At 46.2% G+C, this 57,671-nt stretch carries 57 protein-coding genes and 2 tRNA genes (2 of these 59 running past the window's edge); 27 read left to right on the top strand and 32 right to left on the bottom strand.

Annotated features, from left to right (window positions below; all coding sequences use genetic code 11):
• Positions 1-452, top strand: partial view of a macro domain-containing protein gene (locus JNN12_03585; GenBank protein ID MBL7977397.1) — the 3' portion only. Its footprint begins 280 nt before the window's first position; only the last 452 of its 732 coding nucleotides appear in the window; the start codon falls outside the window, past its left edge; it ends in the stop codon at positions 450-452.
• 226 nt (positions 453-678) lie between these two features.
• Here the strand turns inward: JNN12_03585 and JNN12_03580 are convergent, their stop codons facing one another.
• From JNN12_03580 to JNN12_03565, 4 genes are all read right to left on the bottom strand, one after another.
• Positions 679-1,206, bottom strand: a complete 528-nt coding sequence (locus tag JNN12_03580) for a biopolymer transporter ExbD (GenBank protein MBL7977396.1) — start codon at positions 1,204-1,206, stop codon at positions 679-681.
• A gap of 293 nt (positions 1,207-1,499) precedes the next feature.
• Positions 1,500-2,720, bottom strand: coding sequence for a serpin family protein (locus JNN12_03575; protein MBL7977395.1), 1,221 nt, complete (start codon positions 2,718-2,720; stop codon positions 1,500-1,502).
• A gap of 34 nt (positions 2,721-2,754) precedes the next feature.
• A complete protein-coding gene (locus tag JNN12_03570) occupies positions 2,755-3,207 on the bottom strand; it encodes a hypothetical protein (GenBank protein MBL7977394.1) in 453 nt (150 codons plus the stop codon).
• 107 nt (positions 3,208-3,314) lie between these two features.
• Positions 3,315-3,509, bottom strand: coding sequence for a hypothetical protein (locus tag JNN12_03565; GenBank protein MBL7977393.1), 195 nt, complete (start codon positions 3,507-3,509; stop codon positions 3,315-3,317).
• Positions 3,510-3,838: 329 nt separating this feature from the next.
• Here JNN12_03565 and JNN12_03560 point away from each other — a divergent pair, with 329 nt between their 5' ends.
• The 18 genes from JNN12_03560 to JNN12_03475 all read left to right on the top strand — a co-directional run bounded on the left by JNN12_03560 (position 3,839) and on the right by JNN12_03475 (position 19,137).
• Complete coding sequence (locus JNN12_03560; protein ID MBL7977392.1) at positions 3,839-6,355, top strand: zinc carboxypeptidase; 2,517 nt, start codon at positions 3,839-3,841, stop codon at positions 6,353-6,355.
• Positions 6,356-6,403: 48 nt separating this feature from the next.
• A complete protein-coding gene (locus JNN12_03555) occupies positions 6,404-6,838 on the top strand; it encodes a phage holin family protein (protein ID MBL7977391.1) in 435 nt (144 codons plus the stop codon).
• 2 nt (positions 6,839-6,840) lie between these two features.
• Complete coding sequence (locus JNN12_03550) at positions 6,841-7,377, top strand: hypothetical protein (protein ID MBL7977390.1); 537 nt, start codon at positions 6,841-6,843, stop codon at positions 7,375-7,377.
• Positions 7,349-7,807, top strand: coding sequence for a hypothetical protein (locus tag JNN12_03545; protein MBL7977389.1), 459 nt, complete (start codon positions 7,349-7,351; stop codon positions 7,805-7,807). The genes JNN12_03550 and JNN12_03545 overlap by 29 nt, the downstream gene beginning before the upstream one ends.
• Positions 7,808-7,891: 84 nt before the next feature.
• Positions 7,892-8,518, top strand: coding sequence for an adenylate kinase (locus JNN12_03540; protein ID MBL7977388.1), 627 nt, complete (start codon positions 7,892-7,894; stop codon positions 8,516-8,518).
• 57 nt (positions 8,519-8,575) lie between these two features.
• Positions 8,576-9,547 (top strand): polyprenyl synthetase family protein, encoded by a 972-nt coding sequence (locus JNN12_03535; GenBank protein ID MBL7977387.1) that lies wholly within the window; start codon positions 8,576-8,578, stop codon positions 9,545-9,547.
• Positions 9,544-9,855, top strand: a complete 312-nt coding sequence (locus JNN12_03530) for an HPr family phosphocarrier protein (protein ID MBL7977386.1) — start codon at positions 9,544-9,546, stop codon at positions 9,853-9,855. The genes JNN12_03535 and JNN12_03530 overlap by 4 nt, the downstream gene beginning before the upstream one ends.
• Positions 9,842-11,644 (top strand): phosphoenolpyruvate--protein phosphotransferase, encoded by a 1,803-nt coding sequence (gene ptsP / locus JNN12_03525; GenBank protein ID MBL7977385.1) that lies wholly within the window; start codon positions 9,842-9,844, stop codon positions 11,642-11,644. Before JNN12_03530 ends, ptsP begins: the two co-directional genes overlap by 14 nt.
• 87 nt (positions 11,645-11,731) lie before the next feature.
• Entirely contained in the window at positions 11,732-11,932 is a 201-nt protein-coding gene (locus JNN12_03520) for a hypothetical protein (GenBank protein MBL7977384.1), read from the top strand.
• A 5-nt stretch (positions 11,933-11,937) separates the two neighbouring features.
• Positions 11,938-14,709, top strand: a complete 2,772-nt coding sequence (locus JNN12_03515; GenBank protein MBL7977383.1) for a histidine kinase — start codon at positions 11,938-11,940, stop codon at positions 14,707-14,709.
• A 33-nt stretch (positions 14,710-14,742) separates the two neighbouring features.
• A complete protein-coding gene (locus JNN12_03510; GenBank protein ID MBL7977382.1) occupies positions 14,743-15,111 on the top strand; it encodes a response regulator in 369 nt (122 codons plus the stop codon).
• Between the two features lie 20 nt (positions 15,112-15,131).
• Entirely contained in the window at positions 15,132-16,151 is a 1,020-nt protein-coding gene (locus tag JNN12_03505) for a hypothetical protein (GenBank protein MBL7977381.1), read from the top strand.
• A gap of 110 nt (positions 16,152-16,261) precedes the next feature.
• Positions 16,262-16,609, top strand: coding sequence for a rhodanese-like domain-containing protein (locus tag JNN12_03500; GenBank protein ID MBL7977380.1), 348 nt, complete (start codon positions 16,262-16,264; stop codon positions 16,607-16,609).
• A 145-nt stretch (positions 16,610-16,754) separates the two neighbouring features.
• Positions 16,755-17,321 carry a DUF937 domain-containing protein gene (locus tag JNN12_03495; GenBank protein MBL7977379.1) on the top strand — a complete coding sequence of 189 codons (567 nt, stop codon included), beginning with the start codon at positions 16,755-16,757 and terminating at the stop codon, positions 17,319-17,321.
• Between the two features lie 7 nt (positions 17,322-17,328).
• Complete coding sequence (locus JNN12_03490; GenBank protein MBL7977378.1) at positions 17,329-17,511, top strand: hypothetical protein; 183 nt, start codon at positions 17,329-17,331, stop codon at positions 17,509-17,511.
• 89 nt (positions 17,512-17,600) lie between these two features.
• A complete protein-coding gene (locus tag JNN12_03485; GenBank protein ID MBL7977377.1) occupies positions 17,601-18,113 on the top strand; it encodes a DUF2085 domain-containing protein in 513 nt (170 codons plus the stop codon).
• On the top strand, positions 18,110-18,658 hold the full coding sequence (locus tag JNN12_03480) for a DUF4199 family protein (protein ID MBL7977376.1): 549 nt from the start codon (positions 18,110-18,112) through the stop codon (positions 18,656-18,658). Before JNN12_03485 ends, JNN12_03480 begins: the two co-directional genes overlap by 4 nt.
• Before the next feature lie 35 nt (positions 18,659-18,693).
• A complete protein-coding gene (locus JNN12_03475) occupies positions 18,694-19,137 on the top strand; it encodes a hypothetical protein (GenBank protein ID MBL7977375.1) in 444 nt (147 codons plus the stop codon).
• Between the two features lie 86 nt (positions 19,138-19,223).
• On the opposite strand, the gene JNN12_03470 is transcribed toward JNN12_03475, so the two are convergent.
• The 3 genes from JNN12_03470 to JNN12_03460 are packed head-to-tail and all read right to left on the bottom strand — an operon-like array spanning position 19,224 to position 21,277.
• On the bottom strand, positions 19,224-19,757 hold the full coding sequence (locus tag JNN12_03470) for a hypothetical protein (protein ID MBL7977374.1): 534 nt from the start codon (positions 19,755-19,757) through the stop codon (positions 19,224-19,226).
• A gap of 12 nt (positions 19,758-19,769) precedes the next feature.
• A complete protein-coding gene (mutY, locus tag JNN12_03465) occupies positions 19,770-20,915 on the bottom strand; it encodes an A/G-specific adenine glycosylase (GenBank protein MBL7977373.1) in 1,146 nt (381 codons plus the stop codon).
• Positions 20,912-21,277 (bottom strand): hypothetical protein, encoded by a 366-nt coding sequence (locus tag JNN12_03460; protein ID MBL7977372.1) that lies wholly within the window; start codon positions 21,275-21,277, stop codon positions 20,912-20,914. The genes mutY and JNN12_03460 overlap by 4 nt, the downstream gene beginning before the upstream one ends.
• 150 nt (positions 21,278-21,427) lie before the next feature.
• On the opposite strand from JNN12_03460, the gene JNN12_03455 reads away from it, so the two are divergent.
• A complete protein-coding gene (locus tag JNN12_03455) occupies positions 21,428-22,849 on the top strand; it encodes a BamA/TamA family outer membrane protein (protein ID MBL7977371.1) in 1,422 nt (473 codons plus the stop codon).
• 177 nt (positions 22,850-23,026) lie between these two features.
• On the opposite strand, the gene JNN12_03450 is transcribed toward JNN12_03455, so the two are convergent.
• Together JNN12_03450 and JNN12_03445 are read right to left on the bottom strand one after the other, a co-directional pair.
• Positions 23,027-25,357: a carbohydrate binding family 9 domain-containing protein gene (locus JNN12_03450; protein MBL7977370.1), complete on the bottom strand. Its 2,331-nt coding sequence runs from the start codon at positions 25,355-25,357 to the stop codon at positions 23,027-23,029.
• Between the two features lie 348 nt (positions 25,358-25,705).
• Positions 25,706-26,977 (bottom strand): aminotransferase class III-fold pyridoxal phosphate-dependent enzyme, encoded by a 1,272-nt coding sequence (locus JNN12_03445; protein MBL7977369.1) that lies wholly within the window; start codon positions 26,975-26,977, stop codon positions 25,706-25,708.
• Between the two features lie 222 nt (positions 26,978-27,199).
• Here JNN12_03445 and JNN12_03440 point away from each other — a divergent pair, with 222 nt between their 5' ends.
• Positions 27,200-28,033 carry a 2,3,4,5-tetrahydropyridine-2,6-dicarboxylate N-succinyltransferase gene (locus tag JNN12_03440; GenBank protein MBL7977368.1) on the top strand — a complete coding sequence of 278 codons (834 nt, stop codon included), beginning with the start codon at positions 27,200-27,202 and terminating at the stop codon, positions 28,031-28,033.
• 330 nt (positions 28,034-28,363) lie between these two features.
• Here JNN12_03440 and JNN12_03435 read toward each other — a convergent pair whose 3' ends face one another.
• Positions 28,364-29,413, bottom strand: a complete 1,050-nt coding sequence (locus tag JNN12_03435) for a Cj0069 family protein (GenBank protein MBL7977367.1) — start codon at positions 29,411-29,413, stop codon at positions 28,364-28,366.
• A gap of 186 nt (positions 29,414-29,599) precedes the next feature.
• Here JNN12_03435 and JNN12_03430 point away from each other — a divergent pair, with 186 nt between their 5' ends.
• Positions 29,600-31,327 carry an amidase gene (locus JNN12_03430; GenBank protein ID MBL7977366.1) on the top strand — a complete coding sequence of 576 codons (1,728 nt, stop codon included), beginning with the start codon at positions 29,600-29,602 and terminating at the stop codon, positions 31,325-31,327.
• A 103-nt stretch (positions 31,328-31,430) separates the two neighbouring features.
• On the opposite strand, the gene JNN12_03425 is transcribed toward JNN12_03430, so the two are convergent.
• Together JNN12_03425 and JNN12_03420 are read right to left on the bottom strand one after the other, a co-directional pair.
• Positions 31,431-33,149: a caspase family protein gene (locus JNN12_03425; protein ID MBL7977365.1), complete on the bottom strand. Its 1,719-nt coding sequence runs from the start codon at positions 33,147-33,149 to the stop codon at positions 31,431-31,433.
• Positions 33,150-33,162: 13 nt separating this feature from the next.
• The gene (locus tag JNN12_03420; protein MBL7977364.1) at positions 33,163-33,621 is read right to left on the bottom strand and encodes a hypothetical protein; all 459 of its coding nucleotides are present in this window, start codon (positions 33,619-33,621) and stop codon (positions 33,163-33,165) included.
• A gap of 107 nt (positions 33,622-33,728) precedes the next feature.
• Here JNN12_03420 and JNN12_03415 point away from each other — a divergent pair, with 107 nt between their 5' ends.
• Entirely contained in the window at positions 33,729-35,108 is a 1,380-nt protein-coding gene (locus tag JNN12_03415) for a protein kinase (protein ID MBL7977363.1), read from the top strand.
• A gap of 26 nt (positions 35,109-35,134) precedes the next feature.
• On the opposite strand, the gene JNN12_03410 is transcribed toward JNN12_03415, so the two are convergent.
• The 5 genes from JNN12_03410 to JNN12_03390 form a co-directional block, all read right to left on the bottom strand.
• Complete coding sequence (locus JNN12_03410; protein ID MBL7977362.1) at positions 35,135-35,557, bottom strand: hypothetical protein; 423 nt, start codon at positions 35,555-35,557, stop codon at positions 35,135-35,137.
• A gap of 313 nt (positions 35,558-35,870) precedes the next feature.
• A complete protein-coding gene (locus JNN12_03405; GenBank protein ID MBL7977361.1) occupies positions 35,871-36,293 on the bottom strand; it encodes an OsmC family protein in 423 nt (140 codons plus the stop codon).
• A gap of 4 nt (positions 36,294-36,297) precedes the next feature.
• Complete coding sequence (locus tag JNN12_03400; protein ID MBL7977360.1) at positions 36,298-37,122, bottom strand: AMP nucleosidase; 825 nt, start codon at positions 37,120-37,122, stop codon at positions 36,298-36,300.
• A 55-nt stretch (positions 37,123-37,177) separates the two neighbouring features.
• Positions 37,178-38,590, bottom strand: coding sequence for an MATE family efflux transporter (locus JNN12_03395; GenBank protein ID MBL7977359.1), 1,413 nt, complete (start codon positions 38,588-38,590; stop codon positions 37,178-37,180).
• A 76-nt stretch (positions 38,591-38,666) separates the two neighbouring features.
• Positions 38,667-40,103 carry a deoxyribodipyrimidine photo-lyase gene (locus tag JNN12_03390; protein MBL7977358.1) on the bottom strand — a complete coding sequence of 479 codons (1,437 nt, stop codon included), beginning with the start codon at positions 40,101-40,103 and terminating at the stop codon, positions 38,667-38,669.
• A gap of 128 nt (positions 40,104-40,231) precedes the next feature.
• On the opposite strand from JNN12_03390, the gene JNN12_03385 reads away from it, so the two are divergent.
• Genes JNN12_03385 through JNN12_03375 form a run of 3 tightly spaced genes read left to right on the top strand, consistent with a single transcriptional unit; the run spans position 40,232 to position 42,936 of the window.
• Positions 40,232-41,485 (top strand): glycosyltransferase family 2 protein, encoded by a 1,254-nt coding sequence (locus tag JNN12_03385; GenBank protein MBL7977357.1) that lies wholly within the window; start codon positions 40,232-40,234, stop codon positions 41,483-41,485.
• A 48-nt stretch (positions 41,486-41,533) separates the two neighbouring features.
• The gene (locus tag JNN12_03380) at positions 41,534-42,511 is read left to right on the top strand and encodes an acetyl-CoA carboxylase carboxyltransferase subunit alpha (protein MBL7977356.1); all 978 of its coding nucleotides are present in this window, start codon (positions 41,534-41,536) and stop codon (positions 42,509-42,511) included.
• Entirely contained in the window at positions 42,511-42,936 is a 426-nt protein-coding gene (locus JNN12_03375; protein MBL7977355.1) for an acyl-CoA thioesterase, read from the top strand. Before JNN12_03380 ends, JNN12_03375 begins: the two co-directional genes overlap by 1 nt.
• Positions 42,937-43,044: 108 nt before the next feature.
• Here the strand turns inward: JNN12_03375 and JNN12_03370 are convergent, their stop codons facing one another.
• The 15 genes from JNN12_03370 to JNN12_03300 all read right to left on the bottom strand — a co-directional run bounded on the left by JNN12_03370 (position 43,045) and on the right by JNN12_03300 (position 57,232).
• Positions 43,045-44,598: an AbgT family transporter gene (locus JNN12_03370; protein ID MBL7977354.1), complete on the bottom strand. Its 1,554-nt coding sequence runs from the start codon at positions 44,596-44,598 to the stop codon at positions 43,045-43,047.
• Between the two features lie 104 nt (positions 44,599-44,702).
• Complete coding sequence (locus JNN12_03365) at positions 44,703-45,143, bottom strand: hypothetical protein (GenBank protein MBL7977353.1); 441 nt, start codon at positions 45,141-45,143, stop codon at positions 44,703-44,705.
• 156 nt (positions 45,144-45,299) lie between these two features.
• The gene (locus JNN12_03360) at positions 45,300-45,755 is read right to left on the bottom strand and encodes a nuclear transport factor 2 family protein (GenBank protein ID MBL7977352.1); all 456 of its coding nucleotides are present in this window, start codon (positions 45,753-45,755) and stop codon (positions 45,300-45,302) included.
• Positions 45,752-46,567 carry a phosphatidate cytidylyltransferase gene (locus JNN12_03355; protein MBL7977351.1) on the bottom strand — a complete coding sequence of 272 codons (816 nt, stop codon included), beginning with the start codon at positions 46,565-46,567 and terminating at the stop codon, positions 45,752-45,754. Before JNN12_03355 ends, JNN12_03360 begins: the two co-directional genes overlap by 4 nt.
• Positions 46,568-46,621: 54 nt before the next feature.
• Positions 46,622-47,197, bottom strand: coding sequence for a 2OG-Fe(II) oxygenase (locus JNN12_03350; protein MBL7977350.1), 576 nt, complete (start codon positions 47,195-47,197; stop codon positions 46,622-46,624).
• A gap of 54 nt (positions 47,198-47,251) precedes the next feature.
• The gene (locus tag JNN12_03345; GenBank protein MBL7977349.1) at positions 47,252-49,150 is read right to left on the bottom strand and encodes a DUF3857 domain-containing protein; all 1,899 of its coding nucleotides are present in this window, start codon (positions 49,148-49,150) and stop codon (positions 47,252-47,254) included.
• Positions 49,147-51,165, bottom strand: coding sequence for a DUF3857 domain-containing protein (locus JNN12_03340; GenBank protein MBL7977348.1), 2,019 nt, complete (start codon positions 51,163-51,165; stop codon positions 49,147-49,149). The genes JNN12_03345 and JNN12_03340 overlap by 4 nt, the downstream gene beginning before the upstream one ends.
• A gap of 639 nt (positions 51,166-51,804) precedes the next feature.
• Positions 51,805-52,098: a hypothetical protein gene (locus JNN12_03335; GenBank protein MBL7977347.1), complete on the bottom strand. Its 294-nt coding sequence runs from the start codon at positions 52,096-52,098 to the stop codon at positions 51,805-51,807.
• 12 nt (positions 52,099-52,110) lie between these two features.
• Positions 52,111-53,085, bottom strand: a complete 975-nt coding sequence (locus JNN12_03330) for a sodium-dependent bicarbonate transport family permease (protein MBL7977346.1) — start codon at positions 53,083-53,085, stop codon at positions 52,111-52,113.
• Between the two features lie 74 nt (positions 53,086-53,159).
• Positions 53,160-53,858 (bottom strand): hypothetical protein, encoded by a 699-nt coding sequence (locus JNN12_03325; GenBank protein MBL7977345.1) that lies wholly within the window; start codon positions 53,856-53,858, stop codon positions 53,160-53,162.
• Positions 53,859-54,256: 398 nt separating this feature from the next.
• Positions 54,257-54,811 carry a hypothetical protein gene (locus tag JNN12_03320; protein MBL7977344.1) on the bottom strand — a complete coding sequence of 185 codons (555 nt, stop codon included), beginning with the start codon at positions 54,809-54,811 and terminating at the stop codon, positions 54,257-54,259.
• A 416-nt stretch (positions 54,812-55,227) separates the two neighbouring features.
• Positions 55,228-55,311 (bottom strand) — tRNA-Leu (locus tag JNN12_03315).
• Between the two features lie 8 nt (positions 55,312-55,319).
• Positions 55,320-55,392, bottom strand: a tRNA-Lys gene (locus JNN12_03310).
• A gap of 84 nt (positions 55,393-55,476) precedes the next feature.
• On the bottom strand, positions 55,477-56,310 hold the full coding sequence (locus JNN12_03305; protein MBL7977343.1) for an MBL fold metallo-hydrolase: 834 nt from the start codon (positions 56,308-56,310) through the stop codon (positions 55,477-55,479).
• Complete coding sequence (locus JNN12_03300; GenBank protein ID MBL7977342.1) at positions 56,270-57,232, bottom strand: PhoH family protein; 963 nt, start codon at positions 57,230-57,232, stop codon at positions 56,270-56,272. The genes JNN12_03305 and JNN12_03300 overlap by 41 nt, the downstream gene beginning before the upstream one ends.
• An 81-nt stretch (positions 57,233-57,313) precedes the next feature.
• On the opposite strand from JNN12_03300, the gene JNN12_03295 reads away from it, so the two are divergent.
• A protein-coding gene (locus JNN12_03295; protein ID MBL7977341.1) for a diaminopimelate epimerase crosses the window boundary here: on the top strand, positions 57,314-57,671 show its 5' end (the start). The gene runs 509 nt beyond the window's last position; the window shows 358 of its 867 coding nt (coding positions 1-358); the start codon lies at positions 57,314-57,316; the stop codon falls past the right edge of the window.

Here is a 57,671-nt window from a genome sequence, read left to right as displayed (position 1 = left end):
CAGTTATGGAATTTGTTTCTCATTCAGACAAAATTGAAAAAGTGATTTTTGTATGCTTCGATGATGACAACTTCTATTTTATAAAAAGCCAACTCAACTATAAAGTTTATACAATTCCTTCAAAACTATTTGCGGACAATGAAATCATTGGAACTGTAAATATTGGTTTGGAAGACGATGGAATGGGAGTTCTATCCGGAAGGCTTATTCCAACAGACAAATACAATAAGTATCGTAACTTTTTTCGCAACACATTTGTTGAAGAGCGCGACGACAACCTCATTCGCATTAATAAGTTCACCAAAGACAACAAATTCAAAGTTGTTGCGGACGATGGAACCGAATTTAAAGAACCTGTTGCTGGACTAATCATTTATGACTTTGACAATGAACCCATACAAGTTGAACTAAACGGAATCGACAACGACATATGGGGAAAATATTACAAATAGTGAAAGAAGCACGAACCGCCAACAGCCGTTTTGCAAAAGCGGGGAGTTCGTGCTTCTATGAAAGCGAAGTGCTAAATTCAAGTGTTGTGTTTCTAATGAAATTTAGTAATAAATTGAAACTTTGTGCTCCGAAACCCGCCCGAACGCCAAGGTGTGCTGTGTGGGATGAAAAAAAGTGGGCAAGCCATCCGGTCATTTGTGAATGACTTGCCCGTTTTGCGATATATTATGGGCGTATTCCCGCCACTTCCGAGGCATCTGGGTCCATCAGTGCGTAGCGCCGAATATTAGCAATGTTTAATTCATCAATGACGTCCACCAGATTTTTATATGAACTGGCGGAGGTTGGCTTAATTAAGACCACTAGGTTTTGGTCTTTTCCGGCTTTTTGTGTGACCTCCTGCTTTTTATCCCGTAAAACCTTGCGTAGGCCATCGCTGGAAAAAGTGGTAAAATTGGCTTTTTCGATCTTGAATTCGTTGGTAGGTTCAGCGTGAAAGGCCACGCGGTTATCGCTGAGTAAAAGGAGAGATAACGAATGGCTAACCGCGATATCAATGGGGGTCATTTCCTCGGTAGCTTTTTTCGGGGCAATTAATTCCATCATTTTTGCTTCAGCCAGAGTGGTTGTAAGCATAAAAAATGAAATGAGGATAAAGGCCAAGTCCACCATTGGCGTGAAGTCAATATAAGTGGAGTGTTTTTTTGAGCGCCGATTGGATTTTTTGTCAGGGCGCAAGGCTGTTTCTGCCATTTTATTATGGTTTTGGGTGAAAAAATGGACAGATTGCGCAATCATTACCTCATAAACGTTGGATTTAACACGTTATTGTTTTCAAGTAGAAAGAAAAAAAAGGCATGGGAAGAAAAAGTGGAAATGAAGGTGGCTGGGCCGTTTGTTGAAAGGATTCTCATCCGGTAAGTATGGTAGCAGTAAAGTAGGTGGGCCACGATATTTTTTGTGACTGCTTCGTTTAAAGGGGCAAACCACCATAAAAAATGGCACGTCTCTATCCGAAACGTGCCATGATCATCCACCGTACCATTTTAGCGTGTGGGATCTTGTATCTGGCCGAGAAATAAGATGGTTCCGGAAGACTTTTCACGAATGACAAAAAGGAAAGGGCGGTTCACCACCATTTGGGGCATATTGGGAAAAGAGGTAACTTCAATCCCAATGCTGGTGACGGCTGCGGCCTCGGTTCCTTTTTCATTTACTTCGATGAATGTTTTGTGCTTCACTTTGCTAATGCTCAACCGAGCATCGGCAATACCCGTAAAGTCGGCAATACCGCCCATAAAGGCTTCTTTGATACCCAAAGTTTGTAAAATACCATTCAGGGTTACTTCGTAAGCCGTTTTCCAACGCGGGAGTTGGAGTGCTATCTTTTGTTTTCTGAACGTACTTTGCCAAGAATCCCATTTTGAGGACAAGTCTGCGATTATTTTTTCTGATGAACCGCCTTCTTTTGGCAAAAGGATCGTCATGGTATAGATTTCGTCGCCATAAGGTAATTCCACCGCTTGGAACAGGTCGTTTTCTGCATAAGCCATCTGCCCCGTTTGCTTCATCATGGGGACATTTGTGTTTTTTCCTGGAGATACAGTAAAGGGGGCATTGGATGTTTCTTTTTCGTCAAATTCAGTTGTCCAAGTTCCTTTAAAATACAAGGCATTCATCAGGAACATGACCTCGTTGGCGGAAATGCTATCCAATATTTTGGAGATTTTTCCCTTTGTTGACGTGTTTACCCAATTATTGATGGTATTTACTGCGGCAGGGTCTTTAAAGTTCAATGCTTGTACCTTGGCATCGAAGTAGGTTTGGTTGGTTGCAAGAAAATCTGGTTTTACGGCGGTACCAAATTGCTGGTCGTACCAGATGGCATTCGCGATATTCAATTGTACCTTTGGATCTAACTTTGGTAGTTGATCCAATAAAGTGCGATAGGTTTGGTTGATTGCTTCGGGAGAAAGCCCCGCGATGGCCAAGGTGTTTTCTATTTCTGTTCGGGTATTGCCTTTTGCGCCATTTAGGGCCAGTCCAAAAGCCATAGAAACAGATAGTGGGCTTACCACCACGTTAGGGTTTTGTGTTTCTTCTTTAAGCGTATGATTCAATAAATCAAAGCCAAAGTGGTTCGATTTTTGTGCGACTTTCTGTTGTGCGTCGCTGAGTTTAAGGGGTTGGGCCTGGTTTTGCACGGCATCGCATCCTGATACCAAGAGTATCAGACAAAGCCCTCCTATCCAGAACAAGTTTTTCATGTTAAGTGTCTGTAAAAGTTATAGATAGATACGATTATCGCTTAGTTAAATTCTTGATAGTGGCCAAGAACTCGTCGTCGGCAATCATTTTGCTGTAATCGTATTGAATAGAAACTGGATGCCCATAGGTGCTATCGTATTCTACTTTCAAGAGTTCTGGTTTACGGTCCGCCTCTTCTTTGATCCATGCCATCAATTCATCAATGGTTTGAAACCATTCTAATTCAACACCTATTCTTGGTTGACGGGTTTCTGGATCCAATACCTGTGCCACTTTGTTGTTTTCTACCACCACCAAAGATGGGCCTCGGAATGCACAAAAGCAAGATTTTTCCCAAACAAACTCGTAATCGGTGAAATTGTTTTTTTCCCATTTTCCGGAGGCTGTTTCAAAGGATTTGCTGCTGGTTTGTTGTAGGCTATCACACCCTGTAAGCCCGAAGGCTACAATCATGATCCAAAACAAGGGTTTCATATAAAGTTTCATGGGCAAATAGATTTATGGTTTGTAAAGAGATTAGGTTACTTGGTGGTGATACACGGTTCATATTGAGAATGACTAAATGCAAAAAAAGCCCCGAAGGGCTTTTATATTCAAGGAGTTGTTTTGGTTTGTTTTTCCTTAAAAATTTTGTAAACCTTGGTGAGCCGATCATCTGAAACCTGCTGCATGTAGTCGGCAAGTTCCCATATTTGTGCTTCGGTTAATCGGTCATCTTCCAGTATTTCAAGGTAAACTTTGGTTTTTTGTGCCGCCTCCCTTAAACGGCGCTTATAAGATTGAATCATGTAGGTTAAGATAAGTGTGGTAGTGGTGTTTTAATCGGTTTTGGAGCAGGATATACCTGCAAGCATCTGGCCGATTGTAGGCCGTCAACCTTTAGGAGAGCCAGCCACAGGGGCTTGGTTCAAATGATCAAATGGAAGCTGCGGATAGAAGAATGGTTCAAAGATAGATGATATGGCAGATCGTAAGGTTTAATGCCATTGCTCGTTGGAGCCGATTAAGGGTAATCGGAAAAAGGATTTCACGAAGTATGTTGTTCTAAGGTTTTGTTGTTCGGCTTCAAAAGTGTAACTTTATCTTCTTCGTAAAATCCGATTAACCACAGAAACAGATGTTCAAGAAACTACACCTTTGGGCCATACTTTTGTTTTATACAGGGATGGGCATGGCGCAAGCACAATCCAGTTTAAAGTCGCCGGAAGAATTTCTCGGTTATGCACTGGGGACTGCGTTCAGTCGGCATGAACAAATACAAGGATATTTTCGCTACGTTGCTGAACAAACAGATCGTGTACGATTGGTGTCTTACGGACAGTCTAATGAGCGGCGTCCTTTATACTATATGGTTGTTACGTCGCCCGAAAATATGGCGCGGATAGAGGAAATTCGGACCAATAACCTGAAGATGGCTGGTTTGATGCCAGGCTCTTCTACGGGCTTCGAGAAACCCATTGTTTGGATGAGCTACAACGTGCATGGTAACGAGCCTGCTTCATCCGAAGCTGCTATGGGCACGTTGTATGCCTTGTTAAATCCGCAAAACCCCAAAAGTAAGGAATGGTTAGATAAAACCGTTGTAATCATAGACCCCTGTTTGAACCCTGATGGTCGTGACCGCTATGTGAACTGGTATAATTCGGTGGCAGGAAAACGATTTAACCCTCTTCGTGAGGCACGCGAACACGTAGAGCCTTGGCCAGGCGGTCGTTCAAACCATTATATGTTCGACTTGAACCGAGACTGGAGTTGGTTAACACAGCAAGAGACCCAATATCGGATTAAAGTGTATAATGAATGGATGCCCCACGTACATGCCGATTACCACGAGCAAGGCATAGACGAGCCGTATTACTTCCCACCCGCTGCCGAGCCTTATCATGCCGTTATTACACCGTGGCAGCGCGAGTTTCAAATGCAAATCGGGCGAAACAATGCCAAATATTTTGATGAAAAAGGTTGGATGTATTTTACAAGAGAACGGTTTGACCTTTTTTACCCTGCCTATGGCGACACTTATCCGGTATATAACGGATCCATTGGGATGACCTATGAACAAGGCGGCATTGGCGGCGGCTTGGGGGTGTTCACAGCCGAAGGAGACACCCTTACGTTTATACAGCGGGTACAAACGCACGTTACCACTAGTTTGTCAAACATCGAAGTGTCTGCCAGAGAAGCAGGGCGGTTAATTGCAGAGTATCGAAAATTTTTCCAACAAGCGCCAACTTATTCTTATAAATCCTATGTTTTGCGAGGCAATAAAGGGAGTCTAATGGCGCTACAACAACATTTAGATGGGCTGGGTATTCGTTATGGAACGGCGCCAACAAGTAAAGTGTATAAAGGTTTTAACTTCCGTAAAAACATAGACGAACCTGTAAGTGTAAAAGCGGGCGATCTGGTGGTTAGTGTGTTCCAGCCTAAGTCGGTATTAACGCATGTTTTGTTCGAGCCAAAATCCACTCTACCCGATTCGGTGACGTATGATATAACCGCGTGGTCGTTGCCTTATGCCTATAATATAGAGGCCTACGCCTTGTCAGACCGTATAGATCCCGTAGCGAGTGCCCCCTTGTCATCCAGTCAAGCCGTTTTTGAACCTGCGGTGGCGTATATTACCACTTGGAATAACCTCCAAGATGCCAAATTCCTTTCGGCGTTGCTTCAAAAAGGCTACAAAGTGCGGTTTGGCATCCGTCCAATGACACACAAAGGGGTAACTTATGCCCCAGGTTCGTTGATTATTGCACGTCATTTGAACGATCGTCTTGCCAAGCCTTTTGGAAAAGAAGTGTCTGAAATAGCGCATATGTTTGGTAAAGAACTTATACCACTTGCAACAGGGATGGCAGATGCCGGGCCCGATCTGGGTTCGGGAGATGTATTTGCCATCAAAACCCCGCGCGTGGCGATGTTGACGGGTAGTGCCCTTTCCTCCCTTTCTGCGGGAGAGGTATGGCACTTTTTTGATAACGACCTATCTTATCCAGTGACGCAAATTCAGGCGGATGATTTGGGTAGGGCTAATTTGGCGCAATACGATGTCTTGGTCTTGCCGAATGGTGGGTATGGTGGCATCTTGAATGAGTCTAATCTAAACAAAGTTCGTGATTGGATTCGTTCTGGTGGCAGACTTATTGCCATCGAAGGGGCAATGTCGTTTTTGGCTGGTAAGGATGGTTTTCGGCTTAAGACCAAGGCAGAAGAATCTGGCAAGAAAAGTGCTGGTGAGGAAGACTTTAGCCGCAGACTACGGCTCTACATTAAAGCGGAAAGAGAAAGTATGGGAGATGCCATTCCAGGGGCAATATTCCGTCTTAAAATGGACCATACCCATCCGTTGGCTTTTGGATACGAAGAGACCTATTTTGAGTTGAAACAAGACAATACGCTATATGAATACCTGACCGACGGCGATAATGTGGGGGTTGTTCCCAAAAATAGTTGGGTGACAGGTTTTGTGGGCCACCGTTTGAAGCCGAAACTTCAGGAAGTATTGGCATATGGGGTAGTAGATATGGGACGTGGACAGGTGGTCTATATGGCGGAAAATCCTCTTTTTCGGGGCTTCTGGTATGGTGGAAAACTCCTTTTTGCCAATGCCATTTTTATGGTAGGTCAACGATAAATAAGCCTGATAGGTGGAAAATGGTTTGTGTAACTAAACCAAAAGAAGATGAATCCTTTGGGTGATTTGGGAAATCATTTGGAAGCCTTGCTCGAAGAGGTAAGGGGTTGGGTGGAAGCTCGGCTATCGCTTTTTGCATTGGAGACCGAAGACTTTGTGAACCAGCTTATCCGAATATTGATTTTGGTATTTGTGGTGAGTGTTTTTTTGTTTTTTTGTCTAATCACCTTGGCTCTTGGCTTGGGAATGTGGCTGGGACACGCTTTTTGGGGCTTTCTTTTGGTTACGGCCTTGTTATTGATGGCGGGATTATTGTTTGGTATCATCCGGCCCAAGTTTATGAAGATCAAGCCAGAGAAGGCATTTTGGAACAAGATTCCGGGGGTCACGTTTTTACTGCCTGCGAAAGAGGTTCCACCGCCCAACATCCCAGTAGCCTCCGAAACGCCAACGTTTTTGCCCAAACCTGCAACAAAAAAATAATTATGACCGACATCAAAAAACGGGATCGTGAACAACTCGAAGCAGAACTCAAACAGCGGTCTGAGGCCATTGCGAGCCGGGTTCGTGAAACAAAAGCAGACCTAACGGAGACCGGGGAAACATTGTCTTCCGGGTTCAAAAGGTATCAATGGGCCTTTTTGGCAGGTGCTGTAGTGGTGGGGGCTGCTGCGGGTGTTTTACTTACTTGTAGAAAGAGACCACAAACGATGGAGTGGTTAGACGTTGACGAACCCTTGTCTTCAGATATCCGGATTACCGATGATCGGGAAGTGGTTCGAAAAGCTGTAAAAAAGGGCATTCCTGTGGTGGTGTATAAAGCAGACGCCTCTGGCAGAGATGTATGGGCTCCTTTCTGGAAAATGCTGCATCCCATAATGGATCAAGTCATTAAATTGGGGGGGCAATTGTTCTCGGATGTCTTACAAGACCGCTTGGCTTTTCTTACAGACAAAATTGTACAAATGACCAAGACGCAAGAACCCAATACCGATGAACGAATGGTGGACCAGCAAAAATAAGGCGATGATTGTTTTTTTATTGTTGATGCTTTTTGGCTTATTGGTATTGTTTGATCGGGTAGGCGGTGTTTGGTTCTCGGATCAGGTGTACTTCTGGTTCACCAGTTTTGTGATGTCGTTCTTATTGACGACTACCACATTAGTATTGCTCTTTGAGTTTAGCTTGTTTTCTACCCTAACAGGTATTTCATTGTTGCCGTTTGCCATTATTGGTTTATGGCAATTGTTGCGATTGTCTCATTTTTTGTGGCCTTCTCGTTTTTCTTCTTGGGTGCTGGTGATATGTATTCTTGGATCGGTATGGTATGGTACCCAAAACATGACCCTTCGGGTGCATCCCAACCTTCTGATGGAGGCACTTTTTGTGCCCGAAGTAGCACCCTTTATTCAAAGTATTGATCCTAATGCGAGGCGTATCGTAAAGTTGTAGTGGCATTAATCAATTCTTTTTTTGGTTAATAGCGGTTTAGATGTTAAGTTTTTTTCTCCTTTCAATACTTAACGTTAAAAAATTATGAGACTTGTTTTATTTGGTCCGCCCGGTGCAGGCAAAGGGACGCAAGCAAAATATTTGGCGAGCCATTATGCCTTGGCCCACCTTTCGACGGGCGACATGTTTCGTGCTGCCATCAAAGAGGGTACACCAGTTGGCAAAGAAGCCAAATCGTATATGGATGCAGGGAAATTGGTTCCAGATTCGGTGGTTTGTGGCATCGCTGGGGAAGGGATTGAACATGCAGGTTTGAATCAGTTTATATTAGATGGCTTTCCAAGAACCATTCCACAAGCCGAGTGGTTGGATGATTTTTTGACCCGCCACAATGCCGATGACTATGTGGTGGTCAGTCTAAAGGTTGATGTTGAACTTATCGTCGAACGGCTTTCCAACCGCCGCATGAACAAAGAAACCGGCGAAATTTACCACTTGGTCTATAATCCTCCTCCAGCCGATCTTCCTTCCGAGGTCCTGCTGCATCGTTCCGACGATCAACCAGAAGCCATTCGAGAACGCTTGGCCGTGTATGACGCTGATACGGCCCCACTCGAAGCCTACTTTCGTGGCAAAAGTCGGCTAAGAGAGGTGGATGGCGTAGGCGAAATTGAAGAAATTTTTGAACGTATCAAAGCAGTCTTGGCCTGATAAATTAAGCACCTGCACACCATTAGCAGGTGCTTTTCTTTGCCCAGCGGAAGCCCTATGCACCCACAAGAACACATTCAGGCCCTTTCCGGCCAAGTGGAAGCAGCCCTTAAAAGGCTTACCTTGCCAGATTACCCGCCGGATCTTTACGCGCCCGTTCGATACACCTTAGAAGCTGGTGGGAAGAGAATTCGCCCTGTCTGTGTGCTGCTGGCAGCAGAACTCTACGGGGTTTCTTTGGAAACAGCCATGCCCGCAGCCTTGGCCGTAGAGGTGTTTCATAATTTTACGCTGCTGCACGACGACATTATGGACCGCGCAGACACACGTCGGGGGCGCCCTACGGTGCACCGGAAGTGGGACGAAAATGTGGCTATCCTGAGTGGAGACCTAATGATGGGAATGTCCTATGACTTGCTGGCACAAACGGGTAGTCCGCGTCTTGGGATCATGATCCGCCAGTTCCATAAAATGGTCATGCGGCTTTGTGAGGGCCAGATGCTGGATATGGTTTTTGAGAAACGAATGGATGTGCATATTTCAGAGTATTTAGACATGATAGATGGTAAAACTGCTGCACTTCTGCGTTGTGCTTTTGAATTGGGTGGATTGTTGGGTGGGGCTTCGGACGAGGATCGTGATGCTTTGGGCGCGCTTGGACAACACATTGGGATAGGATTTCAAGTTCAGGATGATTTATTGGATCTAACTGCACCCATCGGGTTTGGCAAGCAAAAAGGTGGGGATTTGATGCAGGGTAAACGTACGTGGCTGCTTCTTACGGCATTGGAACGTGCTTCCGGACCCGATCTTGCGTTTTTGCAGCGCACCCTCACGGGAGGAATGGCGGAAAGTGAAATCCCGCGGGCAGAAGCGCTTATGGAAGCGTTGGAAGTTACGGCGGATGCCGCAAAATTGGCGGAAACACAGTTTCTTGCTGCACAATCGGTCCTATTGCGCTTGCCCTCGTCTCCTGTTTTGGATACCTTGCAGACGCTGATACAATCGCTACAACATCGAAAGCAATGATTAAACGAACAGTAACGGTTCGGAACCGTGCAGGACTTCATACCCGTCCCTCCTCGCTGCTTGTTAAAGCGGCTTCACGGTTCAAGGCGGACTTTTTTATCGAAAAAGATGGTTTTGAGATCAATGGCAAGAGCATTATTGGTGTGATGACCCTCGCAGCCGAGCCTGGTGCTACCTTGTACCTGATGTTTGAGGGCGAGGATGCCACCGAAGCCGCTAATGAAATCTGTGCAATGTTTGAAGATGGCTTTGGAGAAGAAGCTATGATGACCAAGGTAGTTACTCCCAAACCACTTGCCTCCACTTAAGACGCATACCCCAATGGAGGAACCTGATACGTCCAAACAAACCGAGCAGATACTTCAGGGAATTGGCATATCGCCTGGTTTTGCCATTGCCCCTGCCTATCTCTTCTCGCGCACCAAACCTTCTTTGCAGCGTAAACAATTGAGTCACGAAGAAATCCCGACCGAACAGATTCGGTTGGATGAAGCGTTGGAACGTGCAAAATATGAGCTTAAAAAAGTAGCCTCGGTTGCCGAAGAGAAAATTGGTTCGGAGAGTGCACATATCTTTGAAGCCCAGGTACAGATTCTGGAGGATCCTGTTTTCACAAATGCGGCAAACGCATTTATTCTTAATGAGGCTTGCAATGCCGAGTATGCTGTTCAGATGACGTTGGAGCGCCATATAGGCCAAATGGAAGCCAGTGGAAATGCCTACCTTCGGGAGCGTGCACAAGAATTTCAAGATGTCAAAGACCGGGTGCTTCGATCCCTTCAGCAAAAACGCCTTATCTCCAAAATCCAACAACACCGTGTGGTGGTAGCGCAAAATCTGACTGCGGCAGATTTGGTATTGTTCAGCAAACGACAAGTACTAGGCTGTGTGATGGACATCGGGGGGACGACTTCTCATGCTTCCATTATGGCACGGGCATTGGGGGTTCCGGCCTTGATCTCGGCGGGCTGGCAGGCAGAACGGGTGGTAGAAGAAGGGGATTGGGTGATCGTAGATGGTTTTTCGGGTATTTTGGTCATTAATCCGTCTCCCGAAACCATGCAGGAGTATCGGCTAAAACAGGCCCAGTACAGCAAACTACTCGAACAGCAATCCGAACTTAAACACCTTCCCGCCGAAACCTTAGACGGGCATCGTGTGCATCTAAGGGCCAATCTTGAGTTTAGTGCCGAATTACCGCAGTTAATGGAATATCGGGCGGAGGGTGTGGGCCTGGTACGAACCGAGATGATGTATCTGGCACAAGGCCGTGCCCTCACCGAAGAAGAACAACTCGCACTTTATAAAGAAGTATTGGAAGCCACCTCCCCGTTTGTGGCCACCTTTCGTTTGATTGATCTGGGAGGTGATAAAGTGCTTCCATTGGGAAAGCACGAGCCTAATCCATTTCTGGGCTGGCGCGGTGTTCGAATATTGTTAGACCGTCAGTCGTTGCTACGTTCGCAAATCCGGGCCATTCTTCGGGCTTCGGTTTATGGGCCAACACGACTCATGATTCCCATGGTGACAAACATCGGCGAAGTAAGGGCGATTAAACGAATGATTGCGCGTACCAAAATCGAACTGGCGGCAGAAGGCAAGACTTTCGATAGTAAAATGCAGGTAGGGATTATGGTGGAAGTCCCTTCGGTGGCATTAATGGCGGATCTTTTTGCAGAGGAAGTGGACTTTTTCTCGATTGGAACGAATGACTTAACCCAGTATGTGCTCGCCGTGGATCGCGGGAATGATCTAGTGGCGAATCGCTTCGATGAAATGCACCCTGCTGTATTACAATTGATTGCCCATACCATTCAGGCAGCCCACCGAAAAGGTATTTTTGTGGGCATGTGTGGCGAGTTCGCAGCGAACCCACTTGCTACGCCCTTGTTATTGGGCATGGGATTGGATGCTTTTAGTGTCTCCCCCGTTTTTATCCCCCAGATCAAGCGCATCATTCGGAACCTGACCTATCAGGAAGCAAAGGAAATTGCAGAGCGGGTGTTGATACAGCAAGATGCACGATCGGTTCGCAAAGTGGTTTCGGAATGGTTTGGCCAAAATCAAGATATTCTCGCTTCTCTAATGAAAATCTAAGCACCATGTGCAGAAATGATAAGCGCTTTTTTGGCAAGCCCGTCTCCAATACGTAACTTCACGGGTTACACTTATAATCCAGATACGATGAAATCTCAGCGCCTCATTGCCTTGTTTTTCTTTGGCTTAACCTTGTTCAGTTACCCCATTATCAACCTCTTTGGTCATGGAGGCAAAATGGCTGGTATTCCGGTGTTGTATGTGTATATTTTTGTGGTTTGGCTTATAATCATTGTGTTGATGGCCTTGATGGCCGAATATTTCTCGGACATCCACCCAAACGAATAACCGTTATGTTGCCAGCTTGGGCCACGTTACTAATTGCCATGCTATACCTGGCTTTGCTCTTTGCAATTGCATGGTGGGGCGATCGGCGCGCCGAGCAAGGGCGGAGTATTGTGGGGAATGCATACGGGTATGCCCTTTCCTTGGCGGTATATTGCACTGCTTGGACGTTCTATGGCAGTGTAGGACGCGCTGCCAGCGAGGGAATCGGGTTTTTACCCATCTTTGTAGGCCCTACATTGATGATGCCGCTATCATGGCTCATTTTGCGCAAGATGATTCGCATCTCTAAACGTTATCGGATTACCTCGATTGCAGATTTTGTGGCATCTCGTTATGGAAAAAGTGCAACCTTGGGGGGCATCATTACAGTAATAGCTGTTCTGGGCGGAATTCCTTATATTGCACTACAACTTAAAGCCATATCATATAGTTTCTTAATTATTACAGGCACAACCGATACAGGAGGGCAAACCGCCTTTTATGTTGCGTTTACACTTGCCCTATTTGCCATCTTATTCGGAACGCGGCACCTAAATCCTTTGGAGCGCCATGAAGGAATGGTAGCGGCCATTACCTTCGAGTCTATTGTAAAACTGTTGACCTTCCTCTTGGTGGGAGGTTTTGTGACCTATGGCATGTTTGATGGATATGCGGACATTTTTACTCGTGCAGAAGGCATTCCTGGATTGGAAAACCTGTTTCACTTCGAGCCAGCGGCCTATTCGGATTTGATGTGGATGACCATTTTGTCGGGCTTGGTGGTGGTGCTCTTGCCCCGACAATTTCATATGGCGGTTGTGGAAAATGTTTCGGAGGCCCATATTAACAAGGCCATGTGGCTCTTCCCCCTCTATTTGTTGTTGATTAACCTTTTTGTATTACCTATTGCGCTTGGCGGACGCATTTATTTTGGCAATACACAAGCCGCAGATGGCTTTGTGCTGGCCCTACCCATTGCCGCAGACCAATCGTTTATTTCGATTCTTACATTTCTGGGTGGCCTTTCGGCTGCTACTGGGATGGTGATTGTGGCCACAATTACTTTAAGTACGATGGTATCCAATGATTTGATCGTGCCAACCCTACTTCGCCTCCGAAAGTTAAATATAGGAGACCGAATGGTGGTACCACGTTTCTTATTGTTAATCCGTCGAACTGCAATTATTGGTATTATTGCTTTAGGATATGGCTATTTTAAGTTGGTCCCAACCAGTTATACGTTGGTTAATTTAGGTTTAATTTCCTTTGCCGCTATCGCCCAATTTGCACCTGCCGTTTTTGGCGGGTTGTTTTGGAAGCAGGCCACCAAACTGGGGGCAATGTCGGGGGTGCTGGCTGGTTTCTGTATTTGGGGCCTTACGCTCCTGATTCCCTCGCTTGCAGAGTCGGGATGGGTAAGCCGTTCTGTTATCACGGAGGGGTATTTTGGCTTAACCTGGCTGCGGCCCTATGCACTTTTTGGACAAACGGACTACAGCTCGCTGTCTCATTCACTTTTCTGGAGCTTCCTCTTTAACGTCGTGGCTTTTGTGGGGGTCTCTTTGTTTACCAAACAATCGTTTGAAGAACAAAAACAAGCACTTGCTTTTGTAGATGTTTTTAAGCAAAAACAAGCATTGCCGGGGGTCGCATGGAAGGGGCAGGCACGGGCAGAAGATTTGGAAAACTTGCTCAAGCGTTTTTTAGGCCGCAGACGTTCCACGGAGCTGCTCACCCGATTTCATCAGCAGGTGAAATTAGCACTGGGTACGAACCGAAGCAGCGAGTTGGCGGAGTTGGTACAGTTTACTGAGACACAACTTAGTGCCGTTATTGGATCGGCTTCTGCGCGGGTTATGGTGGCCAGTGTGGTAAAAGAAGGACCGCTGGCCATAGAGGAATTGATGCACATGCTTGATGAAACCCGTCAAGTGATCCAATACAGTCGTGAACTCGAAGAAAAATCCCGTGCATTGGAGTTGGCCTCTGCGGAATTACGCAAAGCAAATGACCGGCTGAAAGAGTTAGATAAGATGAAAGATGATTTCGTTTCGACGGTCACGCATGAACTCCGGACACCACTCACGTCTATCCGGGCTTTGACCGAAATCATGCTCATGAACGAAGGATTGCCTGTTGAACAGCGAAAAGAGTTCTTACAACTGATTATTCGTGAGAGTGAACGACTTACACGGCTGATTAATGACGTTCTGGACATGGAAAAGACGGAATCTGACAGTGTAGAATGGTTGGTTTCAGAGTTTGATATTATGCCTGTCATACAAGAAGCTGTAAGGAGCCTTCAGGCACTTGCATCACAGAAAAAGGTGGACATCTTGCTTGTGCCGCCGGAATTCCCTATCATGCTTCAGGCGGACCGAGATCGGTTAATACAGGTATTGGTGAACCTCCTTTCAAACGCTTTGAAGTTTTCTGACGATTCGGGGAGTAGCATCTATGTTTCTGTCCGCAAAGAAGAGGAACACGTCTTGTTTTGTGTTCGGGATGAAGGCGTTGGGATATCGGAGGAGGAACAAAAATTGATTTTTGAGAAGTTTCACCAAGTCGCTCATATTCAAAAAGGTAGGCCGACAGGTAGCGGGCTTGGATTGGCCATTTGTCAACGTATTGTTGCGGCACACCAAGGCCGGATTTGGGTGGAGAGTGTACTGGGAAACGGGGCAACCTTCTGTTTTACCTTGCCGCTTAAAAGCGCACTGCCTCTCCGAAACAACGATTTTGTAAATCCGAATGCTGCGTTACCTCTCGCCACGGTCTTTAATCGAAAAAAAACATAGCTCCCTGCATAAAACCCCAAACCCTGCATCGTCATGAATCATCAAATATTGATTGTGGAAGACGAACCAAGTATTGTAATTACCCTCGAATTTCTGCTCAAACAAAAAGGTTTCACCCCCCTTATTGCTAGAGATGGGAACGAGGCCATGATATTTCTGGAAAATCATCAACCTGATTTGGTCATTCTGGATGTCATGCTACCCGGAAAAAATGGCTACGAAATTTGCCAGTCTATCCGGCACGAAACGCGTCTGGACCGAACGAAAGTGCTATTATTAACGGCAAAAGGTCGGGTGGCCGATGTTGAAAAAGGCAAGGCTGTTGGGGCCGATGCCTATCTCACCAAGCCTTTTGCCATTCAGTCTCTTATGGATCAGGTTGATCAATTGCTGGCAAACTGATCCTCATTTTATGATTTGGTATGAATCAATTTGAGGGTGCATTTGGGATTTTATTAGACCACATTCGGATTGGTGTGGTCGTTTGCAGGCGAGATGGACGCATTTTGGCAACCAGTAAATCTGCCAATCTCATCTTAGAAGATGAAGCGCTCCCACCCCTAGAGTCGGTGAGTTATTTGTCCGAAATCTTAGACCCACTGATTTTAGAAGATGCTTTTTTTGCTTTAGAAGACCGATTGGATGCGCCGGATCCTCGGTTTCATTTTGTTGCAAGATTGTCTTCGTCTGTTTTTTTACAGATTGACCTACTTCCCGTTGTGGAAAATGGGCTTCATCAAGATCAGATCGTCGTTAAATTGGAAGAAGTGGTCGAAGATGCGAATCAAGGGGTACCATCAGCAACTTTCCAGTCCACGATAGAACAGGTGCGGTCTCATCTGTCGGGGATTCGTGCAGCCATCGAGACCATGATGGCCTATCCGGAAATGGATGAATTGGTGATTCAGCAATTCCGGCAGATCATCTACGACCAAGCCCTGACCCTGTCGAAACAAGTGGAGGAAGTGCAGGAAGATTGGATCAATGAACGAAAATCGCAAGTGCCCTTAGAGGTCATGCACATCCGAGATTGGGAACGTTTCTTGCAAGATCAAATTGGCAGTCAAACAGATCTGAAGGTGCGTTGGGCAAGTGTTCAAGGGGGGGCGTGGCTGGAAGGCGACCGCTTTTCGTGGTTACAAAGTTTGTTGTTTTTGTTAAGAAGAATCCGTAACTCGATCAAGAATGAGAGTTTCAACCTCATGTTCGAAGTCCGTGGAGAAGAGGTACATTTAGATGTTTTATGGGTAGGCCCAGCCATACGCGGAGAACGATTAGAAAAGTGGGAAGATCAAATAATCACCGCCGACGAGATGATTCATCCACTTACGCTTGGCGAGGTTTTTCGTAGGCATCATGTGTCTTGGCTGCTTAATCCCGAAAAAGACGTAAGGCTTCGTCTCGTCTTTCCGGTTTATGCTCCACGTGCATTTGCTGATTGAGTCAAAAGAGCAAACGTTCATTCTTAACTACATCTTGTTATAACAAGTTGGAACATCTGGCATTAAGTTTGGTATATTGGCTTATTCATTAACCAAAACCAAAAAACATCATGTCTATTTTTAACTTGTTTCGTGGCGCCATGGGCGGCGGTGTAGAAACCATCTCACCTGTAGATGCACTTAATAAACTTAAAGAAGGGGTCAAATTAATTGACGTCCGTGAACCTGCAGAACTGAAATCCGATGGTAAAGTGTCTAAAGCCATTAATATCCCACTTGGTCAGTTGGCCCCGGACAAACTCCCACAAGATAAAGAAACCCCATTGATGTTCATGTGTCGCTCTGGCGCTCGTTCTTCGATGGCTGCCCGGCAGGCACAGAGTTGGGGTTATACCACAGTTTATAATGTACAAGGTGGGATCATGGGCTGGAAGGCAACAGGAACCTCCTTGAAGTAATTTTTCGCCAAAGCTCTCTTGCGAATGATGACCTTGGAAATATATGCACACCCAAAGGGGAACTTTTTGGGGAAACCTAGTGTTCTGCGCTATATTCCCTCCTTAGATTTTCGTTCCATCCTTTATACATTAACTGGAGATTTCAATGGACATCATGCAAATGATCATGCAAAATGTGGCAGGCCAAGCAGCCGGTCAGGTTGCAGAAAAGTTTGGTATTGATAAAAACGTTGCACAAAATGCAGTGGGGCTTGCTGCTCCCATGATCATGAGTGCGCTCGGCAAAAAAGCAGGTTCTGAGCAAGGTGCACAGGCCGTAGCAAATGGTATCAGCGGGGGCAACCCGATGGACCTTTTGGGCATGGTATTGGGCAATAAGCAACCCGCGCTTCAAAACCACGTCGCTCAACAAACCGGAGTGGACCCTAATGTAGCAGGTGGTATTTTTGAGACCATCGGTCCCATGATCATTGGAATGCTCGGGAAACAGCAACAGCAACAAAGCTTAGATGTTAACGGCCTTGCGGGCTTGTTACAGGGTGGAAAAGCCCAGAGCGATGGCATGTTAGGAGCCGTTGCGCCGTTCTTAGACCAAGATGGAGATGGCGATTTCGATCTTCAAGATATCATGAAACTTGCAGGTGGTGGCGGAAACAGTGGCGGTGGAGGTCTTGGGTCGCTTCTTGGGGGGCTCATGGGTGGCAAAAAGTAAGCCTTTCATGAAGACAACGCTCTACCGGTTTTTCTCGGTGGTTTCTATTGGATTGGGGGTAGCCTTTCTCGCTTTTGGTGTCTATGAATTTTCTCAACAAGGGAAATTAGACCTTAATTGGGGCGCATTAGGGGTATTCGGATTTGTTTTCCCCTTCGCGCTTCGCTGGTTCCTTTTAGAAACCGATTAACTTTTTGTAGATGTACCCACACCCTCTCTGTAGCCAATATGGAGAGGGTTTTTGTTTAATAGGTGATTGTCTTTTTTTGTTATACCCCGATGCAAAATACAAATGTTGCATACCTAAAGGCATATTTGGTGACACTTCTTATCCTATTTCTTTGGATGCTGGGGCCGATGATGCCGTGGGTACTTGATGAAGGAGGCGGTGTGGTATGGCGTTTTCAGTATCGGTATTTGTGTCATCAAATGCCCGACCGATGTTTTCGGATGCATGGCATCCCTATGGCGGTTTGTGAACGCTGTTTTGGGATATATGTTGGGTTATTTGTTGGCGGGTTATTTTATTGGCCTCTTAAAAAGTGGGATCACTTCCTGCTTCTGAAAGCACGCTGGTTGGTTGGTTTGGCTGCATGTCTGATGTTTTTGGATTGGCTGGGACCTATAATTTCGCTCTGGGGAAATGATTGGTTTACGAGATCCGGAACAGGTTTTGTTTTGGGCATCGTTTGTGGGTATTTTGCGGCTAAAGGAATGTTGCAACTTATCTTAGAGATCAAACGCATAAAATGGCATCTTCTATTTTCTAAACCAAACCAAAAGAAAACATGAACGCCCCATCAAAATTTCCTTCCATCTTGAATGGAGCCATTGTTTCCGCGCTGTTGGGTATCGTAATGAGCATACCTACTATGTTGTTCATGCGGGACTTATCACCCTTTGCCTTGTCTGGATTGGGCTTGTTGAATTGCCTTATTTTGCCACTTGCAGGGGCATTTACGGCTGTCTGGCACTATAACCGCGTACAAAATGGTCAATCGGCGGCAGGAGAAGGCGCAGCCCTCGGTGCTGGGGCATTGGCGTTGGGTTCTTTGTTCTCCAGTGCCCTTTCATTCATTTTCCAGATGACAGGGTTGTTTCCAAGCAACGAAGAAATAAAACAAATCAGCGAAGATATGCAGCGTAACCTATTGGGCAAACAGGGTATGGATGCCGAGCAGATAGAACAAGCGATTCAGTCTTCACAGCAGTTCAATTTTTTGAGCAATCCGGTGGTGCAAATTGTAGTGGGGGTTGTGATGATGGGCGTAGTTGGCGCAATTATGGGCGCAATAGCTGCTGCCTTGGTATTCAGGTCGAAGGAAAAGGAGTCTTAATACACAAAGAATCTTTGGTTTTTAATAGCAAAAAAATGGCGTATATAAAAGCGGATAAAATTCCTGCAATTCTGACGGTGGTTGTCGTCACTTGGATATTTGGCTTATTCTGGAACTGGGGCATTTTGTTCCTATCACAGTACTTAAATGTAGATGACATAGGCGTTTTATCCGTTTTTAGTTCGCTGATAAGATCTTTATTGGGTGTTGGTTTAGGTGTTTTTTTATATAACCAACGTCAGGAGGTTTCCGCTTCGGCAGTAGATGGCGCACTTATAGGTGGTTTGGGGATGGTGCTTGCATCTGTCTTGTCCAACTTGTTTGTTTGGGTCATGTTGAGAATGAGTGCCTCTTTTTCCTCCTTGAATCCGGCGTGGGTAATGATACAATGGGTCTTGATTGATGGGCTTATTGGGATTGTACTGGGGGCTGCATTTGCTGTTATATGGCCCAAGAAACGGCGTTCCGGCGATGAATAAAGAGACCTCCTTCTGGATCATGTAGCTAATCTTCTGAGTCTGTCTCACTATAAACCTAAAGATTTTACACCATAGTCAAGCGTGTATTATCGTTTACGGCTTTTGGGAGTTCCAAAAATTTCGGAAAAAATGAAGGCATTCTTTGCTGCCTCTGGGCTATGTAACAGGTTCGAGAGGCCTGGTTTCTTGGTAGGGGTCGGTTTGTCTATTTTTAGGGTTGGATTTTTTGGTTTTTCTTTTGGATGATCTCCAAAGAGGTGGTTTTCAAATTGCTCTTCCTGATTTTTGGAAAAAACAATGTCAAAATCTTTGGCTGTTTGGTCGTAGTCTTTTCCGGAAACATCATAATCGGCCCCTTGGTCAAACGTATTTTCGTTATCGAAATATTTGCCTTGTGAAAAATAACCCATAGGCTTCTTGTTGCTGGTTGTGGGCAACGTAGGTTTATGTTGATGGGGGTTGGCCAAAGCCTCGTATTCTTCCTTGGCGTTCTGCAATTCGCTCAAGACCTCTTCTATTTTAGTTAAGGATTTCTTTTTCTTTTGCTTCTGATCATCCGAAATTCCCTTTAAAATGGCCCAAATAATAAAGCCAACAAGATAAAATACCCAAGATTCCATAGACTCCTCCGTTTAGTTGGTTTCGTCGAAAAGGGTTGATTTGGCCTTTCGGTTACGCAGTGCCTCTATCACTTTGATATTAGCTTTTGGAAAGGCGAAGTGTTCGAGTTCGTCCTCCATTACCCATCGAAATGGTTGTCCGTTTGCTGAAACGGGAGTTCCACGCCCTAAAGTACATAAAAATGCATGAAGTGTAATCTTAAAATGTGTGTAGGCATGTTTCACCAGTGCAACTTTTTCGGTAATACCCACCTCGATACCCATTTCTTCTTGTAGCTCCCGTTTACAGGTCTCTTCTAAAGACTCATTAGGCTCTTGTTTGCCGCCCGGGAACTCCCATAAGCCGCCCAATAATCCATCGTCTGGCCTACGGCTGATGAGATACTGGCCCCTGTTATTAACAACCAATCCGATGGCAATGTGATGATGTGGTATTTTTGGTTTTTTTGAGACAAAGGGTAGCGCGCTTTGTTGGTTGTTTCTATATGCACTACAGGCAGGTTGTAAAGGGCAGGCCCGACAATCGGGCTTTGCGGGTGTACACACTGTTGCACCCAATTCCATGATGGCCTCGTTGAAACGTCCTGGAGATTCTGTTGGCAATAGCCTTGTGGCCCAAATCCAAAGGGTTTTACGGTTTTGTGGCAATCTAATGTCTTCTTCAAAAGCCAATATCCTTGCCAAAACCCGCATCACATTGCCATCCAAGACTGCCAGTGGTACTTGATAGGCAATAGAGAGAATTGCCGCTGCCGAATAGGGGCCAATACCCGGAAGGGCCAGTGCTTCTTCTGCGGTTTCAGGAAAAATGCCATTGTGGTTGGCAATGATTTGTTTCGCTGCTTTATGCAGATTGCGTGCGCGTGCGTAGTATCCCAGTCCCTCCCACCGCTTAAGGACCGCATCTAAAGGTGCTTTTGCCAGATCAAAGACCGTCGGGAACGCTTCCAGAAAGGCATGGTAATATGGCATTGCCTGATCCACCCTTGTTTGTTGGAGCATCATCTCGGATAACCAGATTCTGTAAGGGTCTTTGGTTCTTCGCCAAGGCAGATCGCGGGCCTGTATATCAAACCACTGAAGTAGGTCAACCTGAAAATACGGTTGAATTTGGTGCCATAGTTGAAGGTCTGAATGAGGTATTTCAGAATGGTTCATGATTTCAGGGTTACGGAGATCAGTATTTCGGAGGCTTCATTGGAAGCGGTATAGGCTCGAAATCGGATCAGGTGTATGGAGTCGGGTTTTTCCCGGTCGGTATCCCAATAAAAGGAGCGTTTTACCAACCAACTCATGGCGGGTGCCTGTACAATTTCGTAACGGACAAAAGGTTTCCCTGAACGTGTTCGGCGCGGCAAAACGAAGAGAAATGCACGGCCAATAGGGTGTTGTTGTATGGTAGAATCGGGGCGTATGGCCTCGGTCCGTTGGACGGGGTTTTGTGCGTAGGCGGTGGTATGCAGACAAAACCATAACCCTGACAGAAAAATCAGGCAGTTGGTGCGGAATATTTTTTTCATTACAAAACGGAATAGATGAGAATTATTAAAAATAATGCGTTACGGGGCTTAAAAAAAGGATTGTTTTTTCATTGGGCTTGTCTTTTTATACTATTGTTTGGTGCGATCCCTTGGTTAAGTGCGCAAACGGATAGGTCCATTGAATCTACTATGGTTATAAAATCAGTTAAATTTCTGGGACTTACCGATATTGAGGAAAGGTTCATACGTGAACAAATGGCGGTACGGGCATTGCAAAAGATAACGTATAAAGCCCTTCAAGAAGATTTGGAGCGCATTTTGAATCAATTTATAGGGCAAGGTTTTTTATTAACTCGTGTATATATAGAAGATGCTTTGGTTGATTCACAGGAGCAGGCGGGTTGGCATCTGGTGATACGAGTAGAGAAAGGGCCGCCCGTGAAGTTCTCTGGCTTGGTCTTAACAAATCCTACTCGCATCAAATCGGAATATATACGTGCGGTGCTGGGGCTGAAATCCACCCAATGGATGACGCAATTTGACCCCGAAACTGCGCGTACTCGGTTGCAAGAGATGGGCGTTTTTGAACAGGTGGCATCGGTTGAGGTTAAAATTGATCCCAACTTGGATGCGCAAGTAGTGGTGAAGGCGCAAGACCGTCCACCAGGGAGTTTCGACCTTGCGTTGGGCTATCTTCCAAAGTCTCAGGCGCAAAAAGCAGGTGTGGTAGGAAACGGAACCCTTTTGCTTCGGAGTGTAATGGGGCGTGGCGAAGAATTACAAGCCCAAATCAATCGGATGCCCGGACAGTCGAATCAGGCCGAAATAGCTGCCAGATGGCCTTTTGTGATGGGTTTGCCTATCCGGTTCCGAGGGAAATGGACAGGACAACAGCGAGATTCAACGTTTAACCAATCAGGATTTGAATTAGAGACAGGGTATGTGCAGGCAAACCGTCTGGAGTTTTTTGCATCGGTGGATCGGCGCTCGATTCGTCCGGGGGTAAAAGGGAATAAAGACGGATTGGCACGTTCCGATGCGTGGTTTGTAGGGATCGGGGTGGGTTATGAGATGGCTGACAGTCGCGTAAATCCACGAAAGGGCGCTCAAGTGGTTTCGGTGTTACAGCAAGGTAAAAAAGACGTGCAACGGCTCGACGGAGCACGTGAGTCTGTCAATCAGCAGCGGCTTTCGGTGGTATTACGGATCTTTGTGCCCACCTTTAGGCGTCAGGTATGGGTCTTGGGGGGCGACTTTAGGGCACTCTTTAGCCCTTTTTGGGATGATGCCGATTTGTTCAGGTTTGGTGGAGCAACCTCCCTGCGTGGTTATAATGAGGAACAGTTTAAGGGAAATGCTGGTGGGCGTTGTTTTACAGAATATCGGTATCAATTGGATGCTGCATCATATGCGTTTGTTTTTTTTGATGGGGGCATGTTACAAACCCCAAAATCTGTAGGAAATACGGCCAATCGTTTGGTACGGATGGGTTATGGTGTAGGCCTACAATACAGTACACCACTGGGCTTAATGCAGGTTTCTTATGCCGCCAATCCGGAGGAAGGCCCTGCAAATGGGCGGCTACATATCGGTCTGAAACTGGGTTTGTAAAGATCATAATCGAACCGCTCTTTTCTCGTTCTAAAGTTGCATTGGATGCATAAGTGGGAAAGGTTCGAATTGCAAAACAAAAAATCTCCATTTTTTCGAGTCGAAAAGGGTGGTTTCAAAATGGCAAAAAGCCTCTCCATTGGTGGAAAGGCTTTGCTTTTCGGTAGCGTGGTTGGCTTACCGTCGGAACATATACTGAAATTTAAAGAAAATAGATCGGTCGGTTGTGTACAGTCCGGGGTTTTGCGGGTATGTGGCATTGTCGGCATCAGCGCCATTGAGGTTCGCTCCCACGTAAAATACCGTTAACGGATTTACCTGATACGTTAACAAAGGCTGTAGGCTAAACCCTTCCGAGAAAGAATTGACCTGGCCAACCAACCGGATATTAAATGCACGGCTTGCTTGATAAGTTAGGGTTGTACGACTCACAAAACCACGATAAAATTCTTCGCCAGTAGTACGGTGCTTCATCATGGCGTATGAAATATTGGGACTGATTTCAAAGCCGCTGAAGGGTCGTAAATAAAAGCCACCCCATCCGCTAAACTGTCGTCCTGGCTCTGGCGTATCGGTTCTGCGGATGCTGTTACCATAATTAAATCCAATATCGAAACCAAAGTTTTTACTAAAGTTACTACCGCCCCACATGTTTATCCGGCGTAAGTCTTTAAACTGAACCCCATGAAACACTTCTTCGCTGATAACATTGGTATTAAATCCCACATATGACTGGCCTTTCATTTGAATATTCATGTTAAAGCCCAAAAAGGTGTCTCGCACTTTGTTGTCAAAAGACCAGATCCGTCCTGTGTATGCTGCTGGGCGAACTTGGGTGACAAACCGATCTTTGAAGTAGAATGAATATCCCTGCCAGATATTGGCTTGCCGGAAGTTGTTTTGGCTTACAAATCCATTGTCTGCGCGGAATGTAGGACTAACGGCATCGTAGCCAAAATAAAAATTCCACTCCCGCGATTGACGAATAAAGCCAATTTTGCCCGAATGCCCTGTAAACGTTTCTCCATCAAGGGCAACCGTGTGACGGCCTTGGTCGAAGGTGCCAGAAAGCCCATATTCGTTGTTCAGGGTAGGGTTATTCAGTTCTTCGGTTCTGCTGCCATTTAGTTGGTAGGTAAAATAATATTTTGGGGAAAAATTGATTTTCCCATCTAATGCCACCACAGAGCCACTACCGCCTTCAGGCATCCGACGGTCAGTTAACAACGCTGCTATATAATTTCCACCTTTCATGGCTTGTTTAAACCGGAGAATATTGCTTATGCTTCTTCCGTTTTCCAAAACCTCACTGGATTCTGATAAGGGGATGATAATCGGTGAATGCTCATCCATCGCTCCAATGTATCCAAAACTACTTTGGCCTTGCCGCGAAATGAACTTGGCTGCAACCAAAGGAGCATTCATCGAGCGTGTATAAACGGTCTGGAAAGGTTCGCCAAAATTAAACCCACTTTCCTGATCAAAGAGGTCTGCACCTTCTTGGAAGAAAGGTCGGCGTTCGGGGTAAAACAAAGCAAGTGTAGAATTAACACTGATTTGGTCGGCATCGGACTCAATCTGGCTGAAGTCTGGATTAAACGACATCTCGGCAGAGGTGTTTGAATTGAAATCTAATTTCAGGTTCAAAGAAGGTTCCATGTTCTTCAAACCAAGTTTTTCTTTGGTAAAAGGCGAGCCGGGGTTGGTGCTGTCTTCGCGACTGGCTTCATTTGAGCCAACGAGTGCAGGCAATATTTGGTAGTGCATAGACCCGCTCTTGACACCTTTGATGTTTTCGAGTGTACCAAATTGACACATGGTACAAGCATTGTTTTGTGTAAGTGCTGGCCATGCGTACATGTGACGGCTGGCTCGTGGGTGATTAACCAGAAAGTTTACTCCCCAAGACTGTACTTCTTTGTTCGGGAAACTTAGGCTGGAAAATGGAATGGCCATCTCTACTTCGTACCCCGTTTCTGTTTTGCGGCCTGCCGAAGTATAAATCAGGTTGTAGCTACTATCGTCATTGTTGCCATTTCCTCTTGAATCTACCTGAATCCCTAATGGATTTGCGCCTAAGAGTAAAAAATAGCTATTGTTCCGATAAGTATCTAAAGCAATAGCGACCCAGTCATCCGACCAAACCTCGTCCCGTTTTCCATTCGTGGACCTTAACGCAGAAGGCTCGTCTGTGACCCGATAACCAACATAAAGATACATTGCGTCGTATGTAATCCATGCTTCTGCTTTAATGCCTGGTGCAGAGCCTTCGTTGGGTTGGAATTCTGTAAAATCTTTGACCAAAGCACCAGTTGCCCATTCATCAGCCTTTAGTTCACCATCTACTTTTATGGGAGAGGGCGTGGATTTTAAGTTGAGCGCCTTGTTGGGATCGGTTGATTTTTGCTGGATTCGAGGGGTTGCGAACAGCAAAGCCGGCAATAAAAGCAATACAAAAGACAGCGGCGCGACCCGGAAACGGGTGGCCCAGAGAGGATTGGGGTACATGGAAATTACTCCTAAGTGAGGTTGTATTCCAGTCAGACCGAGGGTGGGCGCTCTAATGGAAAGGGTTGCAATAGGGGTTTAAAGGTTTCGGAATCAAAACGGATTGAAGTGGGGAAAGGTTACGAATGTGTAAATATTTTTTCAGACCATGCTGCTTTGTTATGAATGGGTGTGAAAAAAAGAGCGGATGGGCCTTCCGCAAAACCCATCCGCGTCCCACCATTATGCCTGAGATAAGCATTGAAGACTAAAAAGAGATGTCATGTAAGATTACAATGTTTGTTGGTTTATCGAATAGAACTTTTGGCTACTTTAATAATTCTTTTGGTGAATAAATGAATAATTTGATTAAGATATTTGCGATAAGACGTCATAAATAATCTCTAAACCGTTTTTAATTTCTTCTTCTGTAACTATAAGGGGCGGGATAAACCGAATGACATTCCCATAAGTGCCACAAGAAAGCAAGAGCAATTTCTTTTCCAAACAGCCTTTTTGGAGTGCGGTAACGGTTGCGGCATCTGGTGTACCGTTTTCGTCTCTAAACTCCATACCCACCATCAGTCCAAATCCACGTACTTCGGCAATGCGCGGAAAGGTGGCCTGAAGAGCCTTTAGCCCTGCGGTAAGTTGTGCGCCTCTTTCGGCGGCATTTTCGATCATGTTTTCGTCGCGCATCGCCCGGATAGTTGCAATGGCCGATGCAGCAGCCAGTGGATTTCCACCATAGGTTCCGCCGTGACTTCCGGGAATCCATTTGGCCATCATCTCGGAAGAAGCTGCAATACACGACATGGGAACCCCACTTGCAATGCCTTTGGCCATAATCATGACATCAGGCTTTACATTATAGTGGTCTTGAGCAAACCATTTTCCGGTACGCCCAAAGCCCGTTTGTACCTCGTCCATTACCAATAGAATGCCGTGTTCATCGCAAATTTCGCGCAGGGCCTTCATAAAAGCCGGAGGAGTAGGCACATAGCCTCCTTCACCTTGCTCTGGTTCCAAAATGATGGCAGCGGTTTCCTCAGGAGCTGTTTGGCTCTTCAATAAATGCTTTAATTCTTTAATACAATATTGGATGGTGGTTTCTTCGTCCCAGCCATACCGAAGCGCATGAGGAAAAGGTGCAACAAAAATACCTGCTGGTAGTGGCTGGTATCCAATCCGATAGATGGTCTTAGAGGTTGTCATGCCCATTGTCAGGTGGGTGCGTCCATGAAAGCTACCTTGAAAAACAATGATATTGGGCCGCTTGGTCACCTGCTTGGCCAATTTGACGGCTGCTTCGGTGGCTTCGGCGCCGGAGTTGGCAAAGAAAAACGAGTTTATGTGTGCTGGTACAATGGTCCGCAATTCCTCTGCCAGATCAATCAATACACGGGTATAGAAGACGTTCACTTGTCCATGTAACATCTTAGCTGCTTGTTCTTGAATGGCGGCTACTACTTTTGGATGGCTATGCCCGGTATTGGTTACGCCAATGCCTGAAGTGAAGTCTAAGTATTTGTCCCCGTTTTCGGTATAAACCCACGATCCGGAACCGTGGGTAACTACCAATTGCGAGATTTTTGTAGTGACGGGCGAGAGGTGTGTTTGCACGGGTGAATGCTGACTCATATTGTAAATCGGATAATAATGTGAGAGAGTTTCTGATAAATTTGCAGTCAAAGTACAAAATTTGGGGAATCATGTAAACGGGCGGCTTTGATTGACCCTAAAAATATTGCGTTTTTTATGGGGGTGTTGTGGGTCGTTTTTCACCATAATCTGTTTAGTACAAGCTTTGTGCCTCCGTATCATGAATGTTTATCCTTCAGATCACTTAAAATACACTTAGACATGACAGCATTAGATTATCAGGCACTTGTAGTACAAATACGGGACGTGAACCGACCCAAAGCAGAGCGTCTTGCTGATTTTAGAATCTTTCGGACGGCTTTAGAAACTGGTACCATTCGCGCCGCCGAACGGGATAGGGCAGGAAATTGGCACGTAAATACATGGGTTAAACAAGGTATTTTGGCAGGTTTCCCCCTTGGAGAAATGGAAGACGTATCGGTACCGGGTTTTCCGTTCTTCGACAAAGCCACCTATCCGGTTCAAGCATTCACCTTAGGCCAACAAGTACGTATTGTACCTGGTGGAACCACCATCCGCACTGGGGCCTATGTTGCACCCGGCGTTGTGTGTATGCCACCGAGTTATATCAATGTGGGGGCATATGTAGATGAAGGCACGATGGTGGATTCTCACGCCTTGGTAGGATCTGCTGCACAGATTGGCAAGAAAGTACACCTCTCGGCAGCCGCGCAAATTGGAGGAGTCTTAGAACCTGCAGGAGCGCTACCAGTGATTGTGGAAGACCATGTATTTATTGGAGGAAACTGTGGGGTATATGAAGGGTGTCTGATACGAGAGCGGGCTGTCTTGGCGTCAGGGGTTATCCTAACGGGTTCCAGTCGGGTATATGATTTGGTGAATGAACGGGTCATTACGCGGAACGAGTCTGGCGTGCTTGAAATTCCGGCTGGTGCAGTAGTGGTACCCGGTGCGCGTAGCATTTCCTCCGAATTTGGGGTGTCTCATGGATTATCGGTTTCGACTCCCATTGTGGTCAAATACCGCGATGATAAAACGGATGCAGCCCTTGCCCTTGAAGAAGCGCTTCGTTAAGGCTCCGTGGCCCATGTTTTACAGCCAGCGGATCATCAGATAGGCTGTTGGTCTGCTGGTTAAGGGTAGGTTATGCCTTAAGGGGCAGCATGCTGTGGGCAATGGATTGGGCAAGGAAGCGGCTGCAACCGAATAACCTAACAATAATTCTTATCCAGACGAAGTGATTAATCTGGCTATCTATAGCCTATTTCATTGTGCCTCTCTGTTATTTTAAAAGTTGTGTCCTGTGGTAAGCAAACCCAGGTCCTTCATATCCATATTCGTCAGTTTATAAAAAAACCGCCCATCAATAAGGATGAGCGGGCAACAGAGAAGTTGGTTTTCGGTTTAGGCAAAGCGATGTTCTACACGCTTCACTACTTCGTCGGCTACTTTTTCCTGAATGCCTTGGTCTAAATGACTGGTAAAGCCCACACAAGAGCAATTAATCTCGCCGAGAACATATTTGTCTTGTTTGTTTTCATCCCAATCCAGCATAAAATCGGCAGTCCAGATAAGTGGGATGTCGAAGCCACCCAATTTTTCCGAGATAACCGGTAAATACTTTAAGAAGAGCGCAACCAAATCAGACCATTTTTCAGGATTGTCGTAGGTGTATTTTGCGCCAGAGAATAAGGTTGCAGAAAAGGCGTCGCCCCCTTCAGCCGGTTTCTTATGTACGACGAAAATCGGGGTATCACCAACGAGTAAAATTCGGATTTCACCTTCTTTAATGCGTGGCATAAAGCGCATATCCACAAGCATCCCATTTTCACCAACTATGTACTTTTCGCAGAATGTCATAAATGCTTCCAAGGTATGATATTCTACGTGGTTGTCAACGGCTTCGGTACATTTGAGCTTGGTGTTTAGGGGCAGGGTGTCACCTGGTTGGAACGCATGTTCTTCGGCTACCTGAACCCGCCAGATGCCTTCCCCGGTTGAGCCTCGGTTTTGTTTAAGTACCCGTTCGCCATAAGAAAGGCTTACCGGGAAGGTTTTTTTGAAATGTGGAATGTCGTAATAAGCATGGGTGTCGTCCGGAACCAAGTCGGTCGAGGCCAATTTCACCAAGGCATCTTTTGCGCCGAAGTTGAGCATGGCATCCGGATGTGGCATCCCGATGAGACCATCAGTAGATAATTTGCGTAGGGTATCAAAATATATTTTTTCTCCGTTGGGCAAATTACCGGGATTGATTCGGCTGAGATAAGCGTCAAAAGAATCTTTTACATAGCCATAGATAGCCTCTTCCCATTCGTCCCGAAAAAAGAGCACCTCGGCATCCCATCCTTTGGATTTTAGCGCATTAACGATGGGCATGGTGTCTTTGCGGTGTCCATCCAGCCATTTATCCGAGCCGCCTTCCGCTTCAAATATTACAATGCGTTTTTTCATGATATTACTTTTTGATAAGGTGTGCGATATAGGGCAAGGGCACAAGTACAAACTATTCCACACAAGCCCAATCTCCAAATGATTCATGTGGTGGAATGGTAGTGTTTTTGTGAAGACTGATTCTTGCAATTCAGATAAGCACACCTTAGTTTGATTGGATTCTTAAATCCTTTTATCCAGCGCTATATGCACGATCCTTCTATTACCCGTCGGCGGTTTATGGGATATTTTTCGGCAATTGGTTTGAGCGGAACAATGTTTCCGGGTGTATTATATGCCCTTCACCATGGGAATACCAAGTTAGACGATACGCCTATTACCACCGCCGTCATAGAACAGGCCGAGAAACTTTCCGGGCTTACTTTTACACCGGAGCAACGCGAGATGATGGTACAAGATCTGAACGAAGCCCGTGCCGAGTACCAAGAAATGCAGGCTTTTCCATTGGGCAATGAGGTGTCGCCAGCATTGGTTTTTCAGCCAGATGTTCGGGGACGTTTGCCATTGGACGCGCGAAATACCACACGTATAACGGTATTGCCCCAAGCCGTAAAAAAACCGACCGAAGAAACCGATTTGGCTTTTATGAGCATTCGGGAGTTGAGCGGGTTGTTGCGCCGTCGAGAGGTGACATCGGTTGAACTGACCGAACTTTACCTGCGCCGCCTGAAGCAATTTGATCCTCAGTTATTGGCTGTGGTTTCTTATACCGAGGAGCGGGCAATGAAGGCTGCCCAAAGAGCGGATACCGATTTTGCAGCTAAAAAGTATCGGAGTTTGTTGCAGGGTATTCCGTGGGGCGCCAAGGATTTGCTGGCAACCAAAGGGTATAAAACGACCTGGGGATCGGTACCATTCAAAGATCAGGTCTTGGATTATGATGCGGCGGTGGTCGAGAAACTGGATACAGCAGGTGCCGTACTTCTTGCCAAACTCAGTATGGGTGAATTAGCGTGGGGGGATGTATGGTTTGGGGGCAAAACCAAAAGCCCTTGGAATACGGCATTGGGCGCATCAGGCTCTTCTGCTGGGGTGGGCGCCACGGTTCCAGCGGGTCTGGTGGGATTTGGGATTGGGACAGAAACGCTTGGCTCCATCATTTCGCCCAGTACACGGAGTGGGGTAACGGGTTTTCGGCCTACTTTTGGGCGGATCAGCCGGTATGGGGCCATGGCCCTAACGTGGAGTATGGACAAAATAGGCCCGATGTGTCGCTCTGCTGAGGACTGTGCCTTGGTCTTTTCGGTATTACACGGGCGCGATAAACGGGATGTTGTATCCCGCGATGCCCCTTTTTTGTGGCCGCTTAATCCGAAAACGTTGAAAATCGGATATTTCAACGAAGCCTTTGAAGCCGATTACCCTAATAAAAAAGCAGATCAGGAATCGCTGGAAGTATTAAAGTCTTTAGGATTTACGCTTATTCCTACTGCTGTTCCAAAAGGCTTTTTGCCCGGCGTCCTGACTATGGTGATAGATGTTGAGTCGGCTGCTGCTTTTGAGGGTCTTACCCGGTCTCATGCGGTGGATAAGATGGTACGCCAAAGCAAAGATGCATGGCCACATGTTTTTCGGGTAGGTCATTTACGACCTGCGGTGGCCTATGTGCAGGCAAACCGGATTCGTACCCAACTGATGCTGGCTATGGATGACTTATTTCAGGAAATTGATGTCTTGGTAAGCCCTTCGTTTGGCCGCGAAATCCTTCAAATTACCAACCTGACCGGACATCCTGCGGTGTGTGTGCCCAACCGCTTTGATCTTCTCAAAGATGAGCCTAATGCACCCGCACGAGAAGCCGGAAGTATTTCATTTATTTCAGGTTTGTATAAAGATGATCAGGCATTGGCAGTCGCCCATGCTTTTCAAACCGTTACAGACTGGCATAAGCGACGTCCGCCCATTGGTAGGTGAAAAATAGAAAACAATGGAGGAAATGGGTGCATTGAATGCGCTGTGTCCCAAAAGGGTACAGCACGCGCCGATATAGGCTCATTGCACGGTCATCTGTTAACGTTTATTGGCCTGATTTCGGAATAAAGAGGAAATTACTCCGAATTTGGTTGCTGCCAAAGGTTCCGAGTATGGGTTTGGGTTGGAGGGTCTCTAGGTAGCCATAGAGTTTGGGAATGGTTACAATGTCACCCGTTTGGCTGTGATTTTGTAGGGTTTCGATTAATTTTCCGGTAAACGGCGAATGTCCGTTTGGCGCGCCATCCGAAACATATTCTTTTCCTCCAGCGGTGAGGAATTGCCGGGTTTTGAATTGCAGTTCGCGTTGTATAAAGGCAGCCCGTTCTGCGTGGGCAGAAGGCGCATCCCCACGGTCGGTTGATAGTGCAACATTAGGGTCAAATGTGCCGCCAAAGCAGACGTCCATCACCAAAAAAACGTGGTTGACCGGAATTTTTTCTACGACTTCGCGCAGATAGCTTTGGGGGATATAGCTATTACGAACCACGTCTGTTAGCCGCGAGTCTTTGGTGACGATATAACCACTTTGTTCCACCTCGTCGAAACTGCCATGACCGGCAACAAAAAGAAAAAGTTGGTCATCCTCGGCAAAAGGGCGTTGTATGTATTCTCGTACCTTGAGTAAAAAGGCCTCCTTTGTTGGATTTTTTAAGACTTCCGTTTCAAATCCATATCTTTCACGGAGAAGGTGTTCCAGTACGGTGGCATCTTTTCCCGGATTGTTCAACGGCTTCCATTCATCGTAGCGATCGGTGGCAATTAAAAGCGCGTAGTCACGTCCGGTGCGCCCAAGTACCTTGGGAGAACGATTGGCTAAAAAGGATTGATGGGCTAAGTTTCCGTCGCGGTCTTGTGCATAAATTACGACACTGTTTTCGCCTTCTTGCAAAGCAATTTGGGTTTTAAAATAGCCATTGGTTTGCAACGCGATAGGTTTTCCATTAATTAAAACCGTCGTCACTTGTTGGTCGTCGGTTGCAATTCCTTTAATAGTCAAAGAGTCTTTTCGGACGATAACCCTGCCGCTCATGCCGCGAATCATTTCTAGTTCAGGTTCAATTAGCGTGATTTGTGGTGCCGAAATATCGGTACCAGCTTCTTCCGCAAAAACTTCGTAATGGGCTTCGTGGCGGTTTCCGAATACATCTTCGGCCTCCACTTGTACAATATTTTTCCCTTTTTGAAGGGGAAATGTGGTTTGAAATCCATCTTGTTGTAGTACAACAGACCGTCCATTCACCTTTAGGTGTTGGAGTTCGTTCTCGTCGCGAATGGTTCCTGTTAGGGTAAACTGAGTCGCGTGTGTACGAAAGGGTTTATCGGGGTGGAGCCTTGGGGCCAATTCTACTAATGGGGCCTGTGTGTCGGTGAGTAGAACCAAGGGGTACGCCTCGCGTAACGTGTTCCCTTTTGCATCGGCGGCTTCTATTGAAAGAAGATTTTCACCAGTGCTTAGTCGGATCTGGACCGAGAAAGTACCATCATTGTTCAGTGCAAGGGTTTCTCCATTAATTTTGAGCGATGTAACAGGATTTTCGTCTTGTATATAACCTTGGATACGCATCACCGGACGGAACACCTGAACGGCCTCTCGGAGATTGAGCTTGGGGCTAACGAAATAGACCACGGGCGGCGTTTTATCGGGCGCCATACGAATGGTCGAAAGAATGGACTGACCACTAAATCGCTTTTGTGAATACGTCGATTGGCCAGCCATGCACAAAAGCCCTAATCCAATCACGAACATTTTTAGATAATTCATATGTGCCTTGTTTTCAATGGGAAGCGGATGACGGCTTGGGAGGTGGATTGGGCAACGCGGTTATTTGCCGCCAAATAAACCAAGAAATGCCGAATGTAATTACTGTTATTCCAGCGCCATACATCCACTTCGACCTTGGTTCGGTGGCTTCAATAAAAAAAACCACTTGGTCGCTCTGAATGCCTTCCGGAAAATCTTTGAATACCTCCCACACGATCCTTTTTTGTAGTCCGCTGGGTATTTTTGGCCCTACATCTCCATGGATTGTTGACAGACGTAACCGAGACTGGCCCCCATCCAAAGAAATATAGGGTTGAACGGAATAGCGTCCTTTCGGTTTCCCGATGAGGTCGTAGGAGAGCAAGATTTGATCTCCATTTCGCTGAAATGCAACATTCGCCACTTTACGTGGTTGAGCGACGGTGAAAAACGTGCCTGCAAACCAAATCATCAGCAACCAAAACAAACGCATCCTGAAATCAACCGGAAAAAAAGAGGTTCAAAAGAACTGTTTCTGCTTAATCGGTTTAAAATACGTATTTTGAGGATATTCCCCAAATTCGGAAGAACAGGATATAAATGGCAAAAACAGTCTTGGCACAAAATTTTGGGCGATATCAGCTTTTAGAACCCATTGGCCAGGGCGGGATGGGAACGGTGTATCGTGCCTATGATCCGCTATTGGACCGGAGTGTCGCCCTAAAGCGATTGTCTCCGGATCTGGTTTCTGACCCGGCCTTGTTGGCGCGTTTCGAACAAGAATCCCGATTAATGGCGCAGGTACATCATCCGCAGATTGCAACGGTTTTTGATGCAGGCGATGTGGGAGGCCAGCCTTTTTTGACCATGGCGCTGGTGCAAGGGGAGCCATTACACCGTTTTGCCGCTTCTCGGCCTCGTGCCTTTACGTTACAACAAGCCATTGTTTGGGGAAAACAAGTGGCGAATGCATTGGCGGCGTTGCACGAAAAAGGGATATTACACCGTGACCTAAAACCCGATAACCTGATTCGTACACCCGATAATCAATTGGTTCTGACAGATTTTGGGATAGCAATCCGGACTACAGAGCGGCAAACCAGTCGGGTATTTGAAGGTACGCCCGAATATGCCAGCCCGGAGCAGTTTTCCGGTGAGGAGCCTAGTCAGGCAAGTGATGTGTACAGTTTGGGGGCACTCCTTTTTTGGATGTTGGCTGGAAGGCCACCTTTCGAGGGTGATTCTTTCGAGGCATTGCAGAGAGCTGTTTTGTCCTATCCGGCCCCCGATATTCGTCTCTGGCGAAAAGATATTCCAGAGTCGGTCTCTATATTGATTCAGCGTTGTTTGGAAAAGGATCCTGCCAAGCGGTTTGAAACAGCGCTGGCGGTTGAGCAGGCCTTAGAAGACTTGTCTGTGCCTACTGCCAAGTTCAGGCCGTGGTTGGCTGTTGTGGTGCTGACCGTTGCGGGCATTTTGGGGTGGTGGTTTTGGTCGGAAATGGGCGGCCAGCAAGGGGCACAAGCATGGTTACGAGAAGGGCAAGCGCAATTTAGTGCCGGAAAAGCACAAGAAGCGGCCAAGACATGGGAAAAAGCCGCACGTTTGGGCAATCGGGAAGCCATGCGCAGTTTAGGAATCTTGTATGCCGAAGTATTAAACAAGCCGACACAAGCAGAAAAGTGGTTTCAGGAGGCCGCAAAACGTGGAGATGTGGTTTCGATGCGAGGCCTAGGTACCTTGTATTATAATGGCAAATCGGGTATTCCACGGAACACCGTTCGTGCATGTAGCTTTTTTGAGGCGGCTGCTCGGGAAGGAGATGCAGAATCGGTCTGCTATCGGGGGGTATTGCGGTACAATGGCGAGTGTGGCAACGCACCAGATACTACTATGGGTATCCGGGACATTCGTTTGGCGGCAGGTGCTGGCGTCGTAAAATGCGCTTTGGCACTCAAAGCCCTGCGCGCCGAAGAATAGTAAGGGGGGACAGCTATAATCGGGTATCAAATAGCCCGCATTTTATTTCCCTTTGCATAGTGTGTAACTTCGGCCAAGCCCAAGTGCTCCATAAGCGGTGGGATATACATACCAAATCTCCCGCGAAGTCCTTTTTTTAACCCATACCAGCCGCCATTGGGGTTGTGCTCCGAGCGCCCCCAGGCCTCCACCGAACCCTCCTTGGCGGGTTTTTGTTCGTCTGCACTGCCCAGTTCCATCCAGTCTCCGTGTGTTTTCAACATCTCGTGGAGGTCATGGAGGCAGGTGGCATCGTACATCAACGTTGTTTTACCAACAACACACATAATGACTTCTTTACCATCTTTTAGTGCTCTGTACATCTCGTAGTCGGATGTGAGAGGAGGCGTTTTAAGCTTCCACGGATTTTCTTTTGTTCCTTTGGCTGCCATTGGATTTTCGGGGTTCATGATGAATGGATTTGGTTTGAACCTTGGCTACCCCTCACAAATTCCGCTTTCTAAAAAGCATTTTTTGGGCGCCAAAGTTTTCCGTAGTAGGTATTTACAAGTAATGAGTGCCCGCATAGATAAAAAATGCGTATTCTTAATATGGCTTTAAGTATTAGAAAGACAATATGTTAAAAATACAGGCTGGATCAAAATTAAGGTATTTTGTTCTCAGTTCCAGCAATAAGCAAAAAAATAATAAATGCAGTTATGCCATATGGTTAAGGGCATGATTTTCTCTTTATGCGATACCGTTTTTACAAACAAATCCTTCCTAAAAGCCGGATCGTTCATTTTCCATCATAACAGTATTGAGTAAGATTTTGGAAACGGGGCACGCGCTGGCGATTTGCATTAGGCGATTTTGCTGTTCTTCCTCTAAGGCAGGATTAAACGAGAACCGCCTCACGATATAGGTAATGAGGCCATTTTCAGTTTTTTCCTGTCTGAAGTTCAGGCTTAGGGTGCTACCATTGATCTCCCAGCCTTTTCGTTCGGCATACATGCGCAGTGTAATTGAGATGCAACTCCCCAAGGCAGCCAACAAAAGTTCATAGGGGTTCGGTGCGGTGTTTTGTCCGCCTAATTTGAGCGGTTCGTCCGCAGCCAAGCGAAAAGGGCCAGCAGCAATTTCGGTTCGGTAAGGATGTTCGCCTTGAAGAATGCTTACATCTTCTTTAAGGATATAGGGGTGCATCTATCTAAAATTTAAGGTGGCGCACGGTTTGGGCATGGTTGATTAATTGCTTCAAAGAGTCAATCCCAATTCTTACGTGTTCATCTACAAAGTGACGGGTCACTAATTTATCGCTTTCTTCGGTTTTAATGCCTTCGGGAACCATTGGTACGTCCGACACCAGAAGCAATGCACCCGTCGGCATTTGATTCTTAAAACCAGCTACAAAGATCGTGGCTGTTTCCATGTCTATGGCCATCACGCGCAAGGAGCGCAGGTAGCTTTTAAAATCTTCTTTGTGTTCCCAAACACGGCGGTTTGTGGTATAGACGGTTCCGGTCCAATAGTCCAGTTCATGTTCTCGAATGGTTGTAGAAACGGCTTTTTGGAGGGCAAATGCGGGTAGAGCAGGTACCTCGGCAGGGAGGTAGTCGTTGCTGGTGCCCTCGCCACGAATGGCTGCGATGGGCAAGATGAGGTCGCCAACTTTGGTTTTTTTGGGTTGTAAGCCCCCGCATTTGCCGAGGAATAACACGGCTTTGGGATGTATGGCCTCCAGGAGGTCCATCATGGTGGCAGCATTGGGACTGCCCATCCCAAAATTGATGATGGTAATGCGGTCGTGGGTAGCGGCCATCATCGGACGGTCTTCCCCGTAAATGGGAACATCGTGCCATGCTGCAAACATGCGCACGTAGTTACCAAAGTTTGTAAGGAGGATATGGTCTCCAAATGCCTCTAAAGGCATTCCCGTATAACGCGGAAGCCAGTTTTCTACAATGGCGCGTTTTCGGTTTTTCTCTTCGATAAAATCGGGATCGTCTTTGAATGCAGAAAACCGATCATCCATGAAGGATTCTTCGAATAGATTCTTGTTGGTCTTGGCCATAAAGGTTGATTAGGATTTATTCTAAAGTGTGGTACGTCAACAAATCATTGGGCTTGCTGAACCGTCGAAGGAAGGTAGTGGAAAGCAAAACCGATGCGGCGGCGAGACCCAAGATAAGACCTATCCAAAGCCCTTTCTCCTGAAATCCAAAGTAGAAAGCCAGCAAGACCCCCGAAGTAACACCAATGCCCCAGTAGGCCCAAAAACCAATAATGGCGGGTGTTCGGGTATCTTTAAGGCCCCGTAAGGCTCCAGCACTGGTTACTTGAATGGCATCAAAAAGTTGGAAAATAGCGGCCAATGCCAAGAGCATAATGGCAAGTTGGACCACCTCGGCATTTTTAGGATCGTTTACATCAATGTATAACTGGATGATCCATTTAGGCATAGCCAGAAAAAAAATCCCCATACTCATCATCGAAATGCCTCCCATCACCATGCCGATAATGCCTGCACGTCGTGCTGCCTCCGGATTTCCTTCCCCGATCGCTTGTCCGACACGGGTTGTGGAGGCCATCGAAATACCCACTGCAAACATAAAGGTAACAGATGCCACATTTAACGCAATCTGATGGGCAGCCAAGGCGGTTTTGGAAATGGTTCCCATTAATATGGCCGTCATGGCAAAAAGACCTACTTCTACCAAAAAAGCCAGCCCAATGGGCGTGCCAATACGAAGGACCTCTTTTAGGTAAGGTACATCCGGATGCAGGAGCTTTTGGAAAAGGTGTAACTTTTTGAAGCGGGGGTTTAGGCGTAAATAGAGAATTAACGCCGTCAACATCCACACATTAACCAATGTAGTGGCATATCCGGTGCCTGCCACGCCCAATGCAGGCAGAGACACAACGCCCCAATCTGCACCAAACATCAAGGTCCAATTGGCAAACACATTGACCAAGATGCCCGATAGATTGACGAGGAGGCCAATTTGCGGCAGATTCACACTATCTAACAATCCCCGCACTGCAATCAACCAGAGCGAGGGAATAAATCCCCAAATCAGGGCCTGTAAGTATTGATTGGCATACGATACCACTACGGGAGATTGTCCCGTCAGTTGTAGAAATGGGGCGATATGGTAGAGAATCGCCATGCTGGGTAGCCCAAACAGGAACACCGTCCATACACTCATGCGCAAGGCACGACCGATGGCCTGCTCGTCATTTGCGCCATACGCTTGCGAGACCATCGGGCCGACTGCTAAGGCAAGACCAAGTCCGAAGCACCACAGTGTGGAGTACACAGCCACGCCCAATCCAACCCCTGCAATGGCATCTGGCCCAATTCGGCCACACATCACATTGTCTATAAAAGTTAAAGCAACTTGGGCCAATTGTGCCCCTGCCATTGGAAGTGCCAATTTAAGATGGTTCCGTATTTCTGAGCGATACGAGAGAAAACGACGAGGCAAAATATTCGGCTCCATGAGGGTAAAGGGAATGCAATATGATACAGCAAATGTGCCTCTTGCTGTTTGATCTCATTGGAAGTTCAAATTTTGTTCATTTGCCTGATGCACCAAAGGCCGCCAAGGCCCGTTCTCGTGCATAACGATGTTCCACAATTGGGGTAGGATAATCTTTACCGATCAAGCAATTTGACGCGATTTGAACTTCTGTAGGCATCTCCCAAGGTTTATGGAGGTATCGGAGGGGAACCTTGGCCAATTCGGGGACAAATTTCCGGATAAAATCGCCCTTTGGATCAAACTGACGCGACTGTTCGACTGGGTTAAAAATTCGGAAATACGGTTGGGCATCGGTTCCAGTAGAGGCGCTCCATTGCCAGCCCCCATTATTGGCTGCAAGGTCAAAATCTATTAGGTGATGTGCAAAAAACCGTTCGCCTTCCTTCCAGTGAATCAAAAGGTGTTTGGTCAGAAACATGGCCGTAATCATACGCAGGCGGTTGTGCATCCAGCCGTGTTTTAGCAATTGACGCATGGCTGCATCAACAATAGGATAGCCTGTCCTGCCTTCTTTCCAGGCAAGCAATTCGTCTGGAGCGTTTCGCCAGGCAATTTCGCGGGAAGAGGTTTTAAAATCTCGATTGACGACAAATGGAAAATGGTATAAAACCTGAAAATAAAAGTCGCGCCAGATCAATTCGCTGATGAAAACATCCACTTGTTTGGCCTGTTCGGGTGCCAGGTGGGCTTTTGCTTTTACGGCCTGGTGATAAACTTCGCGTATAGAGATGTTTCCGGCTCGTAAGAATGCAGAAAGCATGGAGGTTCCTTTGATCGCAGGGAAGTTACGTTGGTCTCGGTATGCACCAGCGGCTTCTTTTAAGAATAGTTGGAGGACATCGTGTGCGCTGCGCTCGCCTGCCGCTACCAAAAATTCATATCGGTTATGGAATAATTTCAATTCGGCGGTAGTGGGAATGAAAACACTTTCCAATGCCGAGAAACCGTCCGGTAACCGGAAGTATGTGGGGTATGAGGTTGGCAAGGGGATTTCGGCAGAACGGGCCAGCCAAGCGCGGCTATAGGGGGTGAAAACGGTATAAGGGCTTCTGGCTTGGGTAAGAATCTCGTTTTCCTCGAACAATACTTGGTCTTTGAACCCTTGAACTTCAATGCCCTTGGTTTCCAAAAAAGCGGTAATACGGGCGTCTCTGGCACGGGCATCTGGTTCATAGTCTTTGTTGAAATACAATGCGCGAGCCCCTGTTTCCTGTATCAGCCGTTCAATTTCCGTCAAAAAATCGCCCCGACGAAGAACCAAACCACCCCCTAAGTAAGACAAATTGCCCGCTAATGCCTGAACCGATTCAAAGAAGAAGTGGGTGATGGGCGCACCCATTCCACCAGTCACGATCGTTTCGTCGTTAAAAATAAAAAAAGGCACGATGGAGTGGCCGTCTCGGATAGCCTGATTCAAAGCGGTATTATCGGTCACCCGCAAATCTCGGCGAAACCAAACCAAAATTGTCATATCGTTTATCTGTTTAGAGCGGTTGTGGGGTATCTTTAGAAACAATATAGCCATGCAAACGTTCCGAAGGATGCCTTACGGCTTGTTACAACAACCTCAGAACGCATTGGCAGAAAAATTAGGTGCCTATGATAAATAACAATGCCCCGATTCGGGTGTCGGTGATCATTGTAAGCTACAATGTTTCGGTGTATTTAGACCAGGCCATACGTGCCGTAAAACGTGCAGCTCTTGATGTTCCGACCGAGATATGGGTGGTGGATAATGCCTCTACGGATACCTCGGTGGCAATGACTGCAGAGAAACATCCAGATGTCCACTTAATTGCCAATCCCCACAATCCCGGTTTTGGTATCGCCAACAATCAAGCGATGGAACAAGCCTGTGGAGACTATTTTCTCATCCTCAATCCGGATACCCTGCTCCACGAAGACTTTCTGAAGGTCATGACCCAGTTTATGGACGAACATCCAGAATGTGGAGCTGCTGGTCCTGTCATTTTAGATCCGGATGGCTCCTTTTCGCCTACATGCCGCAGGGCGTTTCCCCGGCCATCGGTTGCCCTTTGGCGGATTCTTGGTCTCAGTCAGCGTTTTCCAAAGAGTAAAATATTTGGTCAATACAACATGACATTTCTCCCCGAAGATCGGATGGCAGAGGTGGATGCCCTGAGCGGTTCATGTATGATGGTTCGCCGGCACGCCCTCTTCGGCGATGAGACAAATAAACCAGGCGTAGGGCTGTTTGATCCAGCATATTTTATGTATGGAGAAGACCTGGATTGGTGTTTCCGGATACAAAAAGCAGGTTGGCATATTTACTATACCCCAGAGACTACCGTACTACATTATAAAGGAGAAAGTACCGACAAACAATCCATTCGGTATGTCAAGCTTTTTTATGGTGCGATGGTGGTGTTTATGGAGAAACACTTTGCTGGTCAATATGCCAAGCCATTTATCTGGCTTCTAAAACTGGGGGTACATATTCGTGCGAGCATGGCTGCATTGGGGCAATGGGTTAAGAAAAGAACGAACCAACTTCCGTCACGTACCCAATATGAAGCCCTTTTTATTGGATCAGAAGCAGAAGCCAGCCGATTTCGTCAGTTGATTGATGGCCAGGATTGGCAGATAGTGGGCACCCTTTCATCTGCAACTGATACATTGCCTCCCAATATTGCATATCAGGATGTGGTTTATGCTGAAGCCGACCTCGCCCCCAGTCAGATATTTTCTGCCATGCAAGTGCTTCATCGGATAAACGTGACCCATTACATTCTTGCTGCACAAGAGGGATTTTTGATTGGCCCGGCTGCTATTCACTCCTTTTCTCCAAAGGTTTCACCAAATAAGGTTGCATCTGTTGCAGTCAATCCGTAAACTTCCTTGATACCATCTATTGCCTCCTTCACCCGAAATAATACCGTCATGCACGTTCTGGATTTTGAGAAACCCGTCATTGAATTGGAGAAACGTCTGAAGGAGATGCGCCAGTTTGATGCCGACGACCCATCTGCCAACCTCGGAGAAGCTATTGCTGCCTTGGAGGGCAAGATCCATAATCTTCGTCAAAACCTTTATAAAAACCTCACGCGGTGGCAACGGGTGCAAATTGCGCGACATCCAGACCGTCCTTATTCGCTGGATTTTATCCAAGGGATGACACGCAATTTTACGGAACTGCACGGCGATCGCCTTTTTGCCGAAGATCCAGCCATTGTTGGTGGTTTTGCGACCTTTAATGGAGGCCAATTTGGCCACAAGGACCAAACCGTTATGATCATTGGTCAGCAAAAGGGGCGGGATACGAAGAGCCGGAAATTCCGCCGTTTTGGTATGCCCAATCCCGAAGGGTATCGAAAAGCCCTACGGCTCATGCGGTTGGCTGCCAAGTTTAATAAACCGATCATCACCCTTTTGGATACACCCGGAGCATACCCCGGCATCGAGGCCGAGGAACGGGGGCAAGCCGAGGCGATTGCCCGTAACCTTTTAGAGATGTCGCGGTTTCCCGTCCCTATTGTGGTGGTGGTGATTGGGGAGGGGGCCTCTGGTGGCGCATTGGGAATTGGGGTTGGGGATAAAATCCTGATGTTGGAAAATGCGTGGTATTCTGTTATCTCGCCCGAAAGTTGCTCTTCCATCCTTTGGCGTTCTTGGGACCATAAAGAAGATGCTGCCCGTGCCCTAAAATTAACCGCGCCCGATTTGATGCAGGTGAACATCATCAACGAGGTGATTGAGGAACCGGTTGGTGGTGCACATAGAAATCCAGCTGCCGCGTTTAAATTTACTGGACAAGCAATTGCCCATGCACTCGCAGAGCTGAGCAAATTGCCTGTAGAGGCATTACTGGCTCAACGCCTCGCGAATTTTGATGCAATGGGTGCTTTTGAAGAGGTCTGATGTACGTTTATACCTATCTCCATCGGGTTCGATACCGAGAATGTGACCCCATGCGCGTGGTCTATCATGCCCACTATTTAGATTATTTTGAGGCAGCCCGAACGGATGCGCTACGTGATGCCGGCTTGGTGTACCGCGATCTTGAAGATGCTGGGGTAATGATGCCTGTGGTGGACGCTTCTTTACGATACCACCGACCATGTCTTTACGACGAACTTTTAGAGATTCGAGTACTGGTTAAGGAAATCCCTAAAACACGGTTGGTAATCGCGTATGAAGTCTATGCGTCAGAGGATGCAAAAGTACGGGTTACAGGAACCGTAACATTGTGCTTTGTGGACACGAAGCGCAACCGTCCTATCATGGCGCCCCCTATGGTCATAGAGGTTTTTGAACGGGCTGTTACGCCTACGCACAATTTATAGGTGTATTCTATTACGCGGGCGACAAAAGCAAAGAGGTATAATGCTCATAGAAAGAGGTACAATGCTGATGAATTGTACCTCTTTCCGCTTTCCGGAGTAAGATATTGGTTATGGATGCGTATAAGGAGCCTGTAATCCCAACGGAATTCCGATAAACCAATAGAGCAACAAGAAAATTACCCAGCCAATCATAAAGGTGAGGCTAAAGGGCAACATCAAAGAAACCAATGTTCCAATGCCGGTATTCTTGACATACCGTTGCCCAAATACAACCACGAGTGGGAAGTAGGGCATGAGTGGCGTAATAATATTGGTGGTAGAATCGCCTACCCGATAAGCGGCTTGGGTAAGTTCTGGTGAAAGTCCCAGTTGCATGAGCATGGGGACAAAAATGGGGGCAAGTAAGGCCCATTTTGCTGAAGCAGAACCAATCAATAGATTCACAAATGCTGTAAGCAGAATGATTAATAGAATCGTTACACCGCCCGGTAAGGCCAACCATTTTATTAGATTTGCCCCTTTTAAAGCCAATAATGCACCCAAATTGGATTGGCTAAACGAAGCAATAAAGAGCGAGGCAAAAAAGGCCATCACCATATAATATCCCATCGTACTCATGGAAACACTCATTCCCTTAATGATGTCGCGGTGGGATTGAACGGTTTTCGCGACATATCCATATACCACACCGGGTAGTAGAAAAAGCAGGAAAATGAGGGGAACGATGGATTTCATCAAGGGCGCCGCCGAGGCGGTCAGTTCACCGTTTTCGGCACGTAAAGGCGAATCGCCTGGAAATGCCGCCAAAAACAGCACCATAATCCCGAATAAAAACGAAAGTCCCGACCACATCATGCCTTTTCGTTCTAAAGGATTCAGGGCTTCCTGTTTAGGTGCTTGCGACATATCTCCGTCAATGGCAATGTTTTTTAGGCGGGGTTCAATTACTTTGTCGGTGACATACCACCCAAGGCTTACAATCAGCATACTGGAGGCACTCATGAAAAACCAGTTGGAAAGCGGGTTCACCATTCGGTCGGGCTGTATGATTTGTGCGGCTGATTGCGTAAGGCCAGCCAATAATGGATCAAGGCTTGAGGGCACAAAGTTCGCGCTAAATCCTCCTGAAACACCTGCGAAGGCCGCTGCAATCCCTGCCAACGGATGTCGGCCTGCCGCATAAAAAATGGCCCCTCCCAAAGGAATGATTAATACATATCCTGCATCCACAGCTGTGTGACTCACAATGGCCACGAGGATCAGCATGGGGGTGAGAAGTTGCCGTGGTGTGATATTGAGTAATCCTTTGAGTGCCGCATTAATAAAGCCTGTATGCTCGGCAACGCCAACGCCTAAAAGAGCCACCAATACAACACCCAGCGGTGGGAAATCCATAAAGGTTTTTACCATACCAGACATAAACTCTGCTAAGGCTTTGCCCGTGAGCATATTTTTGATTTCAATCGGTTTTCCGGAGCGGGGATCTATCTCTGCAAAGGAAAATTGGGCAAAAATGGCCGAGCATACCCAAACCGTAAAAAGGAGAAGGACAAATAAGATAGCCGGATCAGGCAGTTTATTACCGATGCGCTCAATGGTATTGAGGATACGGTCCATGCGGCTTTCGGAGGGCACACCGCCATTTACAGGGGAATCGGTCATACGTCGCAGGGTTTTGGGCCTTCATGCTGAAGGTAGGGTTAGAAAAAAAAGAAATTACAAGCGGTTAATAATGGTCGTCATTTTTTTGAGCAAACGCCGTACACTTAGCGTGTCTGCCAAGAGGCATAAACACCTTTTAAAATGTTCACTAAAAAGACCAGTTGTGCCACAAACAAAACTAAGCTAAGGACTTTTATGGTATTACCGATCCACTCTGGATCTGAGACCAGCTGTCCTGGAGAACGAAGACCAAAGAAGACGAGGACAACCAGTGTCAGCGCCGTTGACAAACTGGCAAAGGTATGAAACCACGTGAGGAATGGGGAAGAAAGGTACTTCTGGGTTAGCGAATATAGGAGCGACAAAAAAATCAAAAGAAGGGGAAATACCCATATTGCCTTGGGAAATGGAGCACCAAACAGCAAGACCGCTGTACCATTGTTGGATTCAGGAGGTGTTTGTAGGAACACAAAAACAAATAGGCTAATGCCCAAAATTAAAAACAAACGAGACGGATTCTGGTTACGATAAATATGCGCTTTCATAAAACAGCCGATTATAGATTGATAAGTTAAGTGGTTTTTTATTGGTGCTTTATACAAATAATCTTTAAGTTTATCAGTTGAGTGATTGTCCTGAAAAGATGGACATATTGATCGGATAGGAAATGCTTTTTCTTTTAACGCATAATGGGCCGCCTATTATTCTTCACGGGGTTTTAGTTCCCATAAAACATTTAGAATTTTCCACTCGTCGTTCACACGCATCAACTGAAGGTAGTCGTACCAACGACGCATTTGGAGTTTTACTATTGCCGTATTGCCATTAATTTCTACAATGATAATGTCTTTTTGTTGTTGGCTGGGCGGTAAACCGCGTCCATAGCCCTTTCTTGTTGCATCAATTAATTGTTCTGCATTCATGTCGTCGAAGGATAGATCACCGGATTGTCGGTCTGGAATTAGCGCCCGCTTCGCTAACTTGGGGTGGACGGCGCGGGCCATTCTGGCGGAATCCCCGGTGTACCAACCTTCTGCGTAATCCAGCACAGTACGCTTAATGGCCAGGCTATCGGCAGTGGTTTGCGCGAGCAGTCGTTCAGGAGCAAGGAAAGTGATTAAAAAAACCAAGATGGACACTTGTTTCATCATCTTCATATTTGGGGGGCGATGTAATGGAGGTAAACGTACACCAACGGCATGGCAAATAACAAGGCGTCTAATCTATCTAAAAAGCCGCCATGTCCGGGTAAAAGGCTACCGGAGTCTTTTACTTTAACAGAACGTTTGAAGAGACTTTCCACCAAGTCGCCGAATTGACTGAGTATCCCGCATATTAAGACCATAACTATCAAGTCAGTCCAGTCTAAAAAGGTGATTACCCACATTTTCATACCGACAGCCATGAGGGTGCATCCAATAAGCCCACCAGCAGCTCCTTCCCAAGTTTTTTTAGGGGAGACCCGCTCAAACAGCAGATTTTTGCCAAATGCTCTGCCTGTATAATAAGCGGCGGTGTCTGTTGCGGCCACCATTAGAAATACGGTTAACAAAAGCCAAAACCCTTGTTCATCTGGGTGCTTAATGACTGCAAGATCGGTTCCGAAGCGCAAATGAAGGGCATAGGTTAGAAACAAAACCGGATAAATAACCCCGAAAATGGTGGACGAAACATTTTGAAGTGGTTGGGGATGGTTACGGAAGAGTTCGATGAGGCTGATGAATAGGGCGCCTAAAACCAAGGTAAGCAGAGGATCATGCTTGATGACCGTATTTAAGGTAATCAATATGCCAATCAAAGCGCCAATGCTTTTGTGTGGATGAATGCCCGCATCCTCAAAAAGCCGATACAGCTCAATCTGTGCCAACAAGCCGACAACCAAGACCACAAGGGTGACAAAAGGGCCACCAAAGTACATTAATGGGATAATAATGGCAAAACCGACAAGTGCGGTGATAAAACGTGACATATTAATAGGGGGGCTTACGTACAGAATAACCAATCAATATACGCACATTTATCGCTACAAAGCGGCTCGATCATAGAATACATCGGTTCTTAAGACGGTTTTAACACCGCTCCGCACAATGCCGCCTTCGTGCATGAGCCAATGTGGATAAATAAGAGCCGTTCCAGATGCTGGCTGTACAGAAAAGTCGGAGAATCGGGTTTCGCCGCCTTCGCACTGGTCATCTAAATATAAGACCAAACTCAAAAACGTTTGTTCGTTTTGGTTTCGGATAAAGGGATGATCGAGGTGGGGGGCAAAGCGATCGAAGGCGCCATACCGATAGAAACGAAAGCGTTCATTTACGGCTTTGGGATGCCATTGGTGTGGCTGAGGCGGCAAATAAACACCCAATGTACCGTTTAGCCACGAGGACAACGGTGGTAAATGAGGGATAACCCTTGTTGTTAACAAAGAAGCCCATTCATGGGAAGAACCCATTGCACGAGTGCGAACTTCTGGAATAAGAGGAGGTTCATATACTTGTTCTTGAAAACCAAAAGACGCCGCCAGTGATAGCAAGTGTTGAACTTCCTCAGTATGTACCAAATTTCTGATCTGTAATACGTGTGGACTTAAATAATCGTACATGTTTTTGGGCCAAGATACTACACAAAGTTGCGTTGTGTAAAAACATTAGCCCCTTTATGTCCCGATCTTTTTTAAGACCACGTGGGTAGCGTCTGCATGAACTACTTTCTGAAAGAACTGACGCAATGCTTCGTATGCAGAAGGCTCCATTTGATAGGGATATAGTTCTATCATACGCCGATAGACAAAACCGTTTTCTTCTGTTGTGATACGGGCCTCATACCTCCCAAAATCCATACTGATCGAAATGGGGGCCGGTAACGCCTCCAAGGCATATCCACTCGGCATTTGATACCGAATGACATCCTCATCACGATAAGGGTAACTGAGGCGAACGGGTGTTTTCCGGTTCTGCACCTTTTCGGGCGCGAATTTTCGCTGATTAAACGCATTGGGCCGTAAAAAAATACGGGTTCCAGTACCGTTGATAAAGCCGTTGCTTTCTATTTTAACGGAAAAATGTAGGAGTGAATCGGTATTGTTGGCAGAGGAAAACTCGGAGGCCAATATTTTCGGGGCACGTATTCCCGACCACGCCTGAAACCATTCTGTAAATTCTTTGACACTTTTCCCGCGCAAGAGACTTCTTAAATCAGCCGCCTGATTTCCGGAAGCGGTTAATTGTACGTTTTGTGTGGCATTTCCGGTTTTATCAAAAGTGATTTGTGCTTCAATGGATTGTCGGTTTTGGGAAGCGGTAGTTTTTGGGGTGCGGATCAGTCGGCTTTCCCCGGATTTAAGCAGCAGGGCATATCGGTTTTCGGTAAAATCACTCAGCCAGCCAAAGGGTAAAGTATTACTGGTTGCTTCCAGCCAGATAAAAGAATCGCCATCGGGTATGGCCAATATCACATGATTAAAATCATTGATGGGGAATTCTGGGTCAATATCGGCCTCTTGTTCACCTGCTTTGATAACAACTGGATACGCTGGAACCTCTACGGCGAATAACATGGACATCAGATAATTGGCCAATGCTTTACAATCACCATATTGTTTTTTCTCTACATAGGCTGCTTCAAAAGGTTGATAGCCGCCAATACCCAGTTGAATGCTGATGTAGCGTGTTGTCTCTTGAAGGTGCTCATAAACTTTTTTTGCCCTGCCTCGTAACGTGGCCTCATCCTTGGTCAGGTTTTTTAAAAACGCTACTTTCTCGGCAGACAATGTTTGCCGATTCTGATACAATCCCGTGAGCCACTCGCCCAGTTCATGCCAACTGCCAAGTGAACCCGAATAGCGCCCATTAAATGTAAAAATATCTGGAGAAAAAATCACAGCAGGAGCGGTATCTGCCCAACTGGGGCTTAGTGGCTCTTTGGGCAAAGCAGGAAGTGGCTCGTTCTGTTCCCAAACGAGCAATTTACGGTTGCCATTTTGGGAAATCGTTGGCTCACGGGAATAATTTTGTTGTTTGAATTTTGGATTGACTTCATTTATCGGGTAGGAAAACTCGAAGCGGCTGCTGACGGTTGCCGTTTGTGGGTTCTGGGGAAACCAAGCGGGGTAGTTGAACAGCTCGGTATGACGGATTTCGTACTCGTATGCAATGGTATAGGGATATGCTGAATGACGAAGCCGGACTTGCCGAACCCGAAAGTCATCATAAAAATTGACTATGGTGCCAGAAAAATCCTGCATATTGGATTGGTCTAGTTTTTTAACCACCACTTTGCCGTCTGGACCCACTAACGTTGCCTTGATAGATTTTAGGCTCTTATTTTTGGTATGGAAGATTGAAAGATCCGCCATCTCGGCGCCTATTTCATTAAGAACCTCAATTTTCTTAGCAATCTTTTCGATCGCTTCTCCTTTGTTGATGACTTCGAACGTGTGTTCATATCGTTGTATAAGGGCATGATCTTTAGGGGCTTGTGCCTGTAAGGGTAGGGTAGCAAACAGCACAATACCCATCGAGTATGTCAGCCAGTGGATGAATGGGTATGTCTTCATGGCACAAAAGGGACTTGTTTTTTTCCTTTCGGGTTGGTGGGGGTCTTCTGGCCTGGTTTGGAGGGCATACTGTTTCCAGAACCAATTTTGGGCGTGACAGCCGAGGGGGGCTGGGCAGGATCCTTTTCTTGGTTCGGGGCAGGGTTGCTCTTTTTCTTAAAGACCATTTGGTCGGCCTGCAAAGTGACCATCTTATCAAACATGGCTTTTATTTCCGAATACATCGTGGCCGGAAGTTGTGGTTTTGTGATGGTTAATTTGCTTTGAATCGTCAGTACGGTGTCCATGCTTTGAACCATCCGACGAAATTCAGCGCTTCCATTTGAAAGTTTAAAGATGATGCTATTGGGTCTTTCTTCTAATTCGTACCCCTGTGGGAAGTGGAAATGTACAATATGTTGTTCTTCGAGGGGAAAAATGAAGTCTATAGGCAGCAGCCTTGTCTCTGACGTAAATGGGTTTTCGCTCCATCCGCCAAACATGCTTGCTGGTACGTACATCCGATCTGATGTAACCGTTGTGCCGACAGGTTTCTTGAACTGAATTTTATACCTGAGTGGTTGATCGGGTTGGTCTTTGTTGTCAAATTGAATGTCATTTATTTCCACAGATTCGTCGCCGCCAAAAAGATGTTTTCTAAGGTATTGTATTTCGTCTTTCGCTTCTGAAAGGCGGCTTCGTTCCGTTATACTGGCATATCCAGCTTCGTTGACATCTAATTTTCCCGACAACACCCCTTCTTCTGAAATGCTAACCTGTGCCAATGTCACTTGGCTGGCGCGTTCACGGCTCTTAATGGCAATCCAAGTGGGGTCAGCCGGATCAAATAACCAGCCTTCCTCATTCAAGGCCCTCACGGGCAACATGCCAATGGGGTGGTCTTTTTCTGTGGCATCTAACAGGTATTCTTTTTGACCAATCTTAGCATAGGTAATCAGGTAATTGAACTGAAGAATCATCGGATAAAGGGTAATGGGGCGGCCTTCAGATCGGGTGCGGGATAAGATTGGAAAAGATTCAATGCCTACTGCCCGGAGCATCGAAACCAAAATGAGGGCTTGCTCTGCCGAATCCACATTTTTGCTTTGAAAGGCTTCTTTCAGGTTGCGTTTAGGGTAATACTGGGTTTGCTCATTCCAAATAAGTTGGCTCTGTACATACTTAAAAATGGCTTCTAGTTTCTCTTCGGGTTCGATCAAATTGCGCGTTAGGTCTCTTGCTGTCGTATTAATGAGTTCGTGTTTGCCAATTTGCCTTCCGAAAGCGGGATCCTCGTTTAGTAGTTTTGCCACAGCAGGCCATGTAGTTAAAAAATTTTCGATTATGAAGTCACTTGCAATTTGTGATAATTGAAATTCAATACGCATCATTTGATCATTCAATGAACCGGGCATGATAGGCTCCTCGCGGAGGGCGGGTACGTTGGTTATAACCCAGCGATTGATATTGGTTTTCCCGTTTGTTTCCAATCCTTCTTTGCGTTCCTCAGTATCAAACGGACGAATGAGCCCGCTCTTAAAATAGGTGTAGCCTAAAAATTGGGGAATGATGGTGCGAAATTCGTTATGAACGGTCGGTTCCGTGGTTTGAAAGTACCATGACGGCAAGAAAATAGGAGGGGAATCATAACTTCGACGATAACGGTACTCGATGACCGCACCAGGAACCAAAGCCGGAAGGGTAAATTTAAGTTGCTGTTGGTCTTTAGTTACTTTCGTTCGGAAGATGTCTTTTCCTTCTAATTTTGTCCGAACCACCTTGCCATCTGCACCCAGAGAATAGGTGAACCCTGCAATGTTCAGAATGTCTTCTCCCTTACTGTAAAATAGGTTTGCCGTTGCCCATTGATATCCAGTTTCCGAAAGAATCTTAATCCGTATATGGCGGTCATAGTGCAAACCTCGCTCGTTATATTCTACAACCCCATAATCACACAGAATAACCGCTTTTGCTTCTTTATCCGACTCGAACGGATGAGAGGTTAAGGTTTCTAATGAAACTTCTCCAAACTTCATGGGGCAGGTTGGGCATACAAGAATCCGCTCAATAAGCAAGCAAGCGAGAGATACCTAATAAAAAGTCGCATATTGTTTAAGTTTAAGAGTGATAAAGTGTTGTATCATCCAAAGTACAAATTTTATTATCTGTTTAGTACTGTAAAATGTTTATTGCTAAATGCAATGGTATAATTTATGATTGGATTTACAGGTTATTTGATGAAGTGTTCATGTGAAAATAAATGCTTAATAGTGATCTAAGATGTATGAGCGGTAGAATAAACGAGAATTTTTGAAAATGATGCAATGAAGTTTCTAATTAAGGTGTATAGAATAGTTGTATAGAAAAGGTGTCGAATTGGTGATGTAGGGTGGTCTGTGGACAGGTGTGAGAGGAGATTGGCTATCCAGAGAAACGCTATCACCCAAATCTCGGCGGGGTTAGGACATAATTTATCGTTGCAGGAACAGCGTTATTGAAGTTGAACGGTGGGTTTTTACCATATTCATCTGGGTACGCTAAAATAGGCAGTGTGCCAAGAAGCGAGACTACGGTGAAGGTTGGTGTTTGGAAAATTGAAAAAGGAGAAAAGGCACCTTGGGAGTCAGGCGTCCCGAAAAGGTGTTTTAAGCCATAGATTAGGAGATGCCTAAGCCTCAACGTGTAACGACCACCACGTCAGAAATCAGAAATATTCCTCCATAGGTCACAAGTAAGGGTTTGATGATGGGAATTAAGCGGTTAACTTCTTCTTCGGTACATAGCGTGAATAGGTAATCATTGCCCGATGTACCCACCAAGTCGTCGTCATACGCCATGCCGCGTGTGCCTTTTCCCACCGAGGCATGAATAACCGTATAGCCGCGAATGCCGTTCTGATCCAGAATAGACATGAGTTCCGGCAATTTAATGGAAGGGGTGATAATTTCAATTTTTTTGATCGGTTTCATAGTGGCTAAATTTTAAGGCCAAAGTAAACGGATGAGTCCTAAATATATAGGAAGGCCCACCAATATGTTAAAAGGGAAGGTGACCGCAAGGGCCATTGTGACATAAACACCCGGATTGGCCTCTGGAACCGATAGTCTTAAGGCGGCAGGCACGGCGATATAGGAGGCACTGGCACACAGGGTTGCAAACAGCAAGGCATCCCCTACATTCATACCACTAAACCAAGCAACCATAATGCCAAGAATCGCATTGGGAAGGGGCATGAGTAGGGCAAAAAGAATGGGTACACGACCTAGTTTTTTAAGTTGTGCAAATCTTCGTGCACTTACCAGCCCCATGTCTAATAAAAATAAACATAAAACACCTTTAAATAGATCATTCGTAAAGGGCTTAAGCGCGGCTTCACCCTCTGCACCCGTGATAAAGCCGATTAGAAAACTGCCGATCAATAAAAAAACAGATCCGTTGAAAAAGGCTTCTCGAACCAGTTCCGTGACAGACTCTTCATGTGTTTGCTGGGTTTTAGAACGGAATTTTCGGTATAAAAATACTCCTGCCAGAATAGCGGGAGACTCCATAAGGGCCATGGCAGCAACCATATGACCATTGAAAGGAACGTCTAATCGGGCCAGAAAAGAAGTGGCGGCGATATAGGTTACGGCGCTAACGGATCCATACGCGGCTGCAATCCCGGCAGCATTGGGCACATCCATTTTTTGGCGTAAGATGAAAAAAGAATATATCGGGATGATCGCAGAGACGGCCATCGCCGCTACCAGTGTCTTGAAAATCTGAACAGAAAGTCCACTATGAGCCAGTTCTACGCCGCCTTTAAAGCCAATACTTAGTAGTAGGTACAACGAAAACAACTTTGGCAAAGGAGCCGGAAAGTCCAAATCGGACTTGACCAAAATGGCCAGAACGCCAAGGAAAAAAAAGAGAACCGGGGCATTCAGTAGATTCGATAAAATTAATTCAATGCTCATACAGGCAAGGGTGAAAAGGTGAGCAGGCAGGGAGGGGAGATAACCCAAAATACAAAAAAAGATTGAGATTGAGATTATGAAATGATGAGAGGGGATAGTTTTGCCATCAAATCCTGAATGGCCTGATAAAGTTGTGGACCAGGCTGACGATAAAGTGGGTCTGAGACATAGAAAATTTTGGGGGGTGTTTCTTGCACTAAAGTGGATTGACCAGAAAGCCAGTTGTTATAAGCTATAAAACCAGTGTTTTCAGATTCTTTGATAGGGATTAAGAATACGTCGGGCAAAAGCGAAGGGGAGTCTGTTTGTATGAAGGGAGCGCCCCCTGCATGTTCTATGAGGTCATGAATCCATCCGGAAGCATAGGTCAAGGGGGTAAATGACTCGACCAAAGCAACGCTCGGCGCATGATAAGGTCTTTTGGGATTGATGCCCCTTTGTAACTGTGCGTGTCTAAGGTGTTCTTCCGATTTTACTATCCATTGAAGCGCTTGGGGCAATTGGCCAGAAACTTTCCCTAACTTGAGTACATGATCCAATATCTGTTTCATTGTCTTTGGCGCAAAGACCAAAACGGGAACTCCTACGATCTCGTAAGGAGCAATCACAACGTCCGGTTGTAGGACTAAGAGTTGTTTTGGGAGCGGGCCAACAAGGGGAAGCCACGAGACTTCGGGTTGGGTATGGTCTGAGGAGCATCCTACTATATGTGAAATAGCCCCCAAGGTAATCAACCAATCCGTAGCAGCAGGGACAAGGGAAATTAGGCGCATGATCTGTGTATGAGGTGGATTAGGAAAGCAATAATTTACAACGGCTCCGTCATGGCAAGTAGATTGGTTGAAATTTCAAAAATCTTGCAGAAGTTGCACAATAGGGGTATGTTTCAATGGCATAACGCCCTTGGCATGTGAACCGCTCACTTTGTGGTAGCAAGGCCGTTACTGATATCTCTATGATATTTTGTTTTGTGGTACGCGGGCAATATCGGGGCAAAGTAAATAGAATACGGCTGCTGATTCAGCAGGAAGTTAATGTGGCGAGAAATATTGGGGTTTTTCGTGACAGCTAAAGCGGATCCGCCCCAATGTAGCGCGCCACGGAAAACCCTTGCCTGTGGTTCCGATAAACCTCCCAGTTGGCTCTTTAGATTAATCACCAAATCCCGATCTTAAATCCTACACGGGTGTGGATGAAGGCTTTGATACGGTTTAGGAGCGTAGTCTCCATGATAGGTAGCGTTCTCATCAAAACTACCAAAGGGCATTTTAAGGTTGATGGCGCGTTTTATCAAAAATCGGGGGTCTTCTTTCCATAGCGTTTTTCCATCTGTGGTAAAATGGTCCCACGTATGGGCATCTGAACCAAAACCGTGTACCAAGATGAGGGGTGGATGTACAACCTCTAAAGGTTTACGAAGAGCAATCTTTTTGCCATTTTTTAACTCCAGCACCACCCGGATATATACAGTTCTGACACCACTTTGTTTGTCTTTTTGATATGATACAAAGTTATTCGGTGCTTGATACATAAACCAATAAGTACCCGTAGAATCGGCAAGTACAGAAGAGGTATAATCAAGCGGAGGCCCCTGGTAAGATCGGTTATCATCGAGTTTTTCTAATGATAATGGATTGAAAAAGGTTCCTTCATTTCCGAAAAAGTATGTCTCCAATTTAGGAAGGATGCTAAAGGCGTGAAGCTGAACCAAGTTTAGTTGCGTCAATAAACTGTCTGGAGGTTTTACTTTGACGTAAATCCGAGCAGTGCCATCTGCTGCGATACCCCCTTATGGGGTGTTGCTCCGGAAAACTATGATCCGAGGAAAATACGACTTGAATACCAGATGCTTGCTCGGTGGTTTCGCCCATGTCTCGCTTAAGGGTTTCAAACGGGGGCTTTAGGATGTTTTGCGCAAACAAGATGCTTGGAAGCCACAGACACCATAGTAGCAAATAAGTCAAGCGAAAAAGACAGGACCGTAATGGCATAGATAAAGGCTGGAAAAGCAAGTAGGCAAATCAGAGAAGGCGGCTTTTGGAAAACGCCGAATAGATCAAAAATGTTGCAAAAGGAGAGATGGAATTCAAATATAAACAAAAAGCCACAACGACATGCTGCGGCTTCAGATTGTATGTGGTGTGCCCAGGACTGGACTCGAACCAGCATGCCCTTTCGAGCACCACCCCCTCAAGATGGCGTGTCTACCAATTTCACCACCTGGGCTTGCGTTGTGATCCCGACAGGATTCGAACCTGTGACCCACGGCTTAAAAGGCAGTTGCTCTACCAGCTGAGCTACGGGATCTTTTTTGATTCAGGAAGGAAAAGATACAGTGTTTTTTTTGTTTGGTCAAGTGATTTTGGTCAAGAATTTGTAAAAAGACCCTTATTAAAGCGTGATTGGTTCCAATTTATAGCCTGTTTTTTCGTCGAAGACGGGTAAAAAAGCAGCAGGATAGGAGGTGGAATGATAAAACAGCATCATTGCACCATTTTCATAAGCACGTCGCGCCATTTTTTGTCGCCATTCGGCAGATTGCTCCGGCTGATAATCATATTTGGCCAAAAAACGGCGGGTTACTTGTGCAGGCTGTGGGAGTACGTCACCACCAAATAGCACCAACAATCCATCATAGTGGAGCCAGGCGATTTGGTGGAAAGGGGTATGGCCGCCTGTCACTTCATACTCAATGAGGTCTTCGATCCATCCATTGCCATCCAACCAAATTAATTGACCATGTTCTTCGAGTACATCAATGGTGGTGGCCCGCAAATCGTTCGACCTTCCGGTATAGAGGGCCGTTGCTTCTTGTTGTTGAGCAAAATACGTGGCATTGGGGAAGGTAGGGCGTCGTTCAAATCCAACCTGATACGTTGCCCCACCGATGTGGTCAGCATGAAAATGGCTCAAAAAAACCTTAGACACCTCTTCACGGGATACGCCCAAGTGTGTCAGTTGGTCGGTTAGAAAAGTAATGTTGCGGCCTTCGGCTTCCTCGCCGAGTCCTGTATCAAAAAGGACAACGTCGTTGGGTGTCCTAACGACAAAGGCATTGGCGGCCACGTGTAAAGTTCCCGGCGGGAAGGGTTGGCCCTCGGTATGTGGGACCAACTTTTTATCTGCACCAACATTGAACTTGCCCTCATTCAGCCGAAAGACCTCCAATAAGCCATACAGCATTTCACCCCTCCAAATCCGTGTCGAAGCGGTCGTAGGCTTCAATAATGTCTTGAACCAACTGGTGACGCACAACATCCGACTTTTTCAGATAGACAAAAGAGATGCCCTCCACTCCTTCTAAGATTTCCTGTACGTGGATCAATCCACTTTGGCTTCGTTTGGGCAAATCGGTCTGGGTAATATCACCTGTCACCATCGCACGGCTATTGGCGCCGAGGCGTGTGAGGAACATTTTCATTTGTGTATTGGTGGCGTTTTGGGCCTCGTCTAAGATCACAAATGCCGAGTTTAGGGTACGTCCGCGCATGTAAGCAAGCGGGACAATTTCAATTAGGTTTTGCTCCATCAGTCCTCGAAGTTTATCCGGTGGTAGCATGTCTTCTAAGGCATCGTACAATGGGCGAAGGTACGGATCAATTTTATCCCGCAAATCGCCTGGTAAAAAGCCTAAACTTTCGCCAGCTTCTACTGCAGGGCGGGCGAGCACAATGCGTTTCACCAAACGAGATTTAAGGGCCGCTACGGCGAGTGCTACGGCAATATAGGTTTTCCCTGTTCCTGCCGGACCAATTGCAAAAACGATGTCATGGCTTCGTGCCGCTTGTACCATTTTTCGCTGGCCTTCATTCTTCGGGCGGATAAGGCCGCCATTTTGGGTAAACAGCAAGGCCGCATCTTGGACTTCGCCGGATTTGGAACCTCCATTGAGGCGGGCCAAGTCCAAGACCGTATCTACATCTTTATCCGTCAGATGGCCGTTCTTATGGACGATGAGGCTCAGTTCCTCGAAGATGCGTTCTAATTGTGCAAGGTCTTGGACTTCACCTTTCAGATAAAGCTCGTTCCCTCGTGCGGTGATGCGCGTTTTTTCGTATGCCGATTCAACTTTGCGGAGATGATGGTCGTTATGACCAAAAAGCAATACCGGTTCTACTTTGCTTAGTGTTAATTTTTTTTCGATCAACGGGTGTGGGGTTCTTAAAAGCGTAAATTGGAAAATATATAAAGGAAGATCCTTTTTCTTAACGTACTCCAAAGCAGGTTTATGAGACGTTTGGTACTTGAATTTACGAAAATGCACGGGGCAGGCAATGACTTTGTGGTGATTGATAATCGTTTTTATCACTTTGATGAGGCGCAATTGTCTGAAATGGCTGCTCGCCTTTGCCATCGGCGACTCGGAATTGGTGCAGATGGCTTGCTGGCCTTGTGTTTGACGGATGAAGATACCGAGCCAGACTTAGACTTTCGGATGCGCTACTTTAATGCCGATGGCTCTTTAGGGTTGATGTGTGGCAATGGTGCCCGCGTTCTGAGCCGATTCGCACATGAATCGGGCATTCAAAAACCAGTATTGCAGTTTGATACTTCGGCTGGTTTGTACCAATCTATGGTACCAGCAG

It is taken from the genome of Bacteroidetes Order II. bacterium (genome assembly GCA_016788705.1).
GTDB lineage: Bacteria > Bacteroidota > Rhodothermia > Rhodothermales > UBA2364 > UBA2364.
The sequence above is the reverse complement of the archived record's forward strand: the minus strand, read 5'-3'. Positions and strand labels throughout refer to the sequence as shown.

Coding starts and splice junctions, on each gene's coding strand:
- JNN12_03365 (MBL7977353.1), bottom strand. CDS start 45,143: ATGAAAGCGCATATTTATCGTAACCAGAATCCGTCTCGTTTGTTTTTA.
- JNN12_03355 (MBL7977351.1), bottom strand. CDS start 46,567: ATGTCACGTTTTATCACCGCACTTGTCGGTTTTGCCATTATTATCCCA.
- JNN12_03350 (MBL7977350.1), bottom strand. CDS start 47,197: ATGTACGATTATTTAAGTCCACACGTATTACAGATCAGAAATTTGGTA.
- JNN12_03550 (MBL7977390.1), top strand. CDS start 6,841: ATGACCGACATCAAAAAACGGGATCGTGAACAACTCGAAGCAGAACTC.
- JNN12_03360 (MBL7977352.1), bottom strand. CDS start 45,755: ATGAAGATGATGAAACAAGTGTCCATCTTGGTTTTTTTAATCACTTTC.
- JNN12_03385 (MBL7977357.1), top strand. CDS start 40,232: ATGATAAATAACAATGCCCCGATTCGGGTGTCGGTGATCATTGTAAGC.
- JNN12_03460 (MBL7977372.1), bottom strand. CDS start 21,277: ATGAAAAAAATATTCCGCACCAACTGCCTGATTTTTCTGTCAGGGTTA.
- JNN12_03335 (MBL7977347.1), bottom strand. CDS start 52,098: ATGAAACCGATCAAAAAAATTGAAATTATCACCCCTTCCATTAAATTG.
- JNN12_03330 (MBL7977346.1), bottom strand. CDS start 53,085: ATGAGCATTGAATTAATTTTATCGAATCTACTGAATGCCCCGGTTCTC.
- JNN12_03390 (MBL7977358.1), bottom strand. CDS start 40,103: ATGACAATTTTGGTTTGGTTTCGCCGAGATTTGCGGGTGACCGATAAT.
- JNN12_03415 (MBL7977363.1), top strand. CDS start 33,729: ATGGCAAAAACAGTCTTGGCACAAAATTTTGGGCGATATCAGCTTTTA.
- JNN12_03500 (MBL7977380.1), top strand. CDS start 16,262: ATGTCTATTTTTAACTTGTTTCGTGGCGCCATGGGCGGCGGTGTAGAA.
- JNN12_03475 (MBL7977375.1), top strand. CDS start 18,694: ATGGCGTATATAAAAGCGGATAAAATTCCTGCAATTCTGACGGTGGTT.
- mutY (MBL7977373.1), bottom strand. CDS start 20,915: ATGAACCATTCTGAAATACCTCATTCAGACCTTCAACTATGGCACCAA.
- JNN12_03495 (MBL7977379.1), top strand. CDS start 16,755: ATGGACATCATGCAAATGATCATGCAAAATGTGGCAGGCCAAGCAGCC.
- JNN12_03445 (MBL7977369.1), bottom strand. CDS start 26,977: ATGAGTCAGCATTCACCCGTGCAAACACACCTCTCGCCCGTCACTACA.
- JNN12_03490 (MBL7977378.1), top strand. CDS start 17,329: ATGAAGACAACGCTCTACCGGTTTTTCTCGGTGGTTTCTATTGGATTG.
- JNN12_03325 (MBL7977345.1), bottom strand. CDS start 53,858: ATGCGCCTAATTTCCCTTGTCCCTGCTGCTACGGATTGGTTGATTACC.
- JNN12_03555 (MBL7977391.1), top strand. CDS start 6,404: ATGAATCCTTTGGGTGATTTGGGAAATCATTTGGAAGCCTTGCTCGAA.
- JNN12_03485 (MBL7977377.1), top strand. CDS start 17,601: ATGCAAAATACAAATGTTGCATACCTAAAGGCATATTTGGTGACACTT.
- JNN12_03510 (MBL7977382.1), top strand. CDS start 14,743: ATGAATCATCAAATATTGATTGTGGAAGACGAACCAAGTATTGTAATT.
- JNN12_03430 (MBL7977366.1), top strand. CDS start 29,600: ATGCACGATCCTTCTATTACCCGTCGGCGGTTTATGGGATATTTTTCG.
- JNN12_03455 (MBL7977371.1), top strand. CDS start 21,428: ATGGTTATAAAATCAGTTAAATTTCTGGGACTTACCGATATTGAGGAA.
- JNN12_03425 (MBL7977365.1), bottom strand. CDS start 33,149: ATGAATTATCTAAAAATGTTCGTGATTGGATTAGGGCTTTTGTGCATG.
- JNN12_03395 (MBL7977359.1), bottom strand. CDS start 38,590: ATGGAGCCGAATATTTTGCCTCGTCGTTTTCTCTCGTATCGCTCAGAA.
- JNN12_03575 (MBL7977395.1), bottom strand. CDS start 2,720: ATGAAAAACTTGTTCTGGATAGGAGGGCTTTGTCTGATACTCTTGGTA.
- JNN12_03405 (MBL7977361.1), bottom strand. CDS start 36,293: ATGCACCCCTATATCCTTAAAGAAGATGTAAGCATTCTTCAAGGCGAA.
- JNN12_03545 (MBL7977389.1), top strand. CDS start 7,349: ATGAACGAATGGTGGACCAGCAAAAATAAGGCGATGATTGTTTTTTTA.
- JNN12_03530 (MBL7977386.1), top strand. CDS start 9,544: ATGATTAAACGAACAGTAACGGTTCGGAACCGTGCAGGACTTCATACC.
- JNN12_03400 (MBL7977360.1), bottom strand. CDS start 37,122: ATGGATGATCGGTTTTCTGCATTCAAAGACGATCCCGATTTTATCGAA.
- JNN12_03450 (MBL7977370.1), bottom strand. CDS start 25,357: ATGTACCCCAATCCTCTCTGGGCCACCCGTTTCCGGGTCGCGCCGCTG.
- JNN12_03340 (MBL7977348.1), bottom strand. CDS start 51,165: ATGAAGTTTGGAGAAGTTTCATTAGAAACCTTAACCTCTCATCCGTTC.
- JNN12_03470 (MBL7977374.1), bottom strand. CDS start 19,757: ATGGAATCTTGGGTATTTTATCTTGTTGGCTTTATTATTTGGGCCATT.
- JNN12_03370 (MBL7977354.1), bottom strand. CDS start 44,598: ATGACCGATTCCCCTGTAAATGGCGGTGTGCCCTCCGAAAGCCGCATG.
- JNN12_03560 (MBL7977392.1), top strand. CDS start 3,839: ATGTTCAAGAAACTACACCTTTGGGCCATACTTTTGTTTTATACAGGG.
- JNN12_03565 (MBL7977393.1), bottom strand. CDS start 3,509: ATGATTCAATCTTATAAGCGCCGTTTAAGGGAGGCGGCACAAAAAACC.
- JNN12_03345 (MBL7977349.1), bottom strand. CDS start 49,150: ATGAAGACATACCCATTCATCCACTGGCTGACATACTCGATGGGTATT.
- JNN12_03410 (MBL7977362.1), bottom strand. CDS start 35,557: ATGAACCCCGAAAATCCAATGGCAGCCAAAGGAACAAAAGAAAATCCG.
- JNN12_03570 (MBL7977394.1), bottom strand. CDS start 3,207: ATGAAACTTTATATGAAACCCTTGTTTTGGATCATGATTGTAGCCTTC.
- JNN12_03435 (MBL7977367.1), bottom strand. CDS start 29,413: ATGAAAAAACGCATTGTAATATTTGAAGCGGAAGGCGGCTCGGATAAA.
- JNN12_03380 (MBL7977356.1), top strand. CDS start 41,534: ATGCACGTTCTGGATTTTGAGAAACCCGTCATTGAATTGGAGAAACGT.
- JNN12_03440 (MBL7977368.1), top strand. CDS start 27,200: ATGACAGCATTAGATTATCAGGCACTTGTAGTACAAATACGGGACGTG.
- JNN12_03505 (MBL7977381.1), top strand. CDS start 15,132: ATGAATCAATTTGAGGGTGCATTTGGGATTTTATTAGACCACATTCGG.
- JNN12_03540 (MBL7977388.1), top strand. CDS start 7,892: ATGAGACTTGTTTTATTTGGTCCGCCCGGTGCAGGCAAAGGGACGCAA.
- JNN12_03520 (MBL7977384.1), top strand. CDS start 11,732: ATGAAATCTCAGCGCCTCATTGCCTTGTTTTTCTTTGGCTTAACCTTG.
- JNN12_03580 (MBL7977396.1), bottom strand. CDS start 1,206: ATGGCAGAAACAGCCTTGCGCCCTGACAAAAAATCCAATCGGCGCTCA.
- JNN12_03535 (MBL7977387.1), top strand. CDS start 8,576: ATGCACCCACAAGAACACATTCAGGCCCTTTCCGGCCAAGTGGAAGCA.
- JNN12_03515 (MBL7977383.1), top strand. CDS start 11,938: ATGTTGCCAGCTTGGGCCACGTTACTAATTGCCATGCTATACCTGGCT.
- JNN12_03375 (MBL7977355.1), top strand. CDS start 42,511: ATGTACGTTTATACCTATCTCCATCGGGTTCGATACCGAGAATGTGAC.
- JNN12_03420 (MBL7977364.1), bottom strand. CDS start 33,621: ATGCGTTTGTTTTGGTTGCTGATGATTTGGTTTGCAGGCACGTTTTTC.
- JNN12_03480 (MBL7977376.1), top strand. CDS start 18,110: ATGAACGCCCCATCAAAATTTCCTTCCATCTTGAATGGAGCCATTGTT.